Below are 57,101 nucleotides of genomic sequence, written 5' to 3'. Positions count from 1 at the left end.
GCAGCGTGCAGGTGTACTCCTGGGTGCCGGTGTCGGTGAAGGAGCAATCCTTGGCGGCCTCGGGCTCGGGTTCCGTGGCGCCGTTGGGGAAGCTCAGCAGCGACTGGAAGACGTTGTTGAACAGGAGCCAGGATCCGGGGTCGTAGCCGGAGGCGGGGTCGGTGGCGAGGACCTCGTCCGACATCCCCATGACCACTGAGGAGCCGTCGGAGGAGTCACCCGTTTCCGAGCCGCAGCCGGCGAGCAGGCAGACGGCGAGTCCGGTGGTGAGGGACAGAACCGGCAGATTGTTGCGCATGTTCACGTACGTGTGCCTTGTGTCGTCGGGTCGCGAGAGCTCCGGGCCCGGCGATGCGGGCCCGGAGCGGGGGTGGTGGTCCTACGTGGGGGGTCCTGAAGTGGGGGGTGGTCCTGCAGTGGGGGGTTGTTCCGTGGCGGCGTGTGGGTACGTCAGCCGCTGACGCCGTGGCCGAGCTCCCAGAGCTGCAGCGTGGACGTGGAGTTGAGGGCCCATTCGGCCCCGGTGACGTCGTCCCTCACGGCGAGGTACTGCTTGCCCTGCCACAGCGGCAGAACCGGTACGTCGTCGGCCACTTCGTCCTGCATCTCCGTGAGGCTCTCCGCGGCGTTGAGGCGGTCGGCCTCGCGGCGGGACTGGGGGATGAGGGTGTTGCGGATCTCGCTGTTGGCGTACGGCGACCCGAGGAAGTTGTCCTTGTCGAGGAACGGCGCCAGGAAGTTGTCGGCGTCCGGGAAGTCCGGGAACCAGCCCAGGCCGTAGACGGCGTACTCGCCGTCCAGCTGGGCGGGGCGGAAGGCCTCCCAGGGGGTGCCCTCGATGTCGACGTCGAACAGGCCGCTGGCGTCGAGCTGCTTCTTCAGCTCCTCGAACTCCTGCTTGGTGGCGGTGCCGTAGTGGTCGGTCGTGTAGTGCAGGGTCAGCTTCACCGGGGTGGTGATGCCGGCCTCGCTGAGGATCGACTCGGCCTTGTCGGTGTCGGGCTCGCCGTACTTGTTGAAGAAGGAGTTGGAGTGGCCGGTGATGGAGGCCGGGACGAGCGAGTAGAGCGGTTCGGCCTGGGCGCCGTACACCTCGGCGACGAGCTTGCCGCGGTCGATGATCTGGGCCATGGCCTGGCGGACGGCGCGGGACTTGACCGGCGCGGCGTCGGTGTTGAAGGCGAGGTAGCGGATCTCCAGGCCGGGCGCCTCGACCGTGTCGATGTCGCCGGACGAGGAGGCGGCGAGCTCGTCGGTCTGCTGCGACGTCAGGCCGCGGGCCGCCAGCTGGATGTCGCCGTTGGCCAGCGCGGTGCCCATCATCTCGGCGTCGTCGAAGGAACGCAGCTCGACCTTGTCGTTCTTCGGGTCCAGGATGCCCTTGTAGTCGGGGTTCTTGGTGAAGACGGCCGAGACGAGTTCGTCGTTCTTGACCTCGGCCTCGAAGGTGTACGGCCCGGAGCCGTCGACCTCGAAGCCCTCGCGGAGCTTGTCCTTGTCGTAGTCGTCGGGGTTGAGGATGCCCGCGACGGGGGTCGACAGCTTGTAGGGCAGGGTGGCGTCCGGGCCGTTGAGGTGGAAGATCACCTCACGGTCGCCCTTGGTCTCCACGAGCTCGATGGTCGACAGCAGACCGGACACACCGCTGTCGGTGTTCAGGGCACGCGCGCGGTCGATGGAGAACTTCACGTCCTCGGCGGTGACCGGGTCGCCGTTCGCGAACGTCAGGCCCTCACGCAGGGTGCAGGCGTAGCGTTCGTTGCCGCTGTCGGTGAAGCCGCAGCTCTCGGCGGCCTCGGGCTCCGGAGCGCCCTCGCCGCGCGGCTGCGCCATGAGGGTCTGCACGGTCTGGCGCAGGATGTTCCAGGTGCCGACGTCGTACGCGTACGCCGGGTCCAGCGGCGCGGGCGTCTTCTTGGACGCGGCGACCTGGTCGGTGGTGCCCACGACGATCGCGTCCCCGCCGCCGTCCCCGCCGTCGGATCCGCCGCAGGCGGCGAGGGCGGGGGTGAGCAGGCCGATCACGGCCGGCAGCACCAGGGTCTTGCGCTTCATGCTCGTGTTTCTCCAGAGCTGTCGATGGCGTGGACCCGGCGGCGGGGGTGTGCGGACGGGTCAAGGGGTATGCGTTGTTCTCGCCACGACATTAGACCGAACCAGGAGTGTCGCCCGCTGGCACCGGAGTTGAGTTCTCGTCATACCTCATCACGCTGTGGAACCGGGTGCGGACGCACTGAAAAGGCGGTCGACAGAGGGATTGGTGCAGGCTGCACCAATTCGGACACAAGGGAGCACCGAACGACGCTGAGCAGGAGAAGCGGGCAGTTTTCAGCCCCGCTGCCGCCCCCTCCTCAAGTGGTGAACGTCACAGCGGTGAACGGGCCGGACGCTATCGGAATTCGGCGACCTGGGGCCGCCGAATTCCGTGCGTCGACGATCTCCGGCTTTACCGCGTATTCCATTCCGTACGCCAGGTGATCGCCTGTCGCATTTCCGTGATCAGGCCGGCATCAGGCCGTCATCGGCTGCCATCAGGCCGCGGAGAAAGGGCAGATCGACTTCTTCCAGTGAACGGACGACCGTGCGCCGGACGGCGGCGGCGATGGGCGCCACCGAGGGAACGGCGACCACCCGGCAGCCCGCCGCCTCCGCGGCCGCGACACCGGTGGCCGTGTCCTCGATCACCGCGCACGCGGCCGGATCGGCGCCCAGCCGTGCCGCGGCCAGCAGATACGGGTCGGGGTGCGGCTTGGTCCGCTCCACCTCGTCGCCCGCGACGGTGAGCGTGAAGTGCTCGGGGCCGAGCGAGGTGAGGACCCGGTCGATGATGCGCCGGTGGGAGGCGGAGACCAGGGCGGTGGGCATGTCGTGCGCGGCGAGTTCCGTGAGGAGCCGGGCGGCGCCCGGCATCAGCGGCAGCGTGCGCCCGATCCGGTCCTCGAACCCGTCGTTGAGCAGCACGGTGAGCTCGGCGAGGGTGATGTCCGCGCCGGTGGCCTCGATCAGGAATCCGGCGCTGCGGGTCATGGGACCGCCGACCACGACATGGCGCCAGGAGTCGTCGAGTGTGTGACCGAGGCCGGCGAAGACCTCGACCTCGACGTCCCACCAGAAACCCTCGGTGTCCACCAGGGTTCCGTCCATGTCGAGGAGCACGGCCTGCAGCGCCGAACCGTCGGCGGCACTCGTACCTGGCGCGGGGACCGTTGTGGTCATCCGGGCGCACCTCCTTGGGGGACGAGCAGGCCGGTTCCCGTGCGGGGAACCGGCCTGCTGCGATGGACCGACCAGTGTACGACTCCGGCCGCCGGAGCGCCTTGTGCGGCGGCTGCGCAAGAGCGGTGACACGGCCTTGGTCGACGCCGTGCCCCGCGGAGCGCTCAGCGGGCGTTGAAGTACTTGGCCTCGGGGTGGTGGATGACGATGGCGTCGGTGGACTGCTCGGGATGGAGCTGGAACTCCTCGGAGAGCGTCACGCCGATCCGCTCCGGCTGGAGCAGTTCGGCGATCTTCGCGCGGTCCTCCAGGTCCGGGCAGGCGCCGTAGCCGAGGGAGAACCGGGCGCCCCGGTACTTCAGATCGAACATGTCCTCGACGGCCTCGGGGTCTTCGCCCGCGAAGCCGAGCTCGGCGCGCACGCGCGCGTGCCAGTACTCGGCGAGCGCCTCGGCCAACTGCACCGACAGGCCGTGCAGTTCGAGGTACTCCCGGTAGGCGTTGGCCTCGAAGAGCTCCGCGGTCCTCTCACCGATCTTCGAGCCGACGGTGACCACCTGCAGCCCGACCACGTCGGTCTCGCCGGACTCCTCCGGGCGGAAGAAGTCCGCGAGGCACAGCCGGCGGCCGCGGCGCTGGCGCGGGAAGGTGAAACGGGTGCGCTCGTTGCCCGCCTCGTCCAGCAGGATCAGGTCGTCGTCCTTGGAGACACAGGGGAAGTAGCCGTAGACGACGGCGGCTTCGAGGAGGTTCTCGGTCTGCAGCCGGTCCAGCAGGCCGCGCAGCCGCGGCCGGCCCTCGGTCTCGACCAGTTCCTCGTACGTCGGGCCGTCGCCGGTGCGGGCCTGCTTCAGCCCCCACTGGCCCTTGAACAGCGCGCCCTCGTCCAGCCAGGAGGCGTACTCCTTGAGCTGGATGCCCTTGATGACGCGGGTGCCCCAGAACGGCGGGGCGGGCACGGGGTTGTCCGTGGCGACGTCCGAGCGCACGTGCCCCTCCTCGGGGCGCTCCTCGACGACCGTCTGCGCCGTGGCCCGCACCCGGCGCTGCTTCAGCTCCGGCAGGGTCGCGCCGGGCACGCCCCGCTTGACCGCGACGAGGGCGTCCATCAGGCGCAGGCCCTCGAACGCGTCGCGGGCGTAGCGGACCTCGCCCTGGTAGATCTCGTGCAGGTCCTGCTCGACGTACGCGCGCGTGAGGGCGGCGCCGCCGAGGATGACCGGGAAACGGGCGGCCAGGTCGCGCTGGTTGAGCTCCTCCAGGTTCTCCTTCATGATCACCGTGGACTTGACCAGCAGGCCGGACATGCCGATGACATCGGCCCTGTGCTCCTCGGCCGCCTCGACGATCGCGGAGACGGGCTGCTTGATGCCGAGGTTGACCACGTTGTAGCCGTTGTTGGACAGGATGATGTCGACGAGGTTCTTGCCGATGTCGTGCACGTCCCCGCGCACGGTGGCCAGCACGATGGTGCCCTTGCCCTCGGCGTCCGACTTCTCCATGTGCGGCTCGAGGTGGGCCACGGCGGCCTTCATCACCTCGGCCGACTGGAGCACGAACGGCAGCTGCATCTGGCCGGAGCCGAACAGCTCGCCGACCACCTTCATGCCGTCCAGGAGCGTCTCGTTGACGATGTCGAGGGCGGGGCGCTCGGTCAGGGCCTCGTCGAGGTCGGCCTCGAGGCCGTTGCGCTCGCCGTCGATGATGCGGCGCTTGAGGCGCTCCTCCAGCGGCAGCGCGGCCAGTTCCTCGGCCTTGGACGCCTTCAGCGACTTGGCGGTGGCGCCCTCGAACAGCTGCATGAGCTTCTGCAGCGGGTCGTAGCCCTCGCGGCGGCGGTCGTAGATGAGGTCGAGGGCGGTGGTGACCTGCTCCTCGTCGAAGCGGGCGATCGGCAGGATCTTGGACGCGTGCACGATCGCCGAGTCCAGGCCCGCCTTGACGCACTCGTCCAGGAAGACCGAGTTGAGCAGGATGCGCGCGGCCGGGTTGAGGCCGAAGGAGATGTTCGACAGGCCCAGCGTGGTCTGCACGTCGGGGTGGCGGCGCTTGAGCTCGCGGATCGCCTCGATGGTGGCGAGGCCGTCCTTGCGGGACTCCTCCTGACCCGTACAGATGGTGAAGGTCAGGGTGTCGATGAGGATGTCCGACTCGTGGATGCCCCAGTTGCCGGTGAGGTCGTCGATCAGCCGTTCGGCGATCTCGACCTTCTTCTCCGGGGTACGGGCCTGGCCCTCCTCGTCGATGGTCAGCGCGATCAGCGCGGCGCCGTGCTCCTGCGCCAGCCGGGTGACCTTGGCGAAGCGGGACTCCGGGCCGGCGCCGTCCTCGTAGTTGACGGAGTTGATGACCGCGCGGCCGCCGAGCTTCTCCAGGCCCGCCCGGATCACCTCGACCTCGGTGGAGTCCAGCACGATGGGCAGCGTCGAGGCGGTGGCGAAACGTCCCGCCAGCTCCTCCATGTCGGCGACGCCGTCGCGGCCCACGTAGTCGACGCACAGGTCGAGCATGTGGGCGCCCTCGCGGATCTGGTCGCGGGCCATCTCCACGCAGTCGTCCCAGCGGCCGTCCAGCATGGCCTCGCGGAACTTCTTCGAGCCGTTGGCGTTGGTGCGCTCGCCGATCGCCAGGTACGAGGTGTCCTGGCGGAACGGCACCGTCTGGTACAGGGACGCGGCGCCCGGCTCCGGACGCGGCTCGCGCTCGGTCGGGGTGAGCCCGCGGACCCGCTCGACGACCTGGCGCAGGTGCTCGGGGGTGGTGCCGCAGCAGCCGCCGACCAGGGACAGGCCGTACTCGCGGACGAAGGTCTCCTGGGCGTCGGCCAGCTCGGGGGCGGTCAGCGGGTAGTGGGCGCCGTCCTTGCCGAGGACCGGCAGACCCGCGTTCGGCATGCACGACAGCCGGACCCGGGAGTGGCGGGAGAGGTAGCGCAGATGCTCGCTCATCTCCGCCGGGCCGGTGGCGCAGTTCAGGCCGATCATGTCGATGCCGAGCGGCTCCAGCGCGGTCAGCGCCGCACCGATCTCCGAGCCCAGCAGCATCGTTCCCGTGGTCTCCACGGTCACCGAGACGATCAGCGGCAGCTCGAGCCCGGCGACGTCCAGGGCGCGGCGGGCGCCGAGGACGGCGGCCTTGGTCTGCAGCAGGTCCTGGGTGGTCTCGACGAGGAGGGCGTCGGCACCGCCGGCGATCATGCCCTCGGCGTTCTGCTGGTAGGCGTCCCGCAGGGTGGTGTACGGGGCGTGCCCGAGGGTGGGCAGCTTGGTGCCCGGGCCCATCGAACCCAGCACCCAGCGCTGCTGCCCGGTGCGCCGCGTGAACTCGTCGGCGACCTCGCGGGCGATCCGGGCACCGGCCTCGGACAGCTCGTGCACGCGGTGCGGGATGTCGTACTCGCCGAGGGCGGAGTGGTTCGCGCCGAACGTGTTGGTCTCCACGCAGTCCACGCCCGCGGCGAAGTACGCCTCGTGGACGGAGCGGACGATGTCGGGGCGGGTGAGGTTCAGGATCTCGTTGCAGCCCTCGAGGTTCTCGAAGTCCTCCAGGGTCGGCTCCTGGGCCTGGAGCATGGTGCCCATCGCCCCGTCGGCGACCACGACGCGCGTGGCGAAGGCGTGGCGGAGGGCGTCGGACCTGGTCCGGCTGTCGGAGGCGGGGGACGGGTTCGGCGACGAGGCCATGAAGGTGCTCCCTGGAGTGCGACGGCTGTCGGCTTTGCGCCTTCCCACGGAAGGCGCACGCGGCCAGGGTAGCCCGGAGTGGCGTAACCCGGTCAGGGGCGTCCACGAGCCGGACGGGCGGTCATGCGCCCTCGACATGCGGTTTACTCCGACGGCCACCTGGAACGGCGCAGGACACGGCCGTCCCGTCGGCCCGGCTCCGTATCGGGAGCCCGTGCGCGTGCGCTTCCGAGCCGCTTCGGAGTCACTCTGGACTTCGCCCTGGAGTTCGCTCTGGCGAAAAGGTGGCCTCCACCGTTGGCCGCACCCTGCCGCCGACGGGTAGTGTTCGGCATTGCCGAACGGTGTCAGTGGAGCCGCGCACCGACGGCTGAAGGGGACGGAGGCAGGAGGCGATGGCACGGAACATCCAGTCGCTCGAACGGGCGGCCGCGATGCTGCGGCTGCTCGCGGGCGGCGAGCGACGGCTCGGCCTGTCGGACATCGCCTCGTCGCTGGGTCTCGCCAAGGGCACCGCCCACGGCATCCTGCGCACTCTTCAGCAGGAGGGCTTCGTGGAACAGGACGACACCTCCGGCCGCTACCAGCTGGGCGCGGAGCTGCTCCGCCTCGGCACCACCTATCTCGACGTCCACGAACTGCGGGCGCGCGCCCTGGTGTGGACGGACGACCTGGCCCGCGCCAGTGGCGAGAGCGTCTACCTCGGGGTGCTGCACCAGCAGGGCGTCCTCGTCGTGCACCACGTGTTCCGGCCCGACGACAGCCGGCAGGTCCTGGAGATCGGGGCCATGCAGCCGCTGCACTCCACGGCCCTGGGCAAGGTGCTGTCGGCGTACGACCCGGTCGCGCACAGCGAGATGGTGGAGGGCGAGCGGAAGGCGTTCACGGACCGGACCATCAGCACGCCGGACGAGCTGGAGCAGGTTCTCGACCTCACACGCGCGCGTGGGTACGCGGCCGACGTCGAGGAGACCTGGGAAGGCGTGGCGTCCATCGCCGCGCCCATCCACGACCGGCGCCGCATGCCGGTCGGCGCGGTCGGCATCACGGGCGCCGTGGAGCGCATCTGCCGGGACGGCGAGCTGCGCCCGGAGCTGATCGCCGCGGTACGGGACTGCGCCCGCGCGGTCTCCCGCGACCTGGGGGCGGCGCGCTTCTGAGGCCCGCGCGGCAGCGGCCGCACGCCGACCTCGCGCGACGGTGACCGCACCCGTCGAACGGGGCGAGGACGCACACGGAAGGCCGGGGTGCCAGTCAGGCGCCCCGGCCCTCCGCCGTACCGCCGCGCTGCCGTACGCGCGCGTGCCCGCCGTTTCCCCTGCACGCACCGGGGTGAAGGCGGGCAGCGATCAATAACGATCGTGTTTTGGATAACTGACCTCTTGACGTGCATATGGGGCCAGGACAAGACTCCCGTCCATCGGTCGGCATTGTCGAACACCTACCGGCAATACGCGTTAGAGTGGGACAACGCCAAGGGCCGGCATCGCTCTCATCCCCGAGAGCGCGAACCACCGGAGGGACCCGGGGTTCGCCTTCCCCTGGACGAAGGACAAAGGAGTCGCGGGTGTCCAGCTCCGACATCTTCATCGGCGAGACCATCGGTACCGCCGTGCTCATCCTGCTGGGCGGCGGTGTGTGCGCCGCCGTCACTCTCAAACGCTCGAAGGCGCAGAACGCCGGCTGGCTCGCGATCACGTTCGGCTGGGGCTTCGCGGTCCTGTCCGGCGCGTACCTGGCGGGCGGGGTCTCCGGCGCCCACCTGAACCCGGCGGTCACCGTGGGTCTCGCGATCCAGGGCGGCACCGAATGGAGCGACGTCCCGCTCTACCTGGCCTCGCAGCTCCTCGGCGCGATGATCGGCGCCGTCCTGGTCTGGATCGCGTACTACGGGCAGTTCCGGGCCCATCTGACGGACCCCGAGATCCTCGCCGCGCAGCCGGTCGAGGAGGGTCTGGTCGACCAGAGAACCGCGCCGAAGGCGGGCCCCGTGCTCGGCGTCTTCTCCACCGGACCGGAGATCCGCAACGCCGCGCAGAACCTCGCCACGGAGATCATCGCCACCGTGGTGCTCGTCCTGGTGATCCTGACCCAGGGCCTCAACGACAACGGCAACGGCCTCGGGGTGCTGGGCGCCCTGATCACCGCGCTGCTGGTCGTGGGCATCGGCCTCTCGCTCGGCGGTCCCACCGGCTACGCCATCAACCCCGTCCGTGACCTCGGTCCGCGCATCGTGCACAGCCTGCTGCCACTGCCGAACAAGGGCGGTTCGGACTGGGGCTACGCCTGGGTCCCGGTCGTCGGTCCGCTGATCGGCGGCGCGATCGCCGGCGGCCTCTACAACATCGCCTTCAAGTGACGCGTCGGCCACGCACCGTCATGACACCCGAGAACGCCTCCAAGAGCCAGAGCCACGAAGAAGCAGGGAGCACCCCCGTGACCGACGCCCACACCGCCGGCCCCTTCATCGCCGCCATCGACCAGGGCACGACCTCGTCCCGCTGCATCGTGTTCGACCGGGACGGCCGTATCGTCTCCGTCGACCAGAAGGAGCACGAGCAGATCTTCCCCAAGCCGGGCTGGGTCGAGCACGACGCCACCGAGATCTGGACCAACGTCCAGGAGGTGGTCGCCGGGGCCATCGAGAAGGCCGGCATCACCCGCGACGACATCAAGGCCATCGGCATCACCAACCAGCGCGAGACCACCGTGCTGTGGGACCGGAACACCGGTGAGCCCGTCCACAACGCCATCGTCTGGCAGGACACCCGCACCGACGCCCTCTGCCGCGAGCTCGCCCGCAACGTCGGCCAGGACCGCTTCCGCCGCGAGACCGGCCTCCCCCTCGCCTCCTACTTCGCCGGCCCCAAGGCCCGCTGGCTGCTGGACCACGTCGACGGCCTCCAGGAGCGCGCCGATGCGGGCGACATCCTCTTCGGCACCATGGACTCCTGGGTCATCTGGAACCTGACCGGCGGTGTCGACGGCGGCAAGCACGTCACCGACGTCACCAACGCCTCCCGCACCCTGCTGATGAACCTCCACAGGATGGAGTGGGACGAGCGCATCTGCAGCTCCATCGGCGTGCCGATGCAGATGCTGCCGGAGATCCGCTCCTCCGCCGAGGTGTACGGCGAGGTCAGCGGCGGCAGGCTGGGCGAGCTGCTCGGCGGCATCCCGGTCGCCTCGGCGCTCGGCGACCAGCAGGCGGCCCTGTTCGGCCAGACCTGTTTCTCCGAGGGCGAGGCCAAGTCCACGTACGGCACCGGCACCTTCATGCTGATGAACACCGGCGAGAAGATCATCAACTCGTACAGCGGGCTGGTGACCACGGTCGGCTACCAGATCGGCGACCAGAAGCCGGTCTACGCCCTGGAGGGCTCCATCGCCGTCACCGGCTCGCTGGTGCAGTGGATGCGCGACCAGATGGGGCTGATCTCCACCGCCGCCGAGATCGAGACCCTGGCGCTCTCGGTCGAGGACAACGGCGGCGCGTACTTCGTCCCGGCCTTCTCCGGCCTGTTCGCCCCGTACTGGCGCTCCGACGCCCGCGGTGTGATCGCCGGTCTCACCCGGTACGTCACGAAGGCGCACCTCGCGCGCGCCGTGCTGGAGGCCACCGCCTGGCAGACCCGCGAGATCGCCGACGCCATGACGAAGGACTCCGGCGTGGAACTCGCCGCCCTCAAGGTCGACGGCGGCATGACCTCCAACAACCTGCTGATGCAGACCCTCTCGGACTTCCTGGACGCCCCCGTGGTGCGCCCGATGGTCGCCGAGACCACCTGCCTCGGCGCCGCCTACGCCGCCGGTCTCGCCGTCGGCTTCTGGTCCGGCACGGAGGACCTGCGCGCCAACTGGCGCCGGGCCGCCGAGTGGACCCCCCGCATGGACGCGGAGACCCGCGACCGTGAGTACAAGAACTGGCTCAAGGCCGTCGAGCGGACCATGGGCTGGATCGACGACGAGAGCTGACGAGCACCCACCCCTCACAAGCTCTGACAGGAGTAAGAACCACCGATGACCAGTCAGACCACCCTGCAGACCCTGCCTGCCCTGGGGACGCGTCCGGCGGCCGGCGCCGCTCCGAGCCGCGCCGAGACCCGGGAGCAGCTCTCCAAGGCGTCGTACGACCTCCTCATCATCGGCGGCGGCATCCTGGGCATCTCCACCGCCTGGCACGCCGCGCAGTCCGGGCTCAGGGTGGCGCTGGTCGACGCCGGCGACTTCGCCGGCGCCACCTCCTCCGCCTCCTCCAAGCTCCTCCACGGTGGCCTGCGCTACCTGCAGACCGGCGCGGTGAAGCTGGTGGCGGAGAACCACTTCGAGCGCCGTGCGGTCTCCCGTCAGGTGGCTCCCCACCTGGCGAACCCGCTCACGTTCTACCTCCCCGTGTACAAGGGCGGGCCGCACGGCGCGGCGAAGCTCGGGGCGGGCGTCTTCGCCTACTCCGCGCTGTCGGCGTTCGGCGACGGCGTGGGCCACCTGCTGAGCCCGGCGAAGGCCGCGCAGGACGTGCCCGAACTGCGCACGGACAATCTGAAGGCCGTGGCCGTGTACGGCGACGACCAGATGAACGACGCCCGGATGGCGCTGATGACGGTCCGCGCGGCCGTCGACGCGGGCGCCGTCGTCCTCAACCACGCCGAGGTCACCGGGCTGCGCTTCACCCGGGGCCGGGTCACGGGCGCGGAGCTGAAGGACCGCGTCTCGGGCGAGGAGTTCGGCGTGAACGCCCGGCTGGTGCTCAACGCCACCGGCCCGTGGGTCGACCACCTGCGCAGGCTGGAGGACCCGAACGCGGCGCCGTCCATCCGCCTCTCCAAGGGCGCCCACCTGGTGCTCAAGCGCACCTCCCCGTGGAAGGCCGCGCTGGCCACGCCCATCGACAAGTACCGCATCACCTTCGCCCTCCCCTGGGAGGACATGCTGCTGCTCGGCACCACCGACGAGGCGTACGAGGGCGACCCGGCGGACGTCGCGGTCAACGACAAGGACATAGCCCAGATCCTCGACGAGGCCGCCTTCTCGATCCGCGACCAGCAGCTCTCGCGCGACCTGATCACGTACTCCTTCGCGGGACTGCGGGTGCTGCCCGGCGGCCCGGGCGACACCGCGAAGGCCAAGCGCGAGACGGTCGTGACCGAGGGCCGGGGCGGCATGCTGTCCGTCGCGGGCGGCAAGTGGACGACCTTCCGGCACATCGGACGTACGGTGATGAAGAAGCTGGAGTCGCTGCCGGGCCACCCCCTGGGCAACGACTTCGAACCGATCTCCGCGCTGCCGAAGAAGCTGCCGCTGCCGGGTGTCGCCAACCCGCGCGCGGTGGCCCACCGGCTGCTGGTGGACCGCCCCGCGCCCGGCCCGCGCATGGCGCCGGACACGGCCCGGCACCTGGCCACCCACTACGGTTCGCTGGCCTTCGACATCGCCCGCCTCGCCAACGAGAACCCCGAGCTGGGCGAGCGCGTCCACCCGGACGCCCCGGAGATCTGGGCTCAGGTCGTCTACGCCCGGGACCACGAGTGGGCCGAGACGGCCGACGACGTGCTGCGCCGCCGGACCACCCTGACCATCCGGGGTCTCGCCACCGATGAGATCCGCGGCACGGTGCAGGACCTACTCGACAGGAAGTGACACCGAAGGTAAGGGGCGGCCTTCCAGAAGGCCGCCCCTTACCGTTGGGCCGGACCGCCTGGGCTCTTCTCCTCCCGCCTCTCCGATGTCAGCACTGCCGCATGGGGACCCGGCCGGGCGAGGTACCGCATAATGACCCCCAGACATCGGATGTCTATCGGGAGGCGCGCATGGCTGTCACGGACGAGGCGATCGAGAAGATCAAGGGAATGATCGTCTCCGGCGCCCTGCGCCCCGGCGACCGCCTGCCCAAGGAGGCCGAGCTCGCCTCCGGGCTCGGCCTCTCCCGCAACTCCCTGCGCGAGGCCGTACGCGCTCTCGCGCTGATCCGCATCCTGGACGTACGGCAGGGCGACGGCACGTACGTCACGAGCCTGGATCCCCAGCTCCTGCTGGAGGCGCTGACCTTCGTCGTCGACTTCCACCGCGACGACACGGTCCTGGACTTCCTCGCGGTGCGCCGCATCCTGGAGCCGGCGGCCACGGCGATGGCCGCGTCCCGCATCGGCGACCAGCAGCTGGACGCGCTGGCGGCCCAGCTGGACCGGCTCGGGGACGAGCCGTCGGTCGAGCAGCTCGTCGCCTGCGACCTGGACTTCCACCGGGGCATCGTGCAGGCCTCCGGCAACTCGGTGCTCTGCTCGCTGGTGGACGGCCTCTCGGGTCCGACCACGCGGGCCCGCATCTGGCGCGGCCTCACCCAGGAGGACGCGGTCAGCCGGACCCTCCACGAGCACCGCATGATCCTCGCGGCTCTCCGCGACCGCGACGCGGAGGCGGCCCGCTCGTGGGCGACGGTGCACATCGCGTCCGTGGAGCAGTGGCTGCGCTCGACCCTGTGAGGAGCCTCTCCGGACCGGCCGGCAGCGGGCCGGAGCGCCTACGGCGGCCGGGGCGGGGGCGCACGGCCCCCACACGCGCGGGTGAAGCCGCGCGCCCGGCTCGTTCACGCGCGCGGGGAGTCCGGCGCCCTGCTTCCGGCCGTCGGCGGACCCGTGAACAGCTCCGATGAATGGGGGGTGTGTCGGCCTGGCGAACGGGGCAGTGATCCGTTCACCGCCCCTGCACGGGGGCTGCGGAGGGCCCCTTGGCACGCCGTAAGGTTGGGGTGTACACGAGGGCACGTCGGAAGGAGGCGCTGGGTGATCGAGCTGGAGGGGGTTCCCGAGCTGATCGACCCAGTCATGGTGGCCGCGTTCGAAGGCTGGAACGACGCCGGCGACGCCGCCTCCACCGCGGTCGCACATCTCGACCGGGAATGGAAGGGCGAGGTGTTCGCGGCGCTCGACGCCGAGGACTACTACGACTTCCAGGTCAACCGTCCCACGGTGTGGCTGGACGGCGGCGTACGCAAGATCACATGGCCGACGACACGGCTGTCGGTGGTCCGCGTCGGCGGCGACAAGCCCCGCGACCTCGTCCTGGTCCGCGGCATCGAGCCGTCCATGCGGTGGCGCTCGTTCTGCAACGAGCTGCTCGGCTTCGCGCACGAGCTGGGCGTGGAGCTGGTGGTCATCCTGGGCGCCCTGCTCGGCGACACCCCGCACACGCGTCCGGTGCCGATCAGCGGGGTCACCTCGGACCCGGACCTGGCCCGCCGGATGGACCTGGAGGAGACCAAGTACGAGGGCCCCACGGGCATCGTCGGCATCCTCCAGGAGGCGTGCACGCACGCGGGTGTCCCGGCCGTCTCGCTGTGGGCGGCGGTCCCGCACTACGTGTCGCAGCCGCCGAACCCGAAGGCCACGCTGGCCCTCCTGAACCGGCTGGAGGACCTCATCGACGTACGTATCCCGCTGGGCGAGCTGCCCGAGGACGCGCGCGCGTGGCAGGTCGGCGTGGACCAGCTGGCCGCCGAGGACAGCGAGGTCGCCGAGTACGTGCAGACGCTGGAGGAGGCCCGGGACACCGCGGAGCTGCCCGAGGCGTCGGGCGAGGCGATCGCCCGCGAGTTCGAGCGGTACCTGCGCAGACGGGACGGGGGCGGCCCGGGCGGGCACGCCACGGCGGACGGCGACAGCGCCTCGTATCTGCGGGACAACCCCGGCGGCCGTCCACGGCCCCCGAAGCCGCCGCAGCGGCCGGGCACCGAGGACGATGATTCCTCCGAGGACTGAGAAGGACCGGGAAGGGCCGCGAAGGACGGGACCGGAGGCCTCCGAGAGCTGAGGTAAGGGGCGGTGCACAAGGTGCGCCGCCCCTTACGCGTCACCGTGGGCCCGCCTCAGCGCTCCACGGCCACCAGGGTGTACGTCGTCTCCGGCGTGGGCGTCGTGGTGAAGCGGGCGTTGGGCAGGTAGAGCCTGCTCCGGTACGCGGCCGCGGTGGTCGGCACGTCGAAGTGCGGGCTCGTCAGGCGCTCGCGGAAGACCCCGCTCCGGCCGTCCGGTGCCAGGCGGAACACGTCGATCGCGTCCTGCCGGTTCTGCACCACGTACAGCGTCCGCCCGAGGAGCAGCAGACCGTCGCCGTTGGTGAGGGGTGCCGCGTCGCCGAGGCCGACGAGCCGGGTGACGCCGGTCCTCGGATCGACCCGGTGCAGCGCGCCCACCCCGGACTGCACCACCAGCAGCGCCGTGCCGTCGGGGGTGCGGGTGATGCCGTTGGCGTTGACCACCTCGCCGGGGACCTGGTCCCAGTCGCCGCGCAGGGTGATCCGTACGGCCTCGTCCGCGTCCGGCAGCGCGCCGTTCCGGCCGAGCGGCAGGGCGTACAGGGCGGGCTGGTAGGAGTCCGTGAACCAGGCCGCACGCGGGGTGAGGAACACGTCGTTGACGAAGGTCGGGGCCGCCGTGGTGAGCGGGTACGAGGCCAGGACGGCGCCCGTGCGCGCGTCGACCACGCGGGCGCCCTGACCGCGTCCGGCGACGAACAGCCGTCCCCGGTCGTCGAGCTTCAGCCCGACCGAGGGCGTGCCGGGGCCGGCCGAGACGACGCGGCCCCGCCCCGAGCGCAGGTCGGCGCGGTAGATCGAGCCGTCGCCGAGCGAGCCGAGGTAGGCGTACGGGCCGCCGCCGATCGCGATGCCCTCGGGGCGGAAGCCGTCGGGCAGGGGGATCACGGCCGGCCAGGTCCTCCCGGCGTCCCCGGTCTTCCCGGAGCGGGCGGCCGCGCCGGCCGGTGAGCCGGTGAGCAGGGCACCGGCGGCCGCGGCCGAGGCCGTGAGCAGCGCTCGCCGGCCGAGGTGGGGTGCCGAGGGGTGAGGTGCGAAGGAGGAGTGCGGGGGTGCCACGTTCGCGTCCTTCCGCAAGGGACCGGCAGCTGGCCGGTCCAACGGTCAACTACCTCGCCAGCCCATCACACACCGGCGGCCCCCGCAGCACCCGACAGCCTTTCCACGGCGATTCGACAGCTCGCCGACAGGATCTGGCCGGTTTGTTACGTGACATCTGCTTCAGGACGGATTGCACACGTTACCCAATTCAACTTGTTTTGAAACCGAGTTGACGACGGCGGTCTTTACGCGGCGTCCCGGGCGTGCTTGGTTGTGCTGCGGGGCGCGGCCCGGGGGGCGCACATGGCATCCGCCCTTACATGGCTCGGGCCGCTTCCGGGCCACCCGCTACTTGGCACCCGCACGGACCGGAGGGAGCGGTACGCGATGACCGACCAGGTACAGCCGGAGCAGGGCCCGGGGGCGTCCGGACCCGGGCCCGACGGAGCGGGATTCACCTACCGAGGGACCGAACAGGAACTGATCGTCGTCGCCCGCCCCGAAGCCCGGCTGCGTGCCCGGCCGGAGGGCGTCCGCTCGGCGGCCGGTGCCGACGTCTCGGCCCTGAACATGTTCCTCAGCGACGAACAGCTCACGCTCGAACCGCTGTTCGGCAGCGAGGAACGACTGCAGTCCACCGCCGTGAGCGGTGAGAACGTACCCGACCTGACGCTGTTCTACCGGGTCCGCGGCGGTGCCGACCGGGCCGAGGAACTGCGCTCCAGGATCGCCGCCCTCCCGGGCATCGACACGGCGTACGTGAAGCCCGGCGCCGTACCGGCGTCACTGGGCTCGGTGGGGCAGAGCTCCGACGACAACCGCAAACTGAAGGAGGGCGCTCCGGTCACCCCGGACTTCACCAGCCGCCAGGGCTATCTGCGCCCCGCGCCCGAGGGCGTGGACGCGTACTGGGCCTGGCAGCGGCCCGGCGGGGCCGGGCAGGGCGTGACCGTGATCGACGTGGAGGGCGCCTGGCAGTTCGGGCACGAGGATCTGTCCGCGAAGCTCGCCGGTGTCGTGGCGGGCACCCCGTTGACGGACCTGGCCTGGCGCAACCACGGCACCGCCGTGATCGGGGTGATCGGCGGCGACCGCAACGAGTACGGCATCACCGGCATCGCGCCGGACGCGGTGACCGCGGCGGCGTCCTTCCAGGACATCGGCACCGCGGCCGCCATCCAGGCGGCCGCCGACCGGCTCGGACCGGGCGACATCGTGCTGGTCGAGCTGCACCGGCCGGGGCCGCGCAACGACTTCGAGGTGCGCGACGACCAGCGCGGCTACATCCCGCTGGAGTGGTGGCCCGACGACTTCGCGGCCATCCGGTACGCGACCGCCAAGGGCGTCCTCGTGGTGGCCGCGGCGGGCAACGGCGGGGAGTCGCTGGACGACGCGATCTACGAGCGCCGCCCGGACTTCTTCCCCGAGTGGTGGCGCAACCCGTTCAACCTGTCCAACCAGTCCTCCGGCGCGGTGCTCGTCGGCGCCGGCGCCCCGCCGCCGGGCACGCACGGCCGCGACCACGGTCCGGACCGCTCGCGCCTGGCGTTCTCCAACTACGGAGGCCGCGTGGACGCACAGGGCTGGGGACGGGAGGTCACGACGACCGGAGGCTTCTGGGACCGGCCCGGCGATCTGCAGGGCGGGGCGGAGGAAGTCGTCTGGTACACGGACACGTTCTCGGGGACCTCATCCGCCTCCCCGGTGGTGGTCGGCGCCCTGGCCTGCCTCCAGGGCATGCTCAAGGCGTCCGGCCAGGAGCCCATGTCCCCGGAACGTGCCCGTCAGGTGTTGCGGACCACCGGTTCCCCGCAGCAGGACGCGCCGGGCCGGCCCGCATCCCAGCGGATCGGCAACCGGCCGGACATCAAGGCGGCGGTCTCCCGCCTGCTGCCGGAGGCGGTCGGCTCGGGCCAGGCCGAGAGGTACTGGGACGAGCTGCTGCCGTATCCGCGTGAACTTCCGCCGAGGCTCCGGCTGTTCGTGGCCGGCACCTGGCGGAACCTGAACGACCCGTCCCCCGAGATCCGCCAGGCGGTGCACGCCGCGTTCGCGGGGGGACGGCCCGACGTCCGGGTCTGGTTCTCGGACGACGAGATCGTCGGCCTGGTGGTCACCGGCTGAGGACCTGGTCGTCCACGGACCGCCGAGATCCGGCGAACCGATGCACCGACGAACCGACGAACCGACGAACCGACGCAATCCCATCCATCGCATCACGGAAGGTGGCACCCGCATGAGCACCACCCCGCAGATGAGTTCCCTGGGACAGCAGCAGGGCCAGCAGTTCCCGAGCACCTCCCCGTTCCAGCAGCAGGGCCAGCAGCAGCCCTTCGGCCAGCAGCAGCCCTTCGGGCAGCAGCAGCCGTTCGGGCAGCAGGGCTACGGCCAGCAGCAGCCCATGGGGATGATGGGCGGCTCGCTCGAGCAGCTGCAGCAGCTGGGCCAGCAGCAGCCGTTCCAGCAGCTGCTCCAGCAGCTGGGCCAGCAGATGGGCCAGCAGCAGCAGCCGTTCCAGCAGATGGGCCAGCAGCAGCAACAGCAGCAGCAGCAGGACCAGCAGGCGCAGCAGCAGGAGCAGCAGATCCAGCAGCACCTGCAGCAGGTGCTGGTCTCCGCGGTCCAGCAGGTCGTGCAGCATGTGCAGCAGCAGCGCCTCGCCTCGGGTGTGGCGGACGGCTTCATCATCATCGTCCACCCGCTGCAGGGGCACGCGCGTCACGTCGTCCTGCGCATCAACAACCAGCTCCGCGTCCTGCAGGCCGCGACCCCGGAGGCTCTCGAGGACGTCCAGCGGGCGTTCGCGTACCAGCAGCCGGTCATCGGTGTCTGGGACACGCAGTCTCCGCACGTGCTGCGCAGCGTTCGGATCCAGCGGATCTGAGTGAGCTGACCGGCAGCATCTAAGGCACGAACGCACCCAGGGGCGCTTCCTCCGCCGGAGGAAGCGCCCCTTTCCGGTTCGGCAGTGCCTACAGGGCGACGCCCAGCAGCGCGTCCACCGCCCGTGACACCACACCGGGCGCGGCCTCGTCCGTGCCGCCCCGCTCCTGCTGGAGCGCGGCCCAGCGGTCGACCGCGGCGAGCGCGGCCGGGGCGTCCAGGTCGTTCGCGAGGGCCTCGCGGACCTCCTCGACCAGGGCCTCGGCGGGCGGGCCGTCGGGCCGGGAGACGGCGGCGCGCCACCGGCCGAGCCGCTCCTCGGCGTCCCGCAGCACCTGGTCGGTCCACTCCCAGTCGGACCGGTAGTGGTGGGAGTGCAGCGCGAGCCGGATGGCGGCGGGGTCGACGCCGTCGCGGCGCAGCCGCGACACGAAGACCAGGTTGCCCTTGGACTTCGACATCTTCTCCCCGTCGAGGGCCACCATCCCGGCGTGGACGTACGCCTTCGCCATGGGGAACTCGCCGGTCAGCACCTGGGCGTGCGAGGCGCCCATCTCGTGGTGCGGGAAGACCAGGTCGGAGCCGCCGCCCTGGACGTCGAAACCCATGCCGAGGTGGTCCAGGGCGATGGCCACGCACTCGATGTGCCAGCCGGGCCGGCCCCGGCCGAGCGAGCCGCCGTCCCAGCTGGGCTCGCCCTCGCGGGCGGCCATCCAGAGCATCGGGTCGAGCGGGTTCTTCTTGCCCGGGCGGTCCGGGTCACCGCCGCGCTCGGCGGACAGCAGCCGCATCGCGGCGGCGTCCAGGTGCGAGACGGAGCCGAAGTGGGGGTCGGCCTCGACGGAGAAGTAGATGTCCCCGTCGAGCTCGTAGGCGGCGCCCGCGTCCCGGAGCCGCTCCACCAGCGGGACGATCCCGGGTATCGCCTCGACGGCACCGACGTAGTGCTTCGGCGGCAGCATCCGCAGGGCCGTCATGTCCTCGCGGAAGAGGGCGGTCTCCCGCTCGGCGAGGCCCGACCAGTCGATGCCGTCCCGCTGCGCGCGCTCCAGCAGCGGATCGTCGACGTCGGTGACGTTCTGCACGTAATGGACCTGCCGCTTGGTGTCGAGCCACACGCGCTGCACGAGGTCGAACGCGTTGTAGGTCGCCGCGTGTCCCATGTGCGTGGCGTCGTACGGAGTGATTCCGCACACATAGATACGGGCGACGGGACCGGGGGCGAGAGTCACCTGGTCCCCGGTCGCGGTGTCGTGGATCCTCAGGTCGCGGCCCTGACCAGGCAGGGCGGGGACCTCGGAAGCGGGCCAGGCATGCATGTCATGAGCCTAACCGGACGGATGTTCCGTATACGAACGGGCCGGGCCGGATGGCCGGTACGGCCCTCTTGCGCACCCGCCGTTCCGTGTGTCCTCCCTGGCAGGGGGCGGGTGGATGGGCCTGCTCGCGACGGGCGGGACGGCACTGATCACGGCGGGGGGACGGACCTGGCCGCGGCGACAGGACGGGCCTGCCCGCGGCCGCAGGACGGGGCCGGGTGCCCGGGAGCAGGCCCCGTCTCCCCCGCCTACCGTCCCGGCGCGGCAACGCTCACACGGGCGGCCAGGGAATCGCCGGCCACTCGCCGCCGGGCTCGGGATGGCGGCCCGAGGCGAGCAGGGCGTCGACCCGCGCGCGGGTGGCGTCGAGCTCGGCCGCGGTGATCAGCTCCGACAGGGCCGCCGCCAGCGCCCCGCCGCCCTCCAGGCCCTGCTTCAGCCGGGTCAGCGCCTCGGTCGCCTCCGTCGTGAGGGGCTCGCCCGCCCAGCCCCACAGCAGCGTGCGCAGTTTGTCCTCGGTGTGGAAGGTCACCCCGTGGTCGATGCCGTACAGCCGTCCGCCGGCGGCCGGCAGCAGATGGCCACCCTTGCGGTCGGCGTTGTTGATGACCGCGTCCAGCACGGCGAGGCGCCGCAGCCGCTCGTCGTCGGCGTGCACGAGCAGCGCCGTCCTGCCCTCGCCGACCTCGGCGAACCCGATCGCCTTCCAGCCCTCCCCGGGTTCCTCACCGTCGACCAGTGCGAGCAGCTCGGCACCGGGTTCCGGTTCGGGGTCCGGCTCGATCCACAGCTGGCACATGCCCTCGCCGTACGGCCCGTCGCGCAGCACCGTGGGCGGCACGAGCCCCCAGCCGGTCGCCTCGGACACCTCGTACGCGGCGACCTCGCGCTCGGCGAGCGTGCCGTCGGGGAAGTCCCACAGGGGGCGCTCCCCGGCCACGGGCTTGTAGATGCAGGCCGCCTCCCGGTCCTCGAGGGCGACCGTGCAGTGCAGCGCCGCGTTGGACGCCTCGCGGATGCGGCCGCGCACGGTCAGCTCGCCCTTGGCGAGCAGTTCGGTGACACCCGTGCCCGGGGTCACGCTCCGCGGCGGTATCCGTTCTGGCGCGGACATACGTGTCCCTCCGGGTCGAGCGGCAGGCTGCACAACGGGCACGGCGGGCGCCCGGCGTTGACGACGTCGAGGGCGCGCTTGGCGAAGGCCCGGGCCTGCGCGCCGGTGAGCCGGACCCGGAGCATGGGCGGGCCGTTCTCGTCGTCCTGGAGGAGCCTCTCCTCCGCCTCGGCGAGATCCTCGTCGGAGTCGGCCTCCAGCTCCACCAGGGCCTGCGCCTCGACGATCATGCGCTCTTCCTCGCCGTCCCAGGCCAGTGCCATGGTGCCGACGCGGAACTCCTCCTCCACGGGGCTCTCCAGCGGCGCGGTGTCCGCGATCTCCGTGGGGGCGACGGCCGGGACGGCGGCGCTGCCGCCGCTGCGCCGTACGACCTCGTCGAGCAGCTCGTCCATGCGCTCCGCGAGCGCGGCCACCTGGGTCTTCTCCAGAGCGACGCTCGTGACGCGGTGCCCTGCGGAGGCCTGCAGGAAGAAGGTACGGCGCCCGGGCAGCCCGACCGTACCGGCCACGAAGCGGTCCGGGGGGTCGTAGAGGAACACCTGACGGGACACGTCCTGTCTCCATTGGAATCGACATCGGGACCGGCCGCTGCGGCTGCTGACGAGTTCAGCGCCGTCGCGACCGCTTCACCCTACTGCGGCGGACGATCACGGTGCGCCCGCATCGCCCCCGACCGGTGCGTTGGCGTCGGACGACTCCTCCCGCGGTGCGAGGGAGGCCAGATTCCCGGTGTCCCCGAGGCGAACCAGAAACGGGCGGAGCCGGGTGTAACGGATCGCCGTGATGGAACACGGTTCCACGGAGATCCTTTGGAAGAGGTCGAGATGAAGCCCGAGCGCGTCCGCCACGAGGGACTTGATGATGTCCCCGTGCGAGCACATCAGGTACACGGCGTCGGCGCCGTGGTCGCGTTCCACGCGCGCGTTCCACTCGCGCACCGCGTCCACGGCGCGTGCCTGCATGGCCCGCATCGACTCGCCGCCGGGGAACTCGGCGGCGGACGGGTGCGCCTGGACGACCTGCATCAGCGGCTCGTCCGTCAGTTCGGCGAGCTTGCGGCCGGACCAGTCGCCGTAGTGGGCCTCGCCGATCCGTTCCTCGGTGTGCGGGCGCAGTTCCGGGCGGGCCTCGAGCAGCGGCCGGACGGTCTCCTGGCAGCGCTGCAGCGGGCTGACCACCACCTCGGAGATCGGCAGCTCCGCGAGCCGCCCGGGCAGTGCGGCCGCCTGCGCGGCCCCGCGCTCGTCGAGGGCGACGCCGGGCGTCCACCCGGCGAGCACCCCGGAGGTGTTGGCGGTGGACCGCCCGTGCCGGACAAGGATCAACGTGGGCATGCGGCCCAGCCTAAACGGCACGCGCGCGGACTCCGCGGGGGATTTCACGGCCCGGGACACCTCCCGGGCCGTACGACGGGGGGCCTCGGCCCGCTCCGCACGGCGAAGGGAAGCACTCTGTGATCGTCGACTGTGCCGTCTACCGCCAGGGGCACCGTACGGAGGGGCCCGAGGACTTCTCCGACGCCCTGAGCGCCGCGCGGGCCGCGGGCGGCTTCGTCTGGATCGGCCTGCACGAGCCGACGGAGAAGGAGTTCGACCTGGTCAGCCGCGAGTTCGCACTGCACCCGCTGGCCGTGGAGGACGCCCTGAACGCGCACCAGCGGCCCAAGCTGGAGGTCTACGAGGACTCGCTGTTCCTGGTGCTGAAGCCCGTCGTGTACGAGCCGCACAGCGACGCGGTGTCCACGGGCGAGCTCATGATCTTCCTCGGTGACGGCTTCGTGGTGACCGTACGGCACGGGGAGGGCGCGCCGCTCGCGGCCGTACGCCGCCGTCTGGAGCAGGAGCCCGAGCTGCTCGGCAAGGGTCCGACGGCCGTGCTGTACGCGATCGCGGACGCGGCGGTGGACCACTACCTGGACGTGGCGACCGAGCTCCAGAACGACCTGGAGGAGCTGGAGACGGAGGTCTTCTCACCGGAGGTCGGCAGCTCGCGGCACACCGCGTCGCGGATCTACACGTTCAAGCGGCAGATCCTGGAGTTCCGGCGGGCCACCGGCCCGCTCGGCCCGCCCATGAGCCGGCTCTCGGGCCCGGGCGGCGCCGGCGGGGCGGTGCCCTTCGTGGACGACAGCGCCCAGCCCTTCTTCCGCGATGTGAACGACCACCTCACGCGGGTCAACGAGTCGGTGGACGGTCTCGACCGGCTGGTGTCGGACGTGCTGTCGGCGCACCTCGCGCAGATGGGCGTCCGGCAGAACGACGACATGCGGAAGATCTCTTCGTGGGCGGCGATGGCCGCGGTCCCGACGATGATCGCGGGCGTCTACGGCATGAACTTCGAGCACATGCCGGAGCTGCACTGGACGGCGTCCTACCCGGCGGTGATCGCGGTGATGGCGGTGCTGGAGCTGCTGCTGTACCGGCTGTTCAAGCGGAGAGGATGGCTTTAGGCCGGACCGGTCACGCGAACTCGGGGGACTCGGGAGACACCGCCGCCGGCCCGCCCAGGGCGTCGCGGCGTTCCGGCATCCTCAGGGAGACCATGCGCCGCCAGCCGCCGAGCCGCTCGTACAGGTACACGGCGTGGATGCCCGCGGCGAGGGCGGCCGCCTTGGCCTTCGGCCAGCCGAGGACGCGCCCCATGGCGGCCATCACGGCGAGGCTGACGTCGCGGTGGACGCGGATCTCGGCGAGGGCGCACTCCCGCAGGGTGCGCTGGATCGCGCGGCCGTGACCCGCCGCCGCGAGGCGCAGCAGCTCCTCTTGGCAGTACGCGAGGTGGTTGTCCTCGTCGTCGGAGATCATCTTCACCGCGCGGCCGATGTCGGGGTGGTCGGCGAAGTGCCTGCGGAGCAGTCCCATCTGCTCGGAGGCACGCTGTTCGGTGACCCTGCTGTGCGCGAGGTAGACGACGATGTCCTCGACCGTGAGCGGCTCGTCGGCCTTGAGCTTCTCGTGGGCGAGGCCGATACCGCCGCGCTCCAGGAGCATCGTGTAGTCGGCGCCGGACGGGACCTCGACCGGTTCGAGGCCGCGTTTCCGCAGGAGGGCGTTGAAGATGCGCCCGTGCTTGTCCTCGTCGGCGCCATGGCGGGTGATCTTGGGTGCGAGGGTGCGCTGGCTCTCCGGGACGAGCGCGGCGATCCGGGCGTTCTCCCAGCCTCCCTGTGCCTCCCCGCTGGCGGCGACGGAGCAGAACAGCCGGAAGGTCTCGTCGTGGTCGAGGATCTCCTGGAACAGACTTTTGGCCGAAAACATGCTGGGCACCTCTCTGCAGGATTCCACAGAGAAGGAGTCAAATGCGGTGGCAGCGGGCGGAGCAACACCGGTGTCGGACAAATCCGCCGAATGACGGACGGGACACGCGCCAGGGGGCGTAACCAACCAGGGCGGCGGGCGTTGTCCCGGTGACGGCCGTGGCGGGGAAGACCCCCCGAGCCCCCACCACGGCCGCAGACGCCCCCATGCACCCCCGGCGCTTCTTCGCGCCTCTCCTCCGCTACGCGAGCCCGGCCCGCTCCAGGGCCTCGGCGCCGGCCCGCAGCGAGGCGATCCGCTCGTCGAGCGTGAAGCCCGCAGGCGCCAGCGTGAGCGTGGTGACCCCGGCCTGGGCGTAGGCCCGCATCCGGTCGGCGATCCGCGCCACGGAGCCCAGCAGGGTGGTCCGGTCGATCAGCTCGTGCGGGACGGCCGCCGCCGCGCCGTCCTTGTCGCCGGACAGGTACTTGTCCTGGATCTCGGCGGCCGCCTCCTCGTACCCCATGCGCCGGGCGAGCTGGTTGTAGAAGTTCTGCTTGCGGCTGCCCATGCCGCCGACGTACAGCGCGGTGTAGGGCCGGAAGGTGTCGGCGAGCGCGGTCACGTCCTGGTCGTCGCCGACGGCGAGCGGCAGCGTCGGGCACACGTCGAAGCCGTCCATGGTCTTCCCGGACTTCTCCCGCCCGGCCCGCAGATGCCGGACGGCGGTGTCCTCCAGGTGCTCGGCCGAGGGGAAGATCAGCAGCGCGCCGTCGGCGATCTCACCGGTCTGCTCCAGGTTCTTCGGGCCGATCGCGGCGATGTACAGCGGGACGTGCTCGCGCTGCGGGTGCACGGTCAGCTTGATCGGCTTGCCCGGGCCGCCGGGCAGGGGCAGGGTCCAGTGCTCGCCCTCGTAGGAGAGGCGCTCGCGGGTCATCGCCTTGCGCACGATCTCGACGTACTCGCGGGTCCGCGCCAGCGGCTTGTCGAACTTCACGCCGTACCAGCCCTCGGAGACCTGCGGGCCGGAGACGCCGAGACCGAGCCGGAACCGGCCGCCGGAGAGCGAGTCGAGCGTGGCGGCGGTCATCGCGGTCATCGCGGGCTGCCGGGCCGGGATCTGGAAGATCGCCGAACCGACGTCGATGCGCTCGGTCTGCGCGGCGACCCAGCTGAGCACGGTGGCCGCGTCGGAGCCGTACGCCTCGGCGGCCCAGCACACGGCGTAGCCCAGCCGGTCGGCCTCCTGGGCGACGGCGAGATTGTCCGCGTCCATTCCGGCACCCCAGTAGCCGAGGTTGATCCCGAGCTGCATGCCGATTCCCCTTACCGATCAGTAACGTCGCTGTCGCGGCAGACACTAGCGCGCGGACGCCCGCGGTGGTGAGGGAGCCGTCCGCCGGGCGCGGGCGGGGCCGGTCCCGGCCGTGGGACCGGTTGTCCACAGGCCCCCCGCGTATCCAGTTCAGGCCAGTAATGTCGCGTGCATGGAGCAGAGGCATCTCGGCCGTACCGGCCTGCGTGTGTCGCGGATCGGGCTCGGCACCCTGACCTGGGGACGTGACACGGGCGAGCACGACGCCGCGGACATGCTGAAGGCGTTCTGGGAGGCGGGCGGCACCCTCGTCGACACGGCGGACGTGTACGGCGACGGGGACGCCGAGTATCTGCTCGGGCGCCTCATGGAGTCGCTGGTGCCGCGCGAGGACCTCGTCATCTCGACGAAGGCGGGCAGCGTCCCCGACCCGGACCGCCGCTTCGACGGCTCGCGCGGCCATCTGCTCTCCGCGCTGGACGCCTCCCTGGCCCGGCTGGGCACGGACCACGTGGACCTGTGGCACGTCCACGCCTACGACCCCGGCACCCCGCTGGAGGAGACCCTCCAGGCGCTCGACCTGGCGGTGAGCAGCGGCCGCGCGCGGTACGCGGGCGTGTCCAACTTCTGCGGCTGGCAGCTGGCGAAGGCGGCGACCTGGCAGCTCGCCGCTCCCGGCATACGCACCCGCCTGGCCAGCACACAGATGGAGTACTCGCTGCTCCAGCGCGGCGTGGAGCGTGAGGTGCTGCCCGCCGCGCTGGACCTCGGTGTGGGCCTGCTGCCGTCCTCGCCGCTCGGCCGCGGGGTGCTGACCGGCAAGTACCGCCACTCCACTCCCGCCGACTCGCGCGGCGCGTCGGAGCATCTCGCCCCGTTCGTCGCGCCGTACCTCGACGACACCGCGAGCAGCATCGTGGACGCGGTGCGGACGGCGGCGGACGGCCTCGCCACGACCCCGCTGCAGGTGGCCCTCGCCTGGGTCCGCGACCGGCCCGGGGTCGCCGCCCCGATCGTCGGCGCGCGCACCGCGCAGCAGCTCACGGCGGCACTGTCAGTGGAGGCGCTTACGCTTCCTGACGAGATCTGCCGGGCGCTCGACGACGTGTCGGCGCCCGTGCACCGCTATCCCGATCACGACTGGAGCACGCTGTGACCACGGATCCCGCGACCACGGAACCGGCCGAGCCGGAGGCACCGGGCGGCGAGGGCGCCGCCGCGGACGGGGAGCCGGGGACGACCGTGCGCACGCGGACACCGGACGCCACGGAGGCGGCCGGGGGCGGCGAGGACACGGGCGACGACGGCCGGGCGGCCGCCGACGACACCGGCACCGAGGCCGGCGGGACGGGCGCTGACGGGGACGAGAAGGCCACGGACGCGGACGATGCCGGCACGGCTGTGACCGGAAGCGGCGAGGAAGCCGCCGGGGACGGCGCCGAGGACGTGGGCGGCGGGGACACCGGCGACGAGGACGCCGACGGGAAGTCCGGTCTCTCCGAGGCGCAGGCCGAGCTGGCGGCCCAGCGGGTGGAGCGGGAGCGGATCGAGCGGCGCAAGGCCGAGCGGAACGGGCCGATCGACAGCGGGGCGGGGCTCAGCGGGACGGCCGCCGATCTGCTCGCCGCCGTACGCGCCGTGGAGAGCGGCCAGAAGCCCGTCTCCACCGTGTTCGCCGAACCGGAGCCCGCCCCCCGCAGGCCCGCGCCCGAACCCGTGCGGCGCCCGCAGCCCGTGGCACCCACGCCCGCTGCCGCGGCCCCCGCGCGCGAGACCGTCGACACCGTCCGCGCGGTACTGGCCCGGGGCGGCGCCCCCGAGTCGCTCGCCGCACAGGCCGCCGCGGTGCTCGGCGAGAGCGCGGCCGGGGAACTGGGCGCGGATCCCTGGCAGCTGCTGCGCGTCGGCGGGGTCCGGCCCGAGCAGGCGGACGGGTTCGCCCGGGCCCTGCTCGGCGCGGAGTGCGGTCCCGGTGACGAGCGGCGGGGCCGGGCGTTCACCGTCTGGCTGCTGGAGCAGGCGGCGCTCGCCGGGCACACGGCGCTGGAGGTCCCGGCGCTCACGGCGGCGCTCGGCCGGTACACGGTGCCGGACCCGGACGCGGCCGTGCGGAGCGCCGTCGCGGAGGGCGACGCCCTGGTCTTCCAGGACGCCCTCGACCCGGCGTCGGCGGCCCCGGCCCGGGAGACCGGGGACGCGAAGGACGCGGAAGAGACGGGGGACGCGGAGGACGGCGAGGGGGCCGCGGAGCGTCCGGTCCGTGTCCTGATCGGTCTCGAGCGGTACGCCCTCGCCGAGGAGAGTCTCGCCGACGGGCTCGCCCGCGTGATCAACTCCCTGCCGAAGGAGGACCCCGCGGACTGGTCCTCGGCCGCCGCGTCGGCCCCGCGGTCCGCCGCGGAACTGATCCGCGCCGTCGCCGGCCACGGCCTGGTCCTGCACACCGGCGGCGAGGCGTCCCGCGCCGAGCCGGCGGCCCTGCTGACGGCCGCCCGGGCACTCGGCCTGCGGGCCTACGCGGCCACGCACGCCACGGACGGCAGGCAGCGGTTCGCACGGCTGCTCGCCGGCACGCGCGGGAGCGCGCCGGTGTCCGGCGGTGGCGGCGCCGGGGAGACCGTCGACGCACCCGACGCCCTCCAGGCCGTCGCCACCGTGGCCGGGCTTCTCTCCGGTGCGCAGGGGCCGGGGCGGGACGCGGACGGGGCGCTGGACCTCGACCTCCTCGTCGTCCTCGACGCCCCGCAGCTCGACGTCGAGACCGCGGCCGTGCTCACCGAGTCGCTGCCCGACGGAGCCCGGCTCGTACTCAGCGGCGACCCGGGCGTCCTGTGGTCCGCGGGCCCGGGGCGGGTCTTCGCGGATCTGCTCGCCGCCCGCGCCTGCCCCCAGGTCGCCTCGCGCACGCCCGACCCCGGGCCCCTCGGCGAGCTGGTCTCCGGCATCGGCATCGGCGAGCTGAACCAGGTCGACGCCCCGGGCAAGGAGATCGCGATCGTGCCGGTGCGGGACGCCGGCGAGGCCGTCCACCGCACCGTGCAACTGGTCGTGGACTCGGTGCCGCGGGCGCTCGGCATCCCGGCGGAACAGACCCAGGTGATCACCCCGGGCCATGGCGGCGCGGCCGGCACGCGCACGCTCAACGCCGCGCTCAAGGAGCGCCTGAACCCCGGACCCGGCCGCTTCGGCGGCTTCGACCCGGGCGACCGGATCGCCTGGTCCCCCGCGCCGGGCCGCACGGTGTCCGGCCGTGTGACGGGGGCCGACGCCGACGGGCTGCGCCTGGAGTGCGCGGGCGCCCCCGTCGTCGTACCGAAGGAGCGCGTGGAACAGTCCGTACGGCACGGCTGGGCGCTGACCGCGCACCAGGCCGTGGGGCAGCGGTGGCCGGCCGTGGTCGTGGTGCTGCCCGGCGACGCGGCCCAGGCCCTGAACCGCCCCTGGGTCTATACGGCGTTCGGGCGCGCCGAGCGCCATCTGTCCGTGGTGCACGGAGTCGAGCAGGCGCTGCCGCGGGCGGTCGCCGAGGTCTCCGCCAAGCCCCGTACGACGCGTCTGTCCACGCTGCTCAAGGCTCAGGTGCCGACGGCCGGTTGAGCCCACGCGGATGCGGAAGGTGGCGGTCACCGTGTCATGGGGACCGCCACCCCTGCCGTCGTACGGCTCGCCGGACTCGTGGTCCCCTCAGCCGGACCCGTGACCGCTCAGCGATCCGCGTCCAGCGGTTCCAGATCCTCGTCGTCGTCCAGTTCCCCGACGTACGCGGGTGCGGGGCCGAATCCGTCGTCGTCGAGTTCGTCATCGGCCTCGTCGTCGAAGACGGTACTGGCGTCGAACCGGCAGACGACCCGGTCCTGCTCGGGCTGCTCGAAGGGCGTCTCCAGCCATTCGCCGGGCTCGGCAGGCTCGTCCAGGGCCGTCACCCAGAGCGTGGAGTCGCCCTCCTCCAGCCCGAACTCCTTGTGCCGCGAGGCGATCTCATCCGCTTCGAACTCGCCGAACACGATGTCCAGCGCATGTGCCGTACCGCCGTCGCCGGAGCCCTCGTCCCCCGACTCGTCGTCCTCCACGGCCTCGACCCGCTGTGCCTGTGCCAGCAGCCGCTGCGGCTCCACCACGGTGTAGTCCCGCCGGATCAGCACGCTGATGGCCTCGGGTTCCGGGCCGGTGTAGGGCGGTACCGTGCCGGGGATGTCGAACGGCGTGACCTCGTCGTAGCACTGGAAGAGGAGCTCGTCGTAGGCCTCGGCCGCCGCGGCCAGCTCGTTGAACGCTTCGGTGACGGTCGGGGTGTCCTTCCCCGTCCTCCGCTCGACCGCCGCCAGGTGACGGTCGAGCGCGGTCTTGACCGCCTCGGCGGCGGCGCGTACCTCGGCAGCGGTCGGCTGCGCAGCATCAGACATAGTGCAGACGCTATCCGCACCGGGCCCCAGCCCGCACAATAGATGCGATGCCGGAATACGAATTTGTCGACGTGTACGTTCCGCGCGGGGTCTCCCGCAAGGAAGCCACACGTCTGCTGACGGACCATGCCGAGTACGGTCACTGGGAACTGGACCGCCTGAGCCTGCTGCGTGACGGCAGCCGCAAGGTGCGGCTGCGTCGGCGGATCATCCGCCAGGTGCGCGCTACATGGTGAGGGCTTCCGACTGAGAAGAACAACATGAGAAGAACAACGGAAGCGGGCCCCGCCGGTGCGGGGCCCGCTCCGTTGTGCCGGCCGCCGGTTACGAGAGCGCCCGTGCCTTGCGGTAGAGCAGGGCCCCGCCGAGCAGCGCGCCCGCGCCCACCGGGAGCGCGAGGCCGAGCGGAAGGTCACTGCCCGTCCGCGCGAGCTCCGCGATGCCCTGGGGCTGCGTGACGGTCTGCGCGCTGAGGAGGTCCGCCCGCTCGCCGTCCCAGGCCGGGTCGCCCGTACCGCCGGACGCACCGGGACGTCCTGGCTCCCCGGGCTCGCCCGGCCTCGCGTGGTTCCCGGAGTGGCCCGCGCCGTCCGCGTCCCCGGGGGCAGCGGGAGAGCCCGGGGTGCCCTGGTCAGCCGGGTGTCCCGGATCGCCCGGCGGGTTCTCGTGACCGTCGCCCGGAGGCATCGGGTGGCCGCCACCGGAGTGGTCGTCGCCGGAGCCGGCCCCGTTCCCGCACTCGTTCCCGGTGGTGGAGTTGCCGATCCCGACGGCCTGCACGTTGTTGCCGCACACGTTGACCGGGGCGTTCACCGGCACCTGGACATCGTTCCCGGTGGCGACACCGGGCGAGTCACCGGCGACCCCACTGGCCTGGGAACCGCCGCCCCCGTGGCCTCCGTAACCCACGTCATCCCCGTGGCTTCCGTAGCCACCGTCACCATGGGCACCATCACCGTACCCGCCGTACCCGCCGTACCCGCCGTCATCGCCCTGGGCTCCGCCTCCACCGTTGGCGCACCGGTTGCCCGCCGACGGGTTGAACTCCCCCACGACGCTCACGGTGTTGCCGCAGACGTTGGCCGGCGCGTGCACCGGAGCCTGCACGGAGTTGCCCGAGAGCACCCCGGGCGAGTTGGCGGCGGTGCTCTGGGCGCCGGAGTCGGCGCTCGCGTAGCCGCCGGTCGCGGCGATGACGCCCGTTGCCGCCGCCATGGTCATCAGGCCCTTGCGAGTGACCTGTCGCATCGTCGAATTCCCTGCCTTCGTGTCCTGGATCGCTTCACTCGGAGAAGCCGGTCGGCCCCGGAGCGCGGCTCGCACTCCGGGGCCGACGGGCTCAGACCCTCATGGGATGAGGCACGACGTCACTTGCTGTAGCAGGCGTTGCCGAAGGCGGGGTTCATCAGCCCGACCACGTTGACCGTGTTGCCGCAGATGTTCGGCGAGACCTTGACGGGCACCTGCAGGACGTTGCCCGAGAGGACACCAGGGGAGCCCACGGCCGCAGCCTGGGCGCCCGTGTGAGCGGCAGCCAGTCCCGCACCCGCGAGAACCAGACCGCCGGTGGCAGCCGCGGTGGCGACGACCTTCTTGATCATTATTCCTCCTTGTTGACAATGAGATCCCGTAGTGCGGATCACACGGTCTGAAACGAGGAAGGAGTAATAGAGATACGAGCTGATGGTCTCATTCACTCGTCCCGGTCGATCATCGTACGGACTGCCGAATCGCTCAGGCCGAATCGCTCAGGCCGGCTCCGCTCAGGACGCGTCGATGAAACGGTCGAGCACCCGCACGCCGAACTTCAGGCCGTCCACCGGCACCCGCTCATCGACACCGTGGAACATGCCCGCGAAGTCCAGCTCCGGCGGCAGCTGCAGCGGCGCGAAGCCGAAGCAGCGGATGCCGAGGTCGTCGAAGGACTTGGCGTCGGTGCCGCCGGAGAGCATGTACGGCACCGCCCGGGCGATCGGGTCCTCGGCGCGCAGCGCGCTCTGCATGGCGTCGACGAGCCGGCCGTCGAAGTCGGTCTCCAGGGCCTTGTCCGCGTGCACGTCCTCCCGCTTGACCCGCGGGCCGAGGATCCGGTCGAGGTCGGCGAGGAACTCCTCCTCGTAGCCGGGCAGGAAGCGGCCGTCGACGTGCGCGGTGGCCTGGCCCGGGATGACGTTGACCTTGTAGCCGGCGCCGAGCATGGTCGGGGCGGCCGAGTTGCGCAGGGTCGTGCCGATCATCTTGGCGATGCCGCCGAGCTTGGCCAGCGTCTCGTCCATGTTGTCCGGGTCGAGCTCGGTGCCGAGCGCGTCGGACAGCTCGTCCAGGAAGGCCCGTACGGTCTTGGTGACCCGCACCGGCCAGGTGTGGCGCCCGAGCCTGGCGACGGCGTCGCAGAGCTCGGTGATGGCGTTGTCGGTGTTGGTCATCGAGCCGTGCCCGGCCGTGCCGTCCACGGTGAGCCGCATCCAGTGCATGCCCTTCTCGGCGGTCTCGACGAGGTAGAGCCGCAGCTTCTCGTTGACCGTGAAGGAGAACCCGCCGACCTCGCCGATCGCCTCGGTGACGCCCTCGAAGAGGTCCGGGTGCTTGTCGACCAGGTACTTCGCGCCGTACGTGCCGCCGGCCTCCTCGTCGGCGAGGAAGGCGAGCACGATGTCGCGCGGGGGCTTGCGGCCGCTGCGCAGCCGGTCGCGCACGACCGCCAGGGTCATGGCGTCCATGTCCTTCATGTCGACCGCGCCGCGGCCCCACACGCAGCCGTCCGCGATCTCGCCGGAGAACGGGTGGCGGGTCCAGTCCGAGGCGTTCGCCGGGACGACGTCGGTGTGGCCGTGGATGAGGAGCGCGGGCCGGGACGGGTCCTCGCCCTCGATGCGGGCGACCGTGGAGGCGCGCCCCTGGTGGGACTCGAAGATCTTCGGTTCGAGACCGACCTCGGCGAGCTTCTCGGCGACGTACTCGGCGGCCTTCCGCTCGCCCGGGCCGGAGTGGTCGCCGTAGTTGCTGGTGTCGATGCGGATCAGCTCGCGGCAGAGGTCCACGACCTCGTCCTCGCCGGTGACGCCCCTGGTCGTGTCCGTGTCGCTCACGCTGCTTCCTCCCGCTGTCGTCGCTGGTGGTTCCCCTCATCCTCCCTCCGCTGCCCCGCCCGCCCAAGACCGGGCCCGGCCCGTCACACGCCGTTCACACCGGACGGGGAAGCGGGGCGGGTGGTGGGACGGGAGTGGGCCCGGGGTGGGACCGGGAGGTGATCGAGGGCCCTCGAAAGCCTGGTAATGTTTTCTCTGTCGCCGCGAGGGAAACCCCGCACGACAGACACCTTGTCCGGGTGGCGGAATGGCAGACGCGCTAGCTTGAGGTGCTAGTGCCCTTTATCGGGCGTGGGGGTTCAAGTCCCCCCTCGGACACCACGGCGAAGGCCCCGCTCCTCCCAGAGGAGCGGGGCCTTCGGCTTACGGTCGCGGCTCAGCCTCGGTCGCGGCTCAGCCCCCGGTCGCGGGGACCTTCAGCCTGTCCCAGCTGGTTCTGCCGGGGATGCCGTCCGCGTCCTGGCCCCTGTAGCCCAGCTTCCGCTGCCAGGCCGAGTAAGACCTCCGGTCGGCCTCGGTCCACTCGGGGCCCGGCCCCTCCTCGTAGCGGCCGCAGCCCTCGGCCACCAGACGGCGGCCCATGGCGGTGATCACCGGGGATCTGCGGCCCACGCGGAACCAGCCGCTGCCCGGGAACGGCTCGTACGCCGGCGCCGGGTCCTGACCACCGCCACCCTGGCCGCGCAGCCGCTCGGCTATGCGCTTGCGCATGCTGCTCATCGTGAAGCCGCGCGGATCGACCTTGCCGGGCTGCCACTCCAGATGGCCGATCACGGACCGCTCGGTCCAGCCGTGGTGACGGCAGATCGCGGCGGCGGCCTTCTCGACGGCCTCCTTCTGCGCCTCGGGCCAGGGGTCCCTGCCGTCGCCGAGGTTGATGCACTCGAAGCCGTAGAAGTGCCGGTTGCCGTCGGTGTCGGCCTCGTTGTCGGCCGGCAGGGCCGTCTCGCCGATCACGGCGCGCAGGACGTCGCCGTCGCCGAGGCCCGCGTGGTTGGCGCGGCCGTTGCCGACGAGGTGGACGTGGCCCCGCTTGTCGATGACGCCGTGGCACAGGGGGCCCGGCAGGCCGGAGTAGCCGTCGTAGCAGATGTTCACGGACGCGGTGGTGCCGGAGGTGACGGTGTGGTGGATCATCACGCCGTTGACCGGTCCCCACGGGCCCTTCGCGTTGCGGTTGTGCGTGCGCCAGCTGCGTACCTCGTGGACCGTCAGGCCCTCCGCGCGCAGGATCTGCACCATCTTCGAGGCGCTCAGGGGTGTCGCCATCACTCGTTTCCTTCCGTGGCTCTCTTCGGCTGCTTCGGCCGGGATGTGGTCCGCGGCCGGAGGGTGGCGGGGGCCGGGTCGCCGTGCGGTCCGGTCAGGTCGGCGGCGAGGGTGCGGGCCTGGTGGAACCGGACGGCGGTCCGCTCGTCGGGCTCGGCGGCCGGCCGGCCCCGGCGCTCACTGCCCTGTCGGGCGCGTCGAGCAGCGCGCGGCTCGCGCTCCGGGCAGCGGCGCCGGCTCTGCGACGGTGCGGCGAGACCTTGCCGACGGAGTCGGGGGTCGTGCTGACGGTGTCGGAGGTCGTACGGCATCGGCGTTCACGCGCGCTCCACGTCGCCGATCGTCACGGTCGGCGCGGGGCGGCCGCGCGCGGGGTGCGGGGTGCGGGGTGCGGGGCAGACCGGTGAGCTCTCGCGGGCGTCGTCCTCGGCGTCGTACACCCGCAGGTCGAAGGTCTCGTCGGGGCGGGGGCGGGGCGTGTCGTGTCGTGGTCGACGGCGATGGCACCGCGCGGGCCCGGTCCGCCGAAGCGGCGCTCGGGTGCGGCGGAGCCGGTGACGCGTACCGGTGCGTCCAGAGGTCCGCGGCGGACGCCGCCGGGAAGCGCTTCGACGTGGACGCCGGGACGCGGGGGCTGCGCCGGCTTCTCCCCTCCTTCCCCTGGACTCCTTGCCGGGCACTGGGTGGAGGCATCAGGAGACCGCGCGTCGGTCGTCCGGGTCGAGCGGCGTGCTTGTGACTCCTGATGCTCGAGCGCTCGATCCACTCTGGAGAGTGGGGAGTTGGGACGGCAAGGCGTGTTCACGCCACTCATCGCCCTTCTGAGGGGAAGTCCACAGAGGGCCGGGGCACCTCTCGGACACGATGTGCGCGTGCCGCGGCGGACGCCGCGCATGGTCCGCCCGGACGGCGTTGCCGCAGAATGGGGGCATGCCCCGACGCACTTCGCCTTCCCGGCGGCGGCCCGCCCCGGCCCCCGCGCACACCCTCTCCTGCCCATGCGGTCATGCGGAGACGTACGAGGTGTGCTGTGGCCGGTTCCACCGGGGGGAGGCGGCGGCCCCCACGGCCGAGGCGCTGATGCGGTCGCGGTACAGCGCGTTCGTGAAGCGGGACGAGGCCTATCTGCTGCGGACGTGGCATCCGCGCACCCGGCCCACGGAGGTCGACCTCGGCACCGGTCCGGTATGGACGGGGCTGGAGGTGCTGGAGACGTCCGGCGGCTCGGCGTTCCACACCACGGGGACAGTGACCTTCCGGGCCTCCTACCGCGGCGGCGCGCTGCACGAGCGCAGCCGCTTCGAGCGGGTCGACGGCGCGTGGGTGTACGTGGACGGGGACTTCCCGGAGTAGCCGGGCGAGCGGCCGGGAACCTCCCGGAGCGGCCTCGGACGCTCAGCCCGCGGCCGGCCTCCGCCCGTTCGGCGCCAGGATCTCCAGCTCCTCGAGCGCGCCGAGCGTGATCTCCCGGGTGAGCTGCTCGGCCCGGGCCGCGTCGCCCGCGCGGACGGCCTCGGCGACCTGGACGTGCAGGGTGACGGCGGCCGGGTCGGGGTCGTGGAACATCACCTCGTGCTGGGTGCGTCCCGTGAGGACCTCCGCGACGACATCACCGAGGCGGGCGAACATCTCGTTGCCCGAGGCGTTGAGGACCACCCGGTGGAAGGCCACGTCGTGGAAGAGGTATCCCTCCAGCTGGTGCCCCTTCGAGTTGGCCACCATGCCGAGGGCGGCCTCGGTGAGCTCGGCGCACTGTTCCGCGGTGGCGTGCCGCGCGGCCAGCCCCGCGGCGACCGGCTCGACCGCGGAGCGCAGCACGGTGAGCGAACGCAGCTGGCGCGGCCGGTCGGCGCCGGCCAGCCGCCAGCGGATGACCTGGGGGTCGTACACGTTCCACTCGGGGGTCGGGCGGACCGTCACGCCGACCCGGCGGCGGGACTCCACCAGGTGCATGGACTCCAGCACCCGGACCGCCTCGCGCATCACGGAGCGTGACACCTCGAAGCGCTGCGCCAGCTCGTCGGTGCGCAGCACGCTGCCCGGCGGGTATTCGCCCGCGGTGATCGCCGGTCCGAGGATGTCCAGTACCTGGCCGTGCAGTCCTCGGCCCCCTGTGCTCATGGGGATCAGGGTACGAGCACGGCCGCTCCGAGAAAAAGTCAGACTTATTCATCACAGACTCTTGAATTTGTCGTACCTAATGGGTTTCAGTGAGGTCGACGCCGAATGACAGAGATGGCGTCGATGTCGACGAAGACAGCACAGCGAGGTAGTTCATGCGTACCCCCCACGTCGTCGTGGTCATGGGTGTGGCAGGGACCGGCAAGACCACGATCGGCCCCCTGCTCGCGTCCCGGCTCGGCGTTCCGTACGCCGAGGGCGACGACTTCCACCCGGAGGCCAACATCGCCAAGATGTCGGCCGGGACCCCCCTGGACGACACGGACCGGTGGCCGTGGCTGGACGCCATCGGCGCCTGGGCCCACGAGCGGTCCGGACTCGGCGGGGTGGTGAGCTGCTCGGCGCTGAAGCGCAGCTACCGGGACCGGTTGCGGGCGGCCGCGCCGGACGTCGTCTTCGTCCACCTCAGCGGCGACCGGGCCCTCATCGAGGACCGGATGGGCAAGCGGCAGGGCCACTTCATGCCGACGGCCCTGCTGGACTCCCAGTTCGCCACGCTCCAGCCGCTCGAGGCGGACGAGGCGGGTGTCGCCGTCGACGTCGCGGGCAGTCCCGAGGACATCGCCGGGCGGGCCGCCGACGCACTGGACGAGCTCGACCGGCCCGCTTCGTAAGGTCCGGCAGGACCCGGAAGCGGCAGGAAGCACCCCCGGAGCACCCGACGGGCCGAACGCCGTTCGGTCCCTCGACAGACCGGGCGGCCCGGCCCCTCACCTCGGCCCCGCGGACCGCGGATCCGACGGCCGGCCCGCCTCCTCCCCCTCCCTCCCCCACCTCCCCGTACACGCAAGGGATTCACCGTGACCAGACTCAGCGTCGAGATGCTGGCAGCGGACACCGCCGAACCGATCACCTCGGCGGGCCACGCTCAGCTGGGCATCGCCGTCCTGGCGGGCATCGCCGTCATCGTGCTGCTCATCACCAAGTTCAAGCTGCACGCCTTCCTGTCCCTGACGATCGGCTCGCTGGCCCTCGGCGCCGCGGCCGGTGCCCCCCTCGACAAGGTCATCAGCAGCTTCACCAGCGGACTCGGCTCTACGGTCTCCGGCGTCGGCGTCCTCATCGCCCTGGGCGCGATCCTCGGCAAGCTGCTCGCGGACTCCGGCGGCGCCGACCAGATCGTCGACACGATCCTCAGGAAGGCCGGCGGCCGTTCGATGCCGTGGGCGATGGTGCTGATCGCCTCGGTGATCGGTCTGCCGCTGTTCTTCGAGGTCGGCGTCGTGCTGCTGATCCCGGTCGTGATGATGGTCGCCAAGCGCGGCAACTACTCGCTGATGCGGATCGGCATCCCGGCGCTCGCCGGTCTGTCCGTGATGCACGGCCTGGTGCCCCCGCACCCCGGTCCGCTGGCCGCGGTCGACGCGGTCGGGGCCGACCTCGGTATCACCCTCGCCCTCGGTGTGCTGGTCGCCATCCCGACGGTGATCATCGCCGGCCCGGTGTTCTCCAAGGTCGCCGCCCGCTGGGTGGACGTCCAGGCGCCCGAGCGGATGATCGAGCCGCGCACCTCCGGCGAGCTCGAGAAGACGGGCCGCCGCCCCAGCTTCGGGGCCACCCTCGCCACCATGCTGCTGCCGGTCGTGCTGATGCTGGCCAAGGCGCTCGTCGACATCGTCATCGACGACCCCGAGAACTCCGTGCAGCGCGTCTTCGACGTGATCGGCTCGCCGATGATCGCCCTGCTCGCGTCCGTGCTGGTGGCCCTGTTCACCATGGGCCGCCCGGCCGGGTTCAGCAAGGGCCGGCTCTCCGAGACCGTCGAGAAGTCCCTCGCCCCGATCGCGGGCATCCTGCTCATCGTCGGCGCCGGCGGCGGCTTCAAGCAGACGCTGATCGACTCGGGCGTCGGCCAGATGGTCCTGGACATCTCCAAGGACTGGTCGATCCCGGCGATCCTGCTGGCCTGGCTGATCGCGGTGGCGATCCGGCTGGCGACCGGTTCGGCGACCGTGGCCACCATCTCGGCGGCCGGTCTCGTCGCGCCGCTCGCGGCCGACATGTCGACCACGCACGCCGCCCTGCTGGTGCTGGCCATCGGCGCGGGCTCGGTGTTCCTGAGCCATGTGAACGACGCCGGTTTCTGGCTGATCAAGGAGTACTTCGGGGTCAGCGTCGGGCAGAACCTGAAGACCTGGTCGGTGATGGAGTGCATCATCTCCGTGGTCGCGGGCGGCCTGGTCCTGCTGCTGTCGCTAGTGATCTAGTACGGGCTCCGACTCGTACGAGTACCCCCGCGGACCTCTTGGGGCCCGGGAACCGTGACCGGTTCCCGGGCCCCTTCGCCGTGCCCACGCGGATCGGCTCAGCCGACCGCCTTCGCCGCCGCCCGGCCCGCCGTACGCCCCGAGAAGAGGCAGCCGCCCAGGAACGTGCCCTCCAGCGACCGGTACCCGTGGACACCGCCACCGCCGAACCCGGCCGCCTCGCCCGCCGCGTACACGCCGTCCAGCGGCTCGCCGCTCTCGGTGAGGACGCGTGAGGAGAGGTCCGTCTCCAGTCCGCCGAGGGTCTTGCGGGTGAGGATGTTCAGGCGGACGGCGATCAGCGGGCCCGCCTTCGGGTCGAGGATGCGGTGCGGGGCCGCGGTGCGGATCAGCCGGTCGCCGAGGTAGCTGCGGGCGCTGCGGACCGCCATGACCTGGAGATCCTTGGTGAAGGGGTTTCTGACCTCGCGGTCGCGGGCGACGATCTCTCGGCGCAGTTCGGCCTCGTCGATCAGGGGCTCCTCGGTGAGGGCGTTCATCCCGCGGACGAGGGCGGGGAGGTCCTTCTCGACGACGAAGTCGACGCCGTGGTCCATGAACGCCTTCACCGGGCCGGGGACGTCGGCTCGCGCCCGGTCGAGGACACCCCGGACGGACCGGCCGGTGAGGTCGGGGTTCTGCTCGGAGCCGGAGAGCGTGAACTCCTTGCCGATGATCTTCTGGTCGAGCACGAACCACGTGTGGTCGTACCCGGTGCCCATGATGTGTTCCAGGGTGCCGAGGGTGTCGAAGCCCGGGAACAGCGGCACGGGCAGGCGTCTGCCGCGCGCGTCCAGCCAGAGCGACGAGGGGCCGGGGAGGATGCGGATGCCGTGGTTCTCCCAAATGGGGTTCCAGTTGTGCAGGCCCTCGGTGTAGTGCCACATCCGGTCGCGGTTGATCAGGTGGGCGCCCGCCTTCTCCGCGATGCCGAGCACCTTCCCGTCGACGTGGGCGGGCACGCCGGACACCATCCGCTCGGGCGGGGTGCCGAGCCGCTTCGGCCAGTTGGCGCGGACGAGGTCGTGGTTGCCGCCGATGCCGCCGGAGGTGACGATCACCGCCTGGGCGCGGAGCTCGAACGCGCCGGTGACGGTGCGGCTGCTGGCGTGTCCGCGCTGGACGCCCGAGGGCTCCAGGACCTCCCCGGTGACGGTGTCGACGGTGCCCGCGCTGCGGGACAGCCCGGTGACGCGGTGCCGGAAGCGGAGCTGCACCAGCCCCCGGTCCACGCCCGCCCGCACCCGCCGTACGAACGGCTCCAGGAGGCCCGGCCCGGTACCCCACGTGATGTGGAAGCGGGGCACGGAGTTGCCGTGCCCGGTGGCGTCGTAGCCGCCGCGCTCCGCCCAGCCCACCACCGGGAAGAACCGCACGCCCTGCCGGTGCAGCCAGGCGCGTTTCTCGCCGGCCGCGAAGTCGACGTACGCCTCGGCCCACTTGCGCGGCCAGTGGTCCTCGGGCCGGTCGAAGGCGGCCGTGCCCATCCAGTCCTGGAGGGCGAGCGCGTGGCTGTCCCTGATCCGCAGCCGGCGCTGCTCGGGCGAGTCCACGAAGAAGAGCCCGCCGAAGGACCAGAACGCCTGGCCGCCCAGCGACTGCTCCGGCTCCTGGTCGAGGAGGATCACCGAACGGCCCGCGTCGACGAGTTCCGCGGTGGCCGCCAGACCGGCGAGACCCGCCCCGATCACGATCACATCTGCGTCGTACGCCATGGGGACGTCCTCTCGGTCGGCGCGGTGCCGGGCGTTGTTACCGGTGGGTCAGCGACTGTGCGACGGCATCCTTCGGCACGGACGGGGCCCAGTCAACTGTTCAGGTGCGTGCGTTCGCCGCGATCAGGTGGTCGGACTGTCGGACGTCCTTGATTGGATGGGCCCATGAGTGCCGCCGACGAGATCATCGACATCGTGGACGAGGACGACCGGGTCATCGGGCAGTGGCCCAGGGGTGAGGCGTACGCGCGCGGGCTGCGCCACCGCTGCGCCTTCGTCCTGGTGCGCGACGCGCAGGGGCGGATCTTCGTCCACCGCCGCACCCCGACCAAGCTGGTCTTCCCCTCCCGGTACGACATGTTCGTCGGCGGTGTCGTCGGCGCGGGTGAGTCCTACGACGACGCGGCCCTCCGCGAGGCCGAGGAGGAGCTGGGCGTGAGCGGACTGCCCAGGCCCGTGTTCCTCTTCAAGTTCCTGTACGACGACGGGGCCGGCGGGGCGTGGTGGTCCGCCGTGTACGAGGTGCGCTGTGACCTGCCGGTGAACCCGCAGGTGGAGGAGGTCGCCTGGCACGGCTTCCTGCCGGAGGACGAGGTGGAGCTGCGGCTCGGCGAGGGTGCGTGGGAGTGGGTGCCGGACGGGCTGGCCGCGTACGAACGGCTCAAGGCGTACGAGGGCCGCCGCCCGTGACCGGGTTCTCGGCGTTCTCGGGCTTCCGGCGCGCCGTCCGGCTGTGGTTCGTGCCCCGGGAGATCCGTGCGGAGGGCACGACGCCCGACTACCGGTTCTCGCTGGCGAACGAGCGGACCTTCCTCGCCTGGCTGCGGACCGCGCTCGCGCTGATCGGCGGGGGCTTCGCGGTGGACCAGTTCCTGCCGGACCTGCGCTGGGGGTGGCGGGTGGGGCTCGCCCTCGCTCTGCTCACGACCGGTGTGCTGTGTTCGCTGCGCGCGGTCAACCACTGGGTGCGGGTGGAGCGGGCGATGCGGCGGGGCGAGGACCTGCCCGTGTCGCGGTTCCCCGCCCTGCTCGCCGTCGTCGTGGCCGTGGTCGCCGTGGCCATGGCCGTGGTGGTGCTGCTGGGCTGGGAGGGCTGAGGGACGTGCGCGAGGAGCGCGATCCGGGACTCCAGCCGGAGCGCACACGGCTCGCGTGGCGGCGTACGACGCTGGCGTGCACCGTCGCCGCGGTGCTCGCCGCGAAGACCGCGCTGGCCGGCGGGCCCTCGGTCACCCGTGTGGTGATGTGCGCCGTCTGCGCGGCGCTGTGGCTGGGCTTCCTGGCCGTCGCCCAGTCGCGGATCCGCGCCCTGGCCGCGCCCCGCCCGGCGGCGCTCACCCCGCGCACCGCCGGCGCGGCCGCGCTGTGCACGGTCGCGCTGGCCGTGTGTGCGGCGGCCCTGGTGCTCTGAGGGTGTTCCGGGGCGCGGCGACGAGCCGATTCCGTTCTGCGGCACGGCGTCGGAACGCCGGCGTCAGTCCACCGTCACCACGATCTTGCCCCGGGTACGGCCCTCCTGGTTCAGCCGGTGCGCCTCGGCGGCCCGCTCCAGGGGGAACGTCTCCGACACGTGCACCGAGATCACGCCCTCGGCGGCCAGATCGGACAGGCGCTGCAGATCGGCCGGGTCGGGGCGGACGAACCAGTACTGGCCGCCGTGCTCGGTGACGGCCGGGTCCGAGATGGAGGTGATCCGCCCCTCCGGGGCCAGGAGCTGGGCGAACTCCTTCAGCGAGTCGCCGCCGATGACGTCGAGGGCCGCGTCCACGCCCATCGGCACCAGGGCCCGCACCCGGTCGACGAGGCCCTCGCCGTAGGTGACCGGTTCGCCGCCGAGGCTCCGTACGAAGTCGTGGTTGCGCTCGCTCGCGGTGCCGATCACGCGGGCTCCGAGGTGGCGGGCGATCTGGACGGCGAGCGAGCCGACGCCGCCCGCGGCCGCGCTGACGAGGACGGTCTCGTCCCGGCGCACGTCGAGCACCCTGGTGAGCGCCTGGTAGGCGGTGAGCCCGACCAGGGGCAGGCCCGCCGCCTCCTCGAAGGAGAGGTTCGGCGGCTTGCGGGCCAGCGTGCGGACGGGTGCGGCGACGTACTCGGCGAAGGTGCCGCGGGACAGGAAGTCCTCGCGCACGTAGCCGATGACCTCGTCGCCGGGCGCCCACTCCGGGACGGCGCCGCCGGTCCGCTCCACCACCCCGGACACGTCCCAGCCCGGGACGACCGGGAAGGCGGCCTCCAGCATCGGGTCCAGGTAGCCCTCGCGGCACTTCCAGTCCACGGGGTTCACGGCCGCCGCGCGCACCTTCACCAGTACCTGGTCCGGTCCGAGCCTGGGTTCGCGCACATCTCCGTACTCCAGGACCTCGGGTCCGCCGTACCGGCTGTAACTGATCGCCTTCATGTCTTCGACCTTCCGGGTTATGAGAACGTGACGCAAGCCGGGCACACGCCGTCAAAGCATGCCGATCACGCCCGTCATGTGACTAGCCTGGCTGTGTTCCCAGCCACTAGCCCGTACCCCCTGAAGGTGAGCACCATGACCACCGTTCACCAGGAACACTCCACTCACGAGCACCGCCACGGCCCGACCTGCGGGCACACCGTCGTCCAGCACGGCGACCACGTCGACTACGCGCACGACGGGCATCTGCACCGGGAGCACTCCGGCCACTGGGACGAGTGCGAGCCCCAGGGACACATCACCCACACCGGGCACGACCACGAGCACGGCACGAACTGCGGACATGCCTCGGTCCGGCACGGCGACCACGTCGACTATCTCCACGACGGGCACCGGCACGCGGCGCACGAGGGGCACTGGGACGACCACTAGTTCCTCTCCCGCCCCTTGGGGGCCCGCGGCGCCCCAAGGGGCCTGTGCATCCCTCTCCGTCCTCCGCACCCCCGTCGAGATTCCGATCACTTCCGGCTCCCCCTCTGGACGGCATACCGACCGGTCGGCATCATGTGGAAGGTCCCAGGAAGGTCCTGCCGACCCCCACGTAGGAGCCACGATGCGCCCTGACCATCCGCCAGGTCTCGATCCCGACCGGCTGCGCGCCCTGCTCGACGCCGAGCGGCCCGGCCTGGTGAGCGGCCCCCTGACCGGCCGGCTGATCGAGGGCGGACGGTCCAACCTGACGTACGAGGTCACGGACGGCACCGGGAAGTGGGTCGTGCGGCGGCCGCCGCTCGGCCATGTACTGGCGACCGCGCACGACATGAAGCGCGAGCACCGCGTGATCAGCGCCCTGCACCCCACGGACGTGCCCGTGCCGCGGCCCGTGCTGCTGTGCGAGGACGAGGAGGTGCTCGGCGCGCCGTTCTACGTCATGGAGTTCGTCGAGGGCACCCCGTACCGCACCGCCGAGCAGCTCGCCCCGCTCGGTCCCGAGCGCACCCGGGAGGCGGTCCTCGGGCTGGTCGACACGCTCGTCGAGCTGCACGCGGTGGACCCCGCCGAGGTGGGCCTCGCGGACTTCGGCCGCCCGGAGGGCTTCCTCGACCGGCAGTTGCGGCGCTGGGGCAAGCAGCTGGACGCGTCGCGCAACCGCGACCTGGCCGGCATCGACGAGCTGCACGCCGCCCTGGGCCGTGAGCTGCCCCGCTCCCCCGCCGCCACCGTGGTGCACGGCGACTACCGGCTCGACAACGTGCTCATGGGCGAGGACGACCGGATCGCCGCCATCCTCGACTGGGAGATGTCCACCCTCGGTGACCCGCTGACCGACCTGGGTCTGCTGGTGATGTACAGCACGCCGCACGGGCTGCCCGACTCCCCCGTCTCCACGACCGCCACGGCCCCCGGGCACCCGGACCCGGCGGAGCTGGTCGAGCGGTACGCCGCGCGCTCCGGGCGCGACGTGTCCGCGGTCTCCTGGTACACGGCGTTCGCCTGGTTCAAGCTCGCCGTGATCCTGGAGGGCATCCACTACCGCTACACGCTCGGCCAGACCGTCGGCCGCGGTTTCGACCGGATCGGCGACCTGGTGCCCGTCTTCATCGAGCACGGCCTGACGACCCTGCAGACAGTCTCCCGAGAGGGCTGATCCATCATGGACTTCGCATTCGACGCCCGCACCGAGGAGCTGCGGGCGAAACTCCTCGCCTTCATGGACGAGCACGTGTACCCCGCCGAGGCGGTCGCCCACGAGCAGCGCGCCCGGCTGTCGTCCCCGTGGGAGACGCCCGCCGTCGTCGAGGAGCTGAAGGCGGAGGCGCGCCGGCAGGGGCTGTGGAACCTGTTCCTGCCGGACGCGGAGTACGGTGCCGGGCTCACCAACCTCCAGTACGCGCCGCTCGCCGAGATCGCCGGCCGCTCCCCGCAACTGGCGCCCACCGCGCTGAACTGCGGCGCGCCCGACACGGGCAACATGGAGGTGCTCGCCCAGTTCGGCGACGAGCAGCAGAAGAAGCAGTGGCTGGAGCCGCTGCTGGCCGGTGAGATCCGCTCGGCGTTCGCGATGACCGAGCCGGAGGTGGCCTCGTCCGACGCCACCAACATCACCACGCACATCGAGCGGGACGGCGACGAGTACGTCATCACGGGCCGTAAGTGGTACATATCCGGCGCGATGAACCCGGACTGCAAGATCTTCATCGTGATGGGCAAGACCGACCCGGACGGGGCGGACATCCGCCGCCAGCAGTCCATGGTGCTCGTGCCGCGCGACACCCCGGGCGTCGAGGTCCGGCGCGCGATGCAGGTCTTCGGCTACGAGGACCACTGGCACGGCGGGCACGCCGAGGTCGTCTTCGACCACGCGCGCGTGCCGGTCACGAACCTCATCGGCGAGGAGGGCGGCGGCTTCGCCATCGCGCAGGCGCGGCTCGGACCGGGCCGTATCCACCACTGCATGCGGCTGATCGGCATGGCCGAGCGGGCCATCGAGCTGATGTGCCGGCGGGCGGTCTCCCGTACGGCGTTCGGCAAGGCGCTGGCGCAGCAGGGCGTGGTGCAGAACTGGATCGCGGACGCGCGCGTGGCCGTCGAGCAGCTGCGCCTGCTGGTCCTGAAGACGGCCTGGATGATGGACACGGTCGGCAACCGGGGCGCCCACACCGAGATCCAGGCCATCAAGATCGCCACCCCGCGCACGGTCGTCGACATCATCGACCGGGCGATCCAGCTGCACGGCGCGGGCGGCGTCAGCCAGGACTTCCCGCTGGCGGAGCTGTACGCGGGCGCCCGGACGCTGATGCTCGCCGACGGGCCGGACGAGGTGCACCAGCGGTCGCTGGCGCGGCGGGAGCTGAAGAAGTACATGTGAGCACGCGTGTAAGGGGCGGACGCCATGGCGTCCGCCCCTTACGCATGCGACGTCTACGGCCGCAGCGCCCGCAGCAGCAGGTCCGCCAGGTGGTCGGCGACCTGCTGCGGGGTCATGGGCCCCTCGGGGCGGTACCAGGTGGACAGGTGGTGCACGGACCCGAAGTGGTAGTCCACCACCAGGTCGGCCGGGGTCGCCTTGGAGAAGACGCCCGACTCCTGGCCCTCCTCGACGAGCGCACGGAAGCGCTCGTGGTAGCGCCGGCGCTCGGCGCGCACCTGCTTGTTCTTCTCCGGGCTCAGGTGGTGCATCGAGCGGAAGAAGATCGACGCGTCGTCGAGGTTCTCGATCGTGGTGACGACGACGTCGGCCGCGGCGCCCCGCAACCGCTCCTCGACCGGCGCGTCCGCTCCCGCGAAGGCGTCCAGGCGCTCCTGCTGGACGCGCAGCACGCGCGCGTACACCTCGTGCAGCAGATCGTCCTTGGAGCCGAAGTAGTGGTACAGCGCGCCCTTGGTGACCCCTGCGGCCTCCACGATCTCCTGCACCGACGTGCGGTCGTACCCCTGCTCGGCGAAGAGCCGGGTGGCGGCGGCCAGCAGCCGCTGCGGGACGGGTTGCCCGTCCGCGTCCGTCGTCCTGGGCACTGCCGCCACCTGCCTTTCCGTCCTGCTTACCGGGTTCTGTTCGATGCTTGTGCGTTCACGGCCGGGAACGCAGTTCCCGACGGAGGATCTTGCCACTCGTCGTCTTCGGCAGGTCGGGCAGGATCTCCACCTGACGCGGATACTTGTAGGCGGCCAGTCTCTCCTTGCACCAGGCGGCCAGTGCGTCGGGGTCCGTCTCGGCCCCCGGACGGAGGCTGATGTACGCCTTGACGGTCTCGCCGCGGTACCCGTCGGGCACCCCGACGACGGCCGCCTCGCGGACCGCCGGGTGGGCGTAGAGCACGTCCTCGACCTCGCGGGGCCACACCTTGAACCCGGAGGCGTTGATCATGTCCTTCTTGCGGTCGACGACGTAGAGCCAGCCCTGTTCGTCCATGAACCCGATGTCGCCGGTGCGCAGCTCACCGTCCGGGAAGGTCTCGGCGGTGGCCTCGGGCCGCCGCCAGTAGCCGGGGACGACCTGCGGGCCGCTGACCACGATCTCGCCCTGTTCGCCGAAGGGCACCTCACGGCCCTCGTCGTCCACGATCCGGACCACCGTCTCGGGCCCGGGCAGTCCGACGGCCAGGGTGCCCGAGCCCGGGTCCACGGGAGCCTCCAGGTCCGGCGGCACGGAGGCGCAGGGCGCGGTGCACTCGGTGAGCCCGTACCCGTTGTGGATGTACGGCCCGAAGCCGGCGCGGAACTTCTCCACCAGCGCGGGCGGCAGCGGCGCCCCGCCCGAGGAGATCGACCGGAACGAGGAGAAGTGGTCGCGGGTGACGTCCGGGTGCGCGGCCAGTGCCATGAACGCGGTCGACGGGCCCACGGTGTAGTGCGGCCGGTGCTCGGCGAACGCGTCGAGGACGACGCCCGCCTCGAAGCGGTACGCGAGGACGAGCGTGCCCCCGCTGTTGAGCGAGGAGACGAGCTGGCAGACCATGCCGGTGATGTGGAACAGCGGCGCCATCGCGAAGTAGACAGGCGCCTCGGGCAACTTCAGTCCGGTCCGCTGCCGCTCGGCGTTGTACATGATGTTGCCGTGCGTGTTGGTGGCGCCCTTGGGGGTGCCGCTGGTGCCCGAGGTGTAGCTGATCAGCGCGATGTCGGACGGGCCGACGTCCCTGCCCTCGGGAGCCTCGTGCCCGGCGCGGGCGGCGGCCACCAGGTCGTCGGCGTCGGCGGCCTGCGGCAGCCGCTCGAAGTTCAGCACGCGCGCGTCGTCGCGGCTCTGCAGGTCCCGCTCGCAGGCGGTGAGCACGATCCGTACGGGCGAGCCGGCGGCCGTGTCCCGCAGATACGTCTCCCACGCGCGGTCGGAGCAGATCAGCGCCGTCACGTCGGCGTCCTCCAGGACGTGCGTGACCTCGCCCGACTTGTACATCGGGTTCACCGGCACCACGATCGCGCCCGCCTTCCAGGCGCCCAGCAGGGCCAGCACGAAGTGCGGGGAGTTCTGGAGCAGGATGGCGACCCGGTCGCCGTGGCCGAGTCCGCGTGCGGCGAGATGACCGGCGACGGAGTCGCTGAGGGCGTCCACCTCGGCGTAGCTGAGCCGTCCGTCGAAGTAGGCGAGAGCGGTGCGCCCGGGCGTGCGGGAGCGGGCGGCGCGCAGGGCGTGCACCAGGGAGTCCGGCGGGTCGACCGGGGCGCGCTGGGCGTCGCTGAGCAGGGCCAGCCAGGGCTTGTCCGTGTACGAGATCTCTCCTGAGGACACGGTCATCGGGTCGCCTCCCACTTCTGCTGGATGTGGTTCATGCCGGTCAGCCAGCGGTCCGGAACGGCCGCCCGCGCCTGGTAGTACTCCGCGACCTCGGGGTGCGGCAGGATCAGGAAGCGGTCTTCCTCGATGCCCTGGAACAGCGCGTTCGCGACCTCCTCGGGCTCGATCGCGTTCGGCGCGAGCACCAGGTCGCCCGCGCTGCCCGAGCTCGCCAGCATGTCGGTGCGCACGCCCTGGGGACAGATCGCGTGCACCTTCAGGCCGCGGTGGCGGTAGGTCAGCGACAGCCACTCGGCGAAGGCGTACGCACCGTGCTTGGTGACGCTGTAGGGAGCGGCGCCGATCATGGTGAGCAGCCCGGCGGCCGAGACCGTGGAGACGAAGCGGCCGCTGCCGCGCTCCAGCCACTCCGGGAGCAGCGCCTCGGCCGCGCGGACGTGCGCCATCACGTTGACGTCCCAGGCCCGCGCCCAGACCTCCTCGCCGGCCGCCTCCGTGCCGCCGGAGCCGAGGCCCGCGTTGGCGCAGTACACGTCGACGGTGCCGCCGAGGGCGTCCCGGGCCTCGGCGGCGATCGCGGACGCGTCACCGGGGACCGCGATGCCGCCGATCTCGCGGGCCACCGCCTCCGCCCGGTCCGCGTCGAGGTCGTTGACGGCGACACGTGCGCCCTCGGCCGCGAACCGCCGGGCCAGCGCGGCGCCTATGCCGCCCCCCGCCCCGGTGACGACCACTCTCGCATCCTGCACGGCTTCCACCATCGGTCTCCTTCGACGCGACGCGACTCGGTTGTGCCCGGCCAGACTAACCAGTCGGTATGTACTGCGGAAGGGGTGTCCCCGCGGTCGGCGCCGCGTTCGCCGCGTCGGCCTCGTTCCCCGGCGCCCACCGGCGCGCTACCGTGCATGACCATGACAGTGACGAGACGGGGGCTCCTCGCCGCCGGCACGGCCGCCGCCGCGCTGACGGCGGCTCCGGCCGCCGCGGACGCTGCGCACGGGACCGGCGGCGGGCGGCGGCTGCGGACCGGCTTCGAACGGCTGGCGGCCGGCGGCTACGCCCTGCTCGACGGAGAGCGGGTCGGCGTGGTCACCAACCCCACCGGCATCACGCGCGACGTCCGTCACATCGTCGACGTCATGCACGCCGACGACCGCGTGGACCTCGTCGCCGTCTTCGGCCCGGAGCACGGCTTCCGGGGCACCGCGCAGGCGGGCGGCTCCGAGGGCCGCCACGACGACCCGGCGACCGGACTGCCCGTCTACGACACGTACCTCAAGAGCGGGCAGCCGCTCGCCGACGTCTTCACCGCCTCCGGCGTGGACACCGTCGTCTTCGACATCCAGGACGTCGGCGCCCGCTTCTACACGTACATCTGGACGCTGTACGACTGCATGGAGGCGGCCCGGCTCGCGGGCAAGCGGTTCGTGGTGCTCGACCGGCCGAACCCCGTGACCGGACGCCGGGCCCAGGGGCCCGTCCTGCACGAGGAGTTCGCCACGTTCGTCGGGCGCAAGCCCATCGCGCAGGCGCACGGGATGACGGTGGCGGAGCTGGCCCTGCTGTTCAACGAGGAGTTCCTGAGCACTCCGGTGCCGCTCGACACCGTCCTGATGTCCGGCTGGCGGCGGTCGGACTTCCACGACGCCTCCGGGCTGCCCTGGGTGCCGCCCAGCCCGAACATGCCGACACCCGACACCGCCCTCGTCTACTCCGGCACCTGCCTCTTCGAGGGGACGAACCTGTCCGAGGGGCGCGGCACCACACGCCCGTTCGAGCTGCTCGGCGCCGAGGGCATCGACCGGCGGTGGGCGGAGGAGGCGAACCGGCTCGATCTGCCGGGCGTGCGCTTCCGGGAGGCGTACTTCGCCCCCACGTTCTCCAAGTTCCAGGGGAAGACGGTCGGCGGGGTGCAGCTGCACGTCCACGACCGGGCCGCGTTCGACCCCGTACGTACCGGCGTCGGTCTCCTGGTGACCGCGAAGCGGGTGTGGAGCGGCTTCGCCTGGCGCCCGGACCACTGGATCGACAAGCTCACCGGCTCCACGCTGGTCCGCACGGCGATCGACGCGGGAGCGGGCACCGACGAGGTCGTGGGCGCCTGGCAGGACGAACTGACGGCGTTCCGGCGGGTGCGCGCACGGTACCTCCGCTACCGCTAGCCCCCGTCCCGGCACCCCGGCGTCCCCGCGATCAGCACATCGATTCGAACGCCGCCTGCCGTACGCGACGTCTGGCCAACCGCCGCCACCGGCGGGACGATGCAGGTCGCACGACGTACCGGGCCGGAAGGGGCTCGCCATGGCGGAGCCGGAGATGAGCGTGTCTCCCTACTGGGAGCTGACGTTCGACGCGGACGGAGACGTGGACGACCGGCAGCGGGAGCGGCTGCTCACGCAGGTCGTCCGGCGGGGAGTACGGCACCTGGTCGTCTTCGCGCACGGCTGGAACAACGACCGCGCGGCCGCGACCCGGCTCTACAGCCGCTTCTTCGCGCCGTTCCCGGACCTCGCGCCGCACGCACCCCTGGGGTACGTGGGAGTGCTGTGGCCCTCGATGCGGTTCGCGGACGAACGCGTCTCCGGCTTCGCCCCGGCGACGGCGGCGCCGCCCACGCGCCCGGTGCTCGACAAGGGCAGCCGGCACGCGCTGCTGGAGACGTTCCCCGGGCGGGCCACCGTCGTCGACCAGCTGGCCCGGCTGCTGGACCAGCGGCCGGACGACGCCGGGGCGCTGGACGAGTTCGGCCGTCTCGTACGGCTCCTGGTGGAGGTGCGGCCGCAGGGCCCGCAGGCCGCGTTCGCGGCGGACACCCTCGCCGGCGGGGTACCCCAGGGTGATCCAGAGATGCTGTTCGGGGACACGGTCGCGATCTGCGGCGAGTTCGCCGGGGCGCTCGCGGAGACGGAGTCCGCCGCCGGGATCCGCGCCGCCGGACCGCCGAGACTGTGGGACGGCGCCCATGAACTCCTGCGCCAGGCCACCTACTTCGCGATGAAGCGGCGCGCGGGAACCGTCGGCGAGCGCGGGCTCGGCCGGGCCGTCGGACAGCTCGCGCAGACGGCCCCGGACGTGCGCGTGCACCTCGTGGGGCACAGCTTCGGGGCGCGGCTAGTGTCGTTCGCGCTGCGCGGGCTGCCCAGAGGGGTGCGCACCGTGGGGGGCGTGACGCTGCTCCAGGGCGCCTTCTCGCACTACGCGTTCGCCGCCCGGCTGCCGCACGACCCCCGGTCCGGCGGGGTCCTGCACGGCCAGCAGAACCGCATCGACGGCCCCCTGGTGTGCTGCCACTCCCGCCACGACTCGGCGCTCGGCACGTTCTACCCCCTCGCTGCCCGTACGGCGGGCGACTCCCACTCGCTCACGGGCTTCGACGCCGGCCGCCTCCTGGGCGCCAAGTGGGGTGCGCTCGGCCACGACGGGGTACGGGCGGTGCCGGACACCCCCGCCCTCGGGCTGGCCGACACGCTCCGGCTGCGCCTGCCCACGTCCGGCTGTGTGAACATCGACGCCGCGTCGGTGGTACGGCGCGGCGGCCCGCCGGCCGGCGCGCACAGCGACATCTGCCACCAGGAGCTGGCACGGGTGGTGCTGGCGGCGGGCCGCGTCGTCTGACCCGCCGCCGGCACAGCGCCGCCCGCGCTCCGCTACCGGTGCGACGTGAACTCCACGACCTGCTGGTACGTCGGCCGGTTCTGCCAGCTGATGCGCCCGTGCTCGATGCCGCCCAGCGGCCGCTGGACGACCGAGTCGGCGCACCACTGGTCACCGGCCGCGCAGCCGTCGTCGCCCGGGTAGACCTGGGCCGCGGTCCGCCCGGCCGCCTCCTTGAGCGTGCGGGTCAGGACGTCCCGGCAGCCGGCGAGGGTGCCGCCGCCGCAGTACGTCCGGGCGAGGCCCCCCTGCACCTGCTCGCCGAGGACGGACCGTACGTCCTTGTCGACGTAGGACCACCAGCCGTACTGGAAGGCGCTGCCGGCGTGCGCGCCGGTCGGGCCGTGCGCGGCCGACGGGGCCTCGTCGACCGGGAGGTTCGCCGTGAACGCCGTGTAGAGGTCACTGCCGAGGCCCGGTTCGAACTGGGCCTTCACCAGCAGCGGCCACCAGGCGTCGAGGATGCGGACCGCGTCGGCGTGGGCGTACTTCTTGGAGCCCGCCGCGGTCTCCGTGCGCAGTCCGCCCGCCGCGACCCAGTCCTTCAGCTTCGTCACCGCCGCCGCGACCGCGGGATCGGTGACCGGCGCGCTGTCGAGGACCTTCAGCAGCTCCGGCAGCACGTCCTCGGCCCGCAGGTCGGCGAGGCCCGCCTCGGCCATCGCCTTGACCAGCGACGCCCTGGTGACACCGCCCCCGTCCACCAGCTTTCGCACCCGGTCGTCCAGCAGGTCGCCGCGGTGCACCGAGCCGTTGCCCCAGGGGGCCGCGGTGTACTCCTCGGCCTGCTTGTTGTTCCAGGAGATGTAGTAGTCCTGGTCGACGGAGTTGGGGTGCGCGGAGGGCGGGGTGTACCGGGCGGTGTTCGTTCCCGGGTCCCAGTCGCGCCACTCGTACGCCGGCCGCGCCCACACCGGGAACTCGGCGTCGACGTCCGTGACCCGCACGGGATTGTCGCCGCTGTTGTAGTACGCGGTGTGCTCGGAGTCCGCGTAGAACCAGTTGAAGGTGTAGTTGATGTGCTGGGCGGCCTTCTGGAAGCTCTCCGGGCCGGTGACGTGGCCCGGGTCGTTCAGCATCTGGAAGCCGATCACCGAGTCGACCTCGTGCAGATAGGAGGAGCGCAGGGTGGTGTACGCGACCTTCTTGCCGTCGACCGTAGCGCGGTGCGTGACCGGGCCGTACGCGGTCCGCCACGCCTGCATGCGGTAGGAGCCCGCCGCGGTCGCGTCGGCGACGGTCGGCTTCCAGCTGTTGGTCTGTTCGACCTTCTCCATCGGGGTGCAGGTGCCGCGGTACAGGTAGTGGTGGTCGTCCTGGCACAGCTCGACCGCGTACGTGTCGATGACGTCCTGGCCGGAGGTGGTGGCGCTCCAGGCGTAGTCCTGGCCGCGGCCGAGTTCGACGTACATGCTGAGTCCGGCGAAGGAGGCGCCGCGGGCGCTGATGCCCGGGCCCTGCAGCTCCTGGAGCAGGAGCAGCTGGGGCGCGAAGTAGCCGGTCTGGGGGCCGAAGACGGCGATCGGGTGGCCGCTCGCGGTGTGTTCGCCGCTGACGACGAGGGCGTTGGACATACCGCGCCGGGCCGAGGTGAGGGCCTGCGCGGCGGCCGTGGCGGAGGTGTCGGCGGCGGTGGACGTGGCCGCGCTGCCGGTGCGGTCGTGCACCAGCGGCTCCTGTGTCACCGAGCCCGGATCGGGCAGGGCCCTGCCCTGCGGGTCCTCGGGCCTGGCCCCGTACGGGAAGCTGCCGTCGTGGACGGTGAGGACGGCCTCCGGGTCGTTGCGCATCCGGAAGGACTCCCACACCTTCGTGCCCTCGGCCACGCCGTACTTGGACTGGGCGGCCAGCAGGGAGAGCGCGTTGTTCACCTCGCCGCCGCCCCCGGAGCCGAAGAGGGCGCCGACGACGGAGGCGAGGGCGACCAGGTCGGTGAGCTCGAAGTGCTCGATGGTGCCGGCGTTGGTGATCGAGTCCTTGTGGCCGGTCAGGACGTACTCGCCGGGGAAGTAACGGCCGCGGTCGGAGGCGTCGATGTAGGCGTTGATGCCGTCGAGGTAGGCGGTCGCGTCGGCGAGGGCCTGCTCGCCGCGGGCGCCGTTGGTCGCGAAGACACGGTCGATCTGGGCCTGGAGCTCGGCCTCGGTGTAGGGCGCGGTGCGCCAGAACTGCTGCTCCAGGGCCTGGTTGGAGGGGGCGCCGCCGGCGAAGGGGGTCAGCCGGCCGCGGCCCACGTGCCGGAAGACGTCCATCAGCCACAGCCGGTCCTGGGCGGCCGCATAGCCGGCTCCGAACTCGGTGCCGTATCGAGTGGTACCGGTGATGTGCGGCACACCGGTCTTCTTGTCGCGGACGATGGTGACGTCGGTGCGGCCGGCCGGTTTCAGGGTGGAGGCGACCTGGTCGGCGGGGACGCCGAAGGAGGCGTCGCCGAAGAATTCGTTGATCTTGGCGTCGGTGAGGGCCGGATAGCCGGTGGCGAGGTTCGCGTACGGTCCGAGCCGGTCGCCGGAGTGCGCGGGCCGGGTGCCGAAGGCCTGGTGGAGGAGGATCTGGGCGAGGGTGGCGTTGCCGTTCTGGCCGGGCGGCAGGATGTCGGAGCACTGGCCGCCGCAGTGGTCCGCGGCCGCCGCCGCGCCGACGGTGCCCGATTCCGCCGCGGTGGCTGCCGGTTCCGCCCCGACGACGGCCGGTGCGGCCGATCCCGTACCAGTGGAAATCTGTTCCGCGGCGGTCGCCGGGGACAGCGGGACGAGAAGTCCCGCTCCGAGGACGCATATGGAGGCCGTCGTGAGGAACTCACGGAATCGGCGGGGAGTTCTCAGTCTGTCGAGGGCGGTGCATGGGGTGCGCCAGGTCATGACAGCTACCTCCCGACGGGGGTGGACCGGACTGTTACCGCCGGTATCCCCGAGTTTGGAGATGAACATGCGTCAAGTTTTCGGGAGGCGCCAACAGACCGCCGACACCCGGAAATCGCCGGTGGCACGGGGGACGAGCGGCCGAGAACCGTTCGACGGATGCCTTATGGAGGTCATCCGAAATCGAATGGAGCCGAATCGCGTGTCGATACGTCTATTCGGCGACGTCCGTACGACGACGACGCCGAAGTGACCGAAGTTCAGGTGCAGGTGTGACGGAGGTGCAGGGCGATGGCCGGATTCCGGAGTCTGGCGAGACAGGTGCGCGACCCCAGGAGTGATCTGGCACTGCGGCGTTATTCGCTGCGCAAGTGCCTGGAGAGGTTCGCCCCGTACGGGCATCGGGCGACCTGGGACCATTTGTGCTCCCGGGCCGGGTTCGGTCCGGAGGACCGTTCCCCGGATCCGGCGCGGCTCGTGGCCGCACTGGACGAGCTGGAGGAGGCCCGCTCCGTCTGGCTCGCGTACGAGGAGCAGTTCGCGCAGCGCCGTAAGAAGGAGAAGCACGACGGGCTGCGCAGGCCGGGCAGTGTGGACGACTGGCACCGGCTGACCTGGGGCGGATTCGGCGTCGCCTGGTGCGACGATCCGCATGTCCACCCCCATGAACCACTGGCCGAGGTGCTGCGCCGGCTGATCTCCGCGCTGGAGCGCGAGCCGGGCGCGGTCTGCCCGGTGTGCGAGGGCAAGCACCTCACCTGGAAGTACGACCTGGCCCACGAGCCGTCGTCGGGCCCGGTCTGCACCGAGTGCGGGATCGTGGTGCCGCGTCCCGTACTGACACCCGAGGCCCTGGCGGACGCCAGGTGCGGACGGCTGCTCGTGTCGGCCTGAGCCGAAGGAGCACTCCGGTGTCGGGAGACCATGGGGGGTCCGTGCTCAAGGGGGTGCCCCGGCTCGGCAGAAGCCGGGCAGGGGAAGAAGCCGAGCGCCCGGGGGGCGCCGAGACCCGAAGGGCCGAGTACGGTCGCGCTCTCGACACCGGTCGACACCGGCGATGCCGGGCACGGGCGGTATGCCGCGCGGCATACCGCGTCGTCAGTGGCGGCTGTGCCGCCGGCACCCGAGGACAGGGCCGGAGCGGCGACGCTCCCGGCCGTACGGACCCGGGTCAGGGTCCGGGCCGGGCCCGGGTCAGGCTCCGGGTACCGGTCGGGGCGGCCACCGGCGTCCGGGCCGCGTCCGACGATGCCCACTCGGTGACGGAGGGACCGGCCGGGGACGCGCCGTTCCGGCACACGCCGCCCGGCGCATACCGCGAAGATCGACCGTAACAGGGCGAATTCCGGTCGCTCCAGCCCTTTTTCTTCGGGACAGTCGGTGGCGATGCGTCTCACCCGACCCACCGAGGAGCCCCGATGTCGACGCTGCGCGTCACCGCCGAAACGCTGACCGTCCACGAGCATCCGAACGCCGACGCGCTCGAGCTGGCCCAGGTGGGCCTGTACCGGGCCGTCGTGGCGAAGGGCGCGTACCGCACCGGCGAGACGGCCGTCTACATCCCGGAGCAGTCCGTGCTCCCGCCCGCGCTGATCGAGGAGCTGGGCCTGACCGGCCGCCTGGCGGGCGGCGAGGCGAACCGGGTCAAGGCGGTCCGGCTGCGCGGCGAGCTGTCGCAGGGCATCGTGTGCCGCCCGGGAGCGCTCGCGGACGTGGACCTGGCGCGGGCGGCGGCGGACGGCACCGACTTCGCCGAGGTGCTCGGCATCACCAAGTGGGTACCGCCCATACCGCCCACGATGAGCGGCGACGTCGAGTCCGCCCCGGACCTGCTGCCCTGGGTCGACATCGAGAACATCCAGCGCTACCCGGACCTCTTCGCCCCCGGCGAGCCGGTCGTCCTGACCGAGAAACTGCACGGCTCGGCCTGCCTGCTGACCTACGTCGCGGGCGAGGGCCGCGTCCACGTCTCCTCGAAGGGCTTCGGCGCCAGGTCGCTGGCCCTCAAGGAGGACCCGCGCAACCTGTACTGGCGCGCGGTGCACGCCCACGGCGTCGCCGAGGCAGCGGCCGCACTCGCCGAGCGGCTCGGCGCGCGCCGGGTCGGCGTCTTCGCCGAGGTGTACGGGGCCGGAGTGCAGGACCTCGCCTACGGCGCCGACGGCCGCCGGGACACGCTCGGTTACGCCGTCTTCGACGTATCGGCGGAGATCGGCGGCCAGACCCGCTGGCTGGACGCGGCCGAGCACCTGACGGGCCGACTGCCGCTCGTACCGCGGCTGTACGAGGGCCCGTACGACATCGACCGCGTCCTGGCGACCGCCACCGGCCGGGAGACGGTGTCCGGGCGCGCACTGCATCTGCGCGAGGGAGTGGTGATCCGGCCCGTCATCGAGCGGTACAGCCCGGTGACCGGCGGG

The 57,101-nt window shown here is 71.9% G+C and carries 49 protein-coding genes and 1 tRNA gene (2 of these 50 running past the window's edge); 26 read left to right on the top strand and 24 right to left on the bottom strand.

The features are described 5' to 3' along the window. The 4 genes from IE242_RS13575 to metH all read right to left on the bottom strand — a co-directional run. A protein-coding gene (locus IE242_RS13575) for an ABC transporter substrate-binding protein (protein ID WP_373299517.1) crosses the window boundary here: on the bottom strand, positions 1-298 show its 5' end (the start). The gene continues 1,277 nt to the left of window position 1, outside the view; 298 of the gene's 1,575 nt are visible here — the first part of the coding sequence; the start codon lies at positions 296-298; the stop codon falls past the left edge of the window. A gap of 152 nt (positions 299-450) precedes the next feature. Continuing rightward, complete coding sequence (locus tag IE242_RS13570) at positions 451-2,055, bottom strand: ABC transporter substrate-binding protein (RefSeq protein WP_189858795.1); 1,605 nt, start codon at positions 2,053-2,055, stop codon at positions 451-453. 444 nt (positions 2,056-2,499) lie between these two features. Next, positions 2,500-3,216, bottom strand: coding sequence for an HAD family hydrolase (locus IE242_RS13565; RefSeq protein ID WP_189858793.1), 717 nt, complete (start codon positions 3,214-3,216; stop codon positions 2,500-2,502). 164 nt (positions 3,217-3,380) lie between these two features. Further along, on the bottom strand, positions 3,381-6,899 hold the full coding sequence (metH, locus tag IE242_RS13560; protein ID WP_189858792.1) for a methionine synthase: 3,519 nt from the start codon (positions 6,897-6,899) through the stop codon (positions 3,381-3,383). A 395-nt stretch (positions 6,900-7,294) separates the two neighbouring features. Here metH and IE242_RS13555 point away from each other — a divergent pair, with 395 nt between their 5' ends. From IE242_RS13555 to IE242_RS13530, 6 genes are all read left to right on the top strand, one after another. Continuing rightward, positions 7,295-8,059 (top strand): IclR family transcriptional regulator, encoded by a 765-nt coding sequence (locus IE242_RS13555; protein WP_189858790.1) that lies wholly within the window; start codon positions 7,295-7,297, stop codon positions 8,057-8,059. 407 nt (positions 8,060-8,466) lie between these two features. Beyond that, positions 8,467-9,258, top strand: coding sequence for an MIP/aquaporin family protein (locus IE242_RS13550; protein WP_189858788.1), 792 nt, complete (start codon positions 8,467-8,469; stop codon positions 9,256-9,258). Positions 9,259-9,335: 77 nt separating this feature from the next. After that, positions 9,336-10,874 (top strand): glycerol kinase GlpK, encoded by a 1,539-nt coding sequence (glpK, locus tag IE242_RS13545; protein WP_189858786.1) that lies wholly within the window; start codon positions 9,336-9,338, stop codon positions 10,872-10,874. A 45-nt stretch (positions 10,875-10,919) separates the two neighbouring features. Continuing rightward, positions 10,920-12,536, top strand: coding sequence for a glycerol-3-phosphate dehydrogenase/oxidase (locus tag IE242_RS13540; protein ID WP_189858784.1), 1,617 nt, complete (start codon positions 10,920-10,922; stop codon positions 12,534-12,536). Positions 12,537-12,706: 170 nt separating this feature from the next. Next, a complete protein-coding gene (locus IE242_RS13535) occupies positions 12,707-13,378 on the top strand; it encodes a FadR/GntR family transcriptional regulator (RefSeq protein ID WP_189858782.1) in 672 nt (223 codons plus the stop codon). 300 nt (positions 13,379-13,678) lie between these two features. Beyond that, complete coding sequence (locus IE242_RS13530; protein WP_189858781.1) at positions 13,679-14,653, top strand: PAC2 family protein; 975 nt, start codon at positions 13,679-13,681, stop codon at positions 14,651-14,653. A 107-nt stretch (positions 14,654-14,760) separates the two neighbouring features. On the opposite strand, the gene IE242_RS13525 is transcribed toward IE242_RS13530, so the two are convergent. Beyond that, positions 14,761-15,768, bottom strand: a complete 1,008-nt coding sequence (locus IE242_RS13525; RefSeq protein WP_189858779.1) for an SMP-30/gluconolactonase/LRE family protein — start codon at positions 15,766-15,768, stop codon at positions 14,761-14,763. 369 nt (positions 15,769-16,137) lie between these two features. Between IE242_RS13525 and IE242_RS13520 the strand changes: the two genes are divergently transcribed. Continuing rightward, entirely contained in the window at positions 16,138-17,874 is a 1,737-nt protein-coding gene (locus IE242_RS13520; RefSeq protein WP_189858777.1) for a S8 family peptidase, read from the top strand. A gap of 112 nt (positions 17,875-17,986) precedes the next feature. Continuing rightward, entirely contained in the window at positions 17,987-18,634 is a 648-nt protein-coding gene (locus IE242_RS13515; RefSeq protein WP_189858775.1) for a hypothetical protein, read from the top strand. Positions 18,635-18,722: 88 nt separating this feature from the next. Here the strand turns inward: IE242_RS13515 and mshC are convergent, their stop codons facing one another. From mshC to IE242_RS13495, 4 genes are all read right to left on the bottom strand, one after another. Next, positions 18,723-19,952, bottom strand: coding sequence for a cysteine--1-D-myo-inosityl 2-amino-2-deoxy-alpha-D-glucopyranoside ligase (mshC, locus tag IE242_RS13510; protein ID WP_189858773.1), 1,230 nt, complete (start codon positions 19,950-19,952; stop codon positions 18,723-18,725). A 271-nt stretch (positions 19,953-20,223) separates the two neighbouring features. Further along, positions 20,224-21,066, bottom strand: a complete 843-nt coding sequence (locus tag IE242_RS13505; RefSeq protein ID WP_189858771.1) for an SCO1664 family protein — start codon at positions 21,064-21,066, stop codon at positions 20,224-20,226. Continuing rightward, entirely contained in the window at positions 21,030-21,620 is a 591-nt protein-coding gene (locus IE242_RS13500) for a DUF3090 domain-containing protein (protein ID WP_189858769.1), read from the bottom strand. The genes IE242_RS13505 and IE242_RS13500 overlap by 37 nt, the downstream gene beginning before the upstream one ends. A gap of 96 nt (positions 21,621-21,716) precedes the next feature. Beyond that, entirely contained in the window at positions 21,717-22,403 is a 687-nt protein-coding gene (locus tag IE242_RS13495) for a histidine phosphatase family protein (protein WP_189858767.1), read from the bottom strand. A gap of 119 nt (positions 22,404-22,522) precedes the next feature. Between IE242_RS13495 and IE242_RS13490 the strand changes: the two genes are divergently transcribed. Beyond that, entirely contained in the window at positions 22,523-23,518 is a 996-nt protein-coding gene (locus IE242_RS13490) for a magnesium and cobalt transport protein CorA (RefSeq protein ID WP_189858765.1), read from the top strand. 10 nt (positions 23,519-23,528) lie between these two features. Here IE242_RS13490 and IE242_RS13485 read toward each other — a convergent pair whose 3' ends face one another. Continuing rightward, positions 23,529-24,326, bottom strand: coding sequence for a ferritin-like domain-containing protein (locus IE242_RS13485; RefSeq protein WP_189858763.1), 798 nt, complete (start codon positions 24,324-24,326; stop codon positions 23,529-23,531). Between the two features lie 241 nt (positions 24,327-24,567). Beyond that, the gene (locus IE242_RS13480) at positions 24,568-25,623 is read right to left on the bottom strand and encodes an LLM class F420-dependent oxidoreductase (protein ID WP_189858761.1); all 1,056 of its coding nucleotides are present in this window, start codon (positions 25,621-25,623) and stop codon (positions 24,568-24,570) included. Positions 25,624-25,795: 172 nt separating this feature from the next. Here IE242_RS13480 and IE242_RS13475 point away from each other — a divergent pair, with 172 nt between their 5' ends. After that, positions 25,796-26,779, top strand: a complete 984-nt coding sequence (locus tag IE242_RS13475; protein WP_189858759.1) for an aldo/keto reductase — start codon at positions 25,796-25,798, stop codon at positions 26,777-26,779. Beyond that, entirely contained in the window at positions 26,776-29,220 is a 2,445-nt protein-coding gene (locus IE242_RS13470) for a helix-hairpin-helix domain-containing protein (protein WP_189858757.1), read from the top strand. The genes IE242_RS13475 and IE242_RS13470 overlap by 4 nt, the downstream gene beginning before the upstream one ends. A gap of 107 nt (positions 29,221-29,327) precedes the next feature. Here the strand turns inward: IE242_RS13470 and IE242_RS13465 are convergent, their stop codons facing one another. After that, on the bottom strand, positions 29,328-30,026 hold the full coding sequence (locus IE242_RS13465) for a hypothetical protein (RefSeq protein WP_189858755.1): 699 nt from the start codon (positions 30,024-30,026) through the stop codon (positions 29,328-29,330). Between the two features lie 47 nt (positions 30,027-30,073). Here IE242_RS13465 and IE242_RS13460 point away from each other — a divergent pair, with 47 nt between their 5' ends. Beyond that, positions 30,074-30,262 carry a DUF5703 family protein gene (locus tag IE242_RS13460; protein ID WP_043407302.1) on the top strand — a complete coding sequence of 63 codons (189 nt, stop codon included), beginning with the start codon at positions 30,074-30,076 and terminating at the stop codon, positions 30,260-30,262. Between the two features lie 88 nt (positions 30,263-30,350). On the opposite strand, the gene IE242_RS13455 is transcribed toward IE242_RS13460, so the two are convergent. From IE242_RS13455 to IE242_RS13445, 3 genes are all read right to left on the bottom strand, one after another. Continuing rightward, on the bottom strand, positions 30,351-31,274 hold the full coding sequence (locus IE242_RS13455; protein ID WP_189858753.1) for a chaplin: 924 nt from the start codon (positions 31,272-31,274) through the stop codon (positions 30,351-30,353). 119 nt (positions 31,275-31,393) lie between these two features. Beyond that, positions 31,394-31,627, bottom strand: a complete 234-nt coding sequence (locus IE242_RS13450; RefSeq protein WP_189858751.1) for a chaplin — start codon at positions 31,625-31,627, stop codon at positions 31,394-31,396. Between the two features lie 162 nt (positions 31,628-31,789). Beyond that, positions 31,790-33,115 carry a M20/M25/M40 family metallo-hydrolase gene (locus IE242_RS13445; RefSeq protein WP_189858750.1) on the bottom strand — a complete coding sequence of 442 codons (1,326 nt, stop codon included), beginning with the start codon at positions 33,113-33,115 and terminating at the stop codon, positions 31,790-31,792. 233 nt (positions 33,116-33,348) lie between these two features. Here IE242_RS13445 and IE242_RS13440 point away from each other — a divergent pair. Beyond that, positions 33,349-33,436, top strand: a tRNA-Leu gene (locus IE242_RS13440). 72 nt (positions 33,437-33,508) lie between these two features. Here the strand turns inward: IE242_RS13440 and IE242_RS13435 are convergent. Together IE242_RS13435 and IE242_RS38590 are read right to left on the bottom strand one after the other, a co-directional pair. Then, the gene (locus IE242_RS13435) at positions 33,509-34,384 is read right to left on the bottom strand and encodes a peptidoglycan-binding protein (RefSeq protein ID WP_189858748.1); all 876 of its coding nucleotides are present in this window, start codon (positions 34,382-34,384) and stop codon (positions 33,509-33,511) included. 317 nt (positions 34,385-34,701) lie between these two features. Next, positions 34,702-34,824: a hypothetical protein gene (locus IE242_RS38590; protein ID WP_268249460.1), complete on the bottom strand. Its 123-nt coding sequence runs from the start codon at positions 34,822-34,824 to the stop codon at positions 34,702-34,704. A 490-nt stretch (positions 34,825-35,314) separates the two neighbouring features. Here IE242_RS38590 and IE242_RS13430 point away from each other — a divergent pair, with 490 nt between their 5' ends. Then, positions 35,315-35,737: a YchJ family protein gene (locus IE242_RS13430; protein WP_189858746.1), complete on the top strand. Its 423-nt coding sequence runs from the start codon at positions 35,315-35,317 to the stop codon at positions 35,735-35,737. A 42-nt stretch (positions 35,738-35,779) separates the two neighbouring features. Here IE242_RS13430 and IE242_RS13425 read toward each other — a convergent pair whose 3' ends face one another. Then, complete coding sequence (locus IE242_RS13425) at positions 35,780-36,505, bottom strand: FadR/GntR family transcriptional regulator (RefSeq protein WP_189858744.1); 726 nt, start codon at positions 36,503-36,505, stop codon at positions 35,780-35,782. A 155-nt stretch (positions 36,506-36,660) separates the two neighbouring features. Between IE242_RS13425 and IE242_RS13420 the strand changes: the two genes are divergently transcribed. Both IE242_RS13420 and IE242_RS13415 read left to right on the top strand, forming a co-directional pair. After that, a complete protein-coding gene (locus tag IE242_RS13420) occupies positions 36,661-37,179 on the top strand; it encodes a gluconokinase (RefSeq protein WP_189858742.1) in 519 nt (172 codons plus the stop codon). 186 nt (positions 37,180-37,365) lie between these two features. Beyond that, positions 37,366-38,772: a GntP family permease gene (locus IE242_RS13415; protein ID WP_189858740.1), complete on the top strand. Its 1,407-nt coding sequence runs from the start codon at positions 37,366-37,368 to the stop codon at positions 38,770-38,772. A gap of 98 nt (positions 38,773-38,870) precedes the next feature. Here IE242_RS13415 and IE242_RS13410 read toward each other — a convergent pair whose 3' ends face one another. After that, the gene (locus IE242_RS13410) at positions 38,871-40,526 is read right to left on the bottom strand and encodes an FAD-binding dehydrogenase (RefSeq protein ID WP_189858738.1); all 1,656 of its coding nucleotides are present in this window, start codon (positions 40,524-40,526) and stop codon (positions 38,871-38,873) included. Positions 40,527-40,691: 165 nt separating this feature from the next. Between IE242_RS13410 and IE242_RS13405 the strand changes: the two genes are divergently transcribed. The 3 genes from IE242_RS13405 to IE242_RS13395 are packed head-to-tail and all read left to right on the top strand — an operon-like array spanning position 40,692 to position 41,937. Further along, the gene (locus IE242_RS13405) at positions 40,692-41,216 is read left to right on the top strand and encodes an NUDIX hydrolase (protein WP_189858736.1); all 525 of its coding nucleotides are present in this window, start codon (positions 40,692-40,694) and stop codon (positions 41,214-41,216) included. After that, the gene (locus IE242_RS13400) at positions 41,213-41,623 is read left to right on the top strand and encodes a YidH family protein (protein ID WP_189858734.1); all 411 of its coding nucleotides are present in this window, start codon (positions 41,213-41,215) and stop codon (positions 41,621-41,623) included. Before IE242_RS13405 ends, IE242_RS13400 begins: the two co-directional genes overlap by 4 nt. Before the next feature lie 5 nt (positions 41,624-41,628). Continuing rightward, the gene (locus tag IE242_RS13395) at positions 41,629-41,937 is read left to right on the top strand and encodes a DUF202 domain-containing protein (RefSeq protein ID WP_373299516.1); all 309 of its coding nucleotides are present in this window, start codon (positions 41,629-41,631) and stop codon (positions 41,935-41,937) included. Between the two features lie 63 nt (positions 41,938-42,000). Here IE242_RS13395 and IE242_RS13390 read toward each other — a convergent pair whose 3' ends face one another. After that, complete coding sequence (locus IE242_RS13390) at positions 42,001-42,927, bottom strand: NADP-dependent oxidoreductase (protein ID WP_189858732.1); 927 nt, start codon at positions 42,925-42,927, stop codon at positions 42,001-42,003. A gap of 135 nt (positions 42,928-43,062) precedes the next feature. On the opposite strand from IE242_RS13390, the gene IE242_RS13385 reads away from it, so the two are divergent. The 3 genes from IE242_RS13385 (at position 43,063) to IE242_RS13375 (ending at position 45,796) form a co-directional block, all read left to right on the top strand. Beyond that, positions 43,063-43,359, top strand: a complete 297-nt coding sequence (locus IE242_RS13385) for a hypothetical protein (RefSeq protein ID WP_189858730.1) — start codon at positions 43,063-43,065, stop codon at positions 43,357-43,359. Between the two features lie 181 nt (positions 43,360-43,540). After that, positions 43,541-44,575 (top strand): phosphotransferase family protein, encoded by a 1,035-nt coding sequence (locus IE242_RS13380; protein ID WP_189858728.1) that lies wholly within the window; start codon positions 43,541-43,543, stop codon positions 44,573-44,575. 6 nt (positions 44,576-44,581) lie between these two features. After that, a complete protein-coding gene (locus IE242_RS13375) occupies positions 44,582-45,796 on the top strand; it encodes an acyl-CoA dehydrogenase family protein (protein WP_189858726.1) in 1,215 nt (404 codons plus the stop codon). Positions 45,797-45,849: 53 nt separating this feature from the next. Here IE242_RS13375 and IE242_RS13370 read toward each other — a convergent pair whose 3' ends face one another. Genes IE242_RS13370 through IE242_RS13360 form a run of 3 tightly spaced genes read right to left on the bottom strand, consistent with a single transcriptional unit; the run spans position 45,850 to position 48,927 of the window. Beyond that, a complete protein-coding gene (locus IE242_RS13370) occupies positions 45,850-46,443 on the bottom strand; it encodes a TetR/AcrR family transcriptional regulator (RefSeq protein WP_189858724.1) in 594 nt (197 codons plus the stop codon). A gap of 55 nt (positions 46,444-46,498) precedes the next feature. Then, entirely contained in the window at positions 46,499-48,166 is a 1,668-nt protein-coding gene (locus tag IE242_RS13365) for a class I adenylate-forming enzyme family protein (protein WP_189858723.1), read from the bottom strand. After that, positions 48,163-48,927 carry an SDR family oxidoreductase gene (locus tag IE242_RS13360; RefSeq protein WP_189858721.1) on the bottom strand — a complete coding sequence of 255 codons (765 nt, stop codon included), beginning with the start codon at positions 48,925-48,927 and terminating at the stop codon, positions 48,163-48,165. Before IE242_RS13360 ends, IE242_RS13365 begins: the two co-directional genes overlap by 4 nt. 150 nt (positions 48,928-49,077) lie before the next feature. Here IE242_RS13360 and IE242_RS13355 point away from each other — a divergent pair, with 150 nt between their 5' ends. Both IE242_RS13355 and IE242_RS13350 read left to right on the top strand, forming a co-directional pair. After that, positions 49,078-50,328 (top strand): exo-beta-N-acetylmuramidase NamZ family protein, encoded by a 1,251-nt coding sequence (locus IE242_RS13355; protein ID WP_189858719.1) that lies wholly within the window; start codon positions 49,078-49,080, stop codon positions 50,326-50,328. 139 nt (positions 50,329-50,467) lie between these two features. Next, positions 50,468-51,781: an alpha/beta hydrolase gene (locus IE242_RS13350; RefSeq protein WP_189858717.1), complete on the top strand. Its 1,314-nt coding sequence runs from the start codon at positions 50,468-50,470 to the stop codon at positions 51,779-51,781. Between the two features lie 32 nt (positions 51,782-51,813). Here the strand turns inward: IE242_RS13350 and IE242_RS13345 are convergent, their stop codons facing one another. Further along, complete coding sequence (locus tag IE242_RS13345; protein WP_189858715.1) at positions 51,814-54,681, bottom strand: penicillin acylase family protein; 2,868 nt, start codon at positions 54,679-54,681, stop codon at positions 51,814-51,816. Positions 54,682-54,972: 291 nt separating this feature from the next. Here IE242_RS13345 and IE242_RS13340 point away from each other — a divergent pair, with 291 nt between their 5' ends. Both IE242_RS13340 and IE242_RS13335 read left to right on the top strand, forming a co-directional pair. Continuing rightward, positions 54,973-55,575, top strand: a complete 603-nt coding sequence (locus IE242_RS13340) for a hypothetical protein (protein WP_189858714.1) — start codon at positions 54,973-54,975, stop codon at positions 55,573-55,575. 524 nt (positions 55,576-56,099) lie between these two features. Then, positions 56,100-57,101 carry the 5' portion of an RNA ligase (ATP) gene (locus IE242_RS13335; protein ID WP_189858712.1) on the top strand. The gene runs 66 nt beyond the window's last position, so only the first 1,002 of its 1,068 coding nucleotides appear in the window; it begins with the start codon at positions 56,100-56,102; its stop codon lies off the right edge, out of view.

Origin of the sequence: Streptomyces poonensis (assembly GCF_014650915.1) — a bacterium.
Classification (GTDB): Bacteria; Actinomycetota; Actinomycetes; order Streptomycetales; family Streptomycetaceae; genus Streptomyces; species Streptomyces poonensis.
This window is presented reverse-complemented; position numbering and strand designations above follow the sequence as displayed.

What these genes read in the sequence shown, in the direction of transcription:
- IE242_RS13570 (WP_189858795.1), bottom strand. Translation starts at nt 2,055, where the DNA reads ATGAAGCGCAAGACCCTGGTGCTGCCGGCCGTGATCGGCCTGCTCACC.
- IE242_RS13565 (WP_189858793.1), bottom strand. Translation starts at nt 3,216, where the DNA reads ATGACCACAACGGTCCCCGCGCCAGGTACGAGTGCCGCCGACGGTTCG.
- metH (WP_189858792.1), bottom strand. Translation starts at nt 6,899, where the DNA reads ATGGCCTCGTCGCCGAACCCGTCCCCCGCCTCCGACAGCCGGACCAGG.
- IE242_RS13555 (WP_189858790.1), top strand. Translation starts at nt 7,295, where the DNA reads ATGGCACGGAACATCCAGTCGCTCGAACGGGCGGCCGCGATGCTGCGG.
- IE242_RS13540 (WP_189858784.1), top strand. Translation starts at nt 10,920, where the DNA reads ATGACCAGTCAGACCACCCTGCAGACCCTGCCTGCCCTGGGGACGCGT.
- IE242_RS13535 (WP_189858782.1), top strand. Translation starts at nt 12,707, where the DNA reads ATGGCTGTCACGGACGAGGCGATCGAGAAGATCAAGGGAATGATCGTC.
- IE242_RS13520 (WP_189858777.1), top strand. Translation starts at nt 16,138, where the DNA reads ATGACCGACCAGGTACAGCCGGAGCAGGGCCCGGGGGCGTCCGGACCC.
- IE242_RS13515 (WP_189858775.1), top strand. Translation starts at nt 17,987, where the DNA reads ATGAGCACCACCCCGCAGATGAGTTCCCTGGGACAGCAGCAGGGCCAG.
- mshC (WP_189858773.1), bottom strand. Translation starts at nt 19,952, where the DNA reads ATGCATGCCTGGCCCGCTTCCGAGGTCCCCGCCCTGCCTGGTCAGGGC.
- IE242_RS13505 (WP_189858771.1), bottom strand. Translation starts at nt 21,066, where the DNA reads ATGTCCGCGCCAGAACGGATACCGCCGCGGAGCGTGACCCCGGGCACG.
- IE242_RS13495 (WP_189858767.1), bottom strand. Translation starts at nt 22,403, where the DNA reads ATGCCCACGTTGATCCTTGTCCGGCACGGGCGGTCCACCGCCAACACC.
- IE242_RS13485 (WP_189858763.1), bottom strand. Translation starts at nt 24,326, where the DNA reads ATGTTTTCGGCCAAAAGTCTGTTCCAGGAGATCCTCGACCACGACGAG.
- IE242_RS13480 (WP_189858761.1), bottom strand. Translation starts at nt 25,623, where the DNA reads ATGCAGCTCGGGATCAACCTCGGCTACTGGGGTGCCGGAATGGACGCG.
- IE242_RS13475 (WP_189858759.1), top strand. Translation starts at nt 25,796, where the DNA reads ATGGAGCAGAGGCATCTCGGCCGTACCGGCCTGCGTGTGTCGCGGATC.
- IE242_RS13465 (WP_189858755.1), bottom strand. Translation starts at nt 30,026, where the DNA reads ATGTCTGATGCTGCGCAGCCGACCGCTGCCGAGGTACGCGCCGCCGCC.
- IE242_RS13460 (WP_043407302.1), top strand. Translation starts at nt 30,074, where the DNA reads ATGCCGGAATACGAATTTGTCGACGTGTACGTTCCGCGCGGGGTCTCC.
- IE242_RS13455 (WP_189858753.1), bottom strand. Translation starts at nt 31,274, where the DNA reads ATGCGACAGGTCACTCGCAAGGGCCTGATGACCATGGCGGCGGCAACG.
- IE242_RS13450 (WP_189858751.1), bottom strand. Translation starts at nt 31,627, where the DNA reads ATGATCAAGAAGGTCGTCGCCACCGCGGCTGCCACCGGCGGTCTGGTT.
- IE242_RS13435 (WP_189858748.1), bottom strand. Translation starts at nt 34,384, where the DNA reads ATGGCGACACCCCTGAGCGCCTCGAAGATGGTGCAGATCCTGCGCGCG.
- IE242_RS13430 (WP_189858746.1), top strand. Translation starts at nt 35,315, where the DNA reads ATGCCCCGACGCACTTCGCCTTCCCGGCGGCGGCCCGCCCCGGCCCCC.
- IE242_RS13425 (WP_189858744.1), bottom strand. Translation starts at nt 36,505, where the DNA reads ATGAGCACAGGGGGCCGAGGACTGCACGGCCAGGTACTGGACATCCTC.
- IE242_RS13420 (WP_189858742.1), top strand. Translation starts at nt 36,661, where the DNA reads ATGCGTACCCCCCACGTCGTCGTGGTCATGGGTGTGGCAGGGACCGGC.
- IE242_RS13410 (WP_189858738.1), bottom strand. Translation starts at nt 40,526, where the DNA reads ATGGCGTACGACGCAGATGTGATCGTGATCGGGGCGGGTCTCGCCGGT.
- IE242_RS13405 (WP_189858736.1), top strand. Translation starts at nt 40,692, where the DNA reads ATGAGTGCCGCCGACGAGATCATCGACATCGTGGACGAGGACGACCGG.
- IE242_RS13390 (WP_189858732.1), bottom strand. Translation starts at nt 42,927, where the DNA reads ATGAAGGCGATCAGTTACAGCCGGTACGGCGGACCCGAGGTCCTGGAG.
- IE242_RS13385 (WP_189858730.1), top strand. Translation starts at nt 43,063, where the DNA reads ATGACCACCGTTCACCAGGAACACTCCACTCACGAGCACCGCCACGGC.
- IE242_RS13380 (WP_189858728.1), top strand. Translation starts at nt 43,541, where the DNA reads ATGCGCCCTGACCATCCGCCAGGTCTCGATCCCGACCGGCTGCGCGCC.
- IE242_RS13375 (WP_189858726.1), top strand. Translation starts at nt 44,582, where the DNA reads ATGGACTTCGCATTCGACGCCCGCACCGAGGAGCTGCGGGCGAAACTC.
- IE242_RS13365 (WP_189858723.1), bottom strand. Translation starts at nt 48,166, where the DNA reads ATGACCGTGTCCTCAGGAGAGATCTCGTACACGGACAAGCCCTGGCTG.
- IE242_RS13360 (WP_189858721.1), bottom strand. Translation starts at nt 48,927, where the DNA reads ATGGTGGAAGCCGTGCAGGATGCGAGAGTGGTCGTCACCGGGGCGGGG.
- IE242_RS13355 (WP_189858719.1), top strand. Translation starts at nt 49,078, where the DNA reads ATGACAGTGACGAGACGGGGGCTCCTCGCCGCCGGCACGGCCGCCGCC.
- IE242_RS13350 (WP_189858717.1), top strand. Translation starts at nt 50,468, where the DNA reads ATGGCGGAGCCGGAGATGAGCGTGTCTCCCTACTGGGAGCTGACGTTC.
- IE242_RS13345 (WP_189858715.1), bottom strand. Translation starts at nt 54,681, where the DNA reads ATGACCTGGCGCACCCCATGCACCGCCCTCGACAGACTGAGAACTCCC.
- IE242_RS13340 (WP_189858714.1), top strand. Translation starts at nt 54,973, where the DNA reads ATGGCCGGATTCCGGAGTCTGGCGAGACAGGTGCGCGACCCCAGGAGT.